At 71.5% G+C, this 44,756-nt stretch carries 44 protein-coding genes and 2 tRNA genes (1 of these 46 cut by a window edge); 23 read left to right on the top strand and 23 right to left on the bottom strand.

Translation table 11 applies throughout. The annotated features are described in order from the left end of the window. Positions 1–153: 153 nt before the first annotated feature. Both NO900_RS12960 and NO900_RS12955 read right to left on the bottom strand, forming a co-directional pair. On the bottom strand, positions 154–1,200 hold the full coding sequence (locus NO900_RS12960; RefSeq protein WP_256409634.1) for a hypothetical protein: 1,047 nt from the start codon (positions 1,198–1,200) through the stop codon (positions 154–156). A 30-nt stretch (positions 1,201–1,230) separates the two neighbouring features. Further along, positions 1,231–1,971, bottom strand: coding sequence for a DUF1405 domain-containing protein (locus NO900_RS12955; protein ID WP_256409633.1), 741 nt, complete (start codon positions 1,969–1,971; stop codon positions 1,231–1,233). A 141-nt stretch (positions 1,972–2,112) separates the two neighbouring features. On the opposite strand from NO900_RS12955, the gene NO900_RS12950 reads away from it, so the two are divergent. From NO900_RS12950 to NO900_RS12920, 7 genes are all read left to right on the top strand, one after another. Further along, positions 2,113–2,787, top strand: a complete 675-nt coding sequence (locus NO900_RS12950) for an FxsA family protein (RefSeq protein ID WP_256409632.1) — start codon at positions 2,113–2,115, stop codon at positions 2,785–2,787. 106 nt (positions 2,788–2,893) lie between these two features. Then, a tRNA-Ile gene (locus NO900_RS12945) sits at positions 2,894–2,967 on the top strand. 187 nt (positions 2,968–3,154) lie between these two features. After that, the gene (locus NO900_RS12940; RefSeq protein WP_256409631.1) at positions 3,155–4,354 is read left to right on the top strand and encodes a threonine synthase; all 1,200 of its coding nucleotides are present in this window, start codon (positions 3,155–3,157) and stop codon (positions 4,352–4,354) included. Positions 4,355–4,619: 265 nt separating this feature from the next. Further along, the gene (locus NO900_RS12935) at positions 4,620–4,826 is read left to right on the top strand and encodes a hypothetical protein (protein WP_256409630.1); all 207 of its coding nucleotides are present in this window, start codon (positions 4,620–4,622) and stop codon (positions 4,824–4,826) included. Positions 4,827–4,943: 117 nt separating this feature from the next. After that, positions 4,944–5,936, top strand: coding sequence for a dihydroxyacetone kinase subunit DhaK (gene dhaK / locus NO900_RS12930; protein ID WP_256409629.1), 993 nt, complete (start codon positions 4,944–4,946; stop codon positions 5,934–5,936). Next, complete coding sequence (dhaL, locus tag NO900_RS12925; RefSeq protein WP_256409628.1) at positions 5,933–6,712, top strand: dihydroxyacetone kinase subunit DhaL; 780 nt, start codon at positions 5,933–5,935, stop codon at positions 6,710–6,712. The genes dhaK and dhaL overlap by 4 nt, the downstream gene beginning before the upstream one ends. Then, positions 6,712–7,119 (top strand): PTS sugar transporter subunit IIA domain-containing protein, encoded by a 408-nt coding sequence (locus NO900_RS12920; RefSeq protein WP_256409627.1) that lies wholly within the window; start codon positions 6,712–6,714, stop codon positions 7,117–7,119. The genes dhaL and NO900_RS12920 overlap by 1 nt, the downstream gene beginning before the upstream one ends. A 33-nt stretch (positions 7,120–7,152) precedes the next feature. Here the strand turns inward: NO900_RS12920 and ptsP are convergent, their stop codons facing one another. From ptsP to NO900_RS12900, 4 genes are all read right to left on the bottom strand, one after another. Then, entirely contained in the window at positions 7,153–8,880 is a 1,728-nt protein-coding gene (gene ptsP / locus NO900_RS12915) for a phosphoenolpyruvate--protein phosphotransferase (protein ID WP_256409626.1), read from the bottom strand. Beyond that, entirely contained in the window at positions 8,877–9,194 is a 318-nt protein-coding gene (locus NO900_RS12910; RefSeq protein WP_256409625.1) for an HPr family phosphocarrier protein, read from the bottom strand. Before NO900_RS12910 ends, ptsP begins: the two co-directional genes overlap by 4 nt. Before the next feature lie 79 nt (positions 9,195–9,273). Continuing rightward, on the bottom strand, positions 9,274–10,476 hold the full coding sequence (locus NO900_RS12905; protein WP_256409624.1) for a redox-regulated ATPase YchF: 1,203 nt from the start codon (positions 10,474–10,476) through the stop codon (positions 9,274–9,276). A 120-nt stretch (positions 10,477–10,596) separates the two neighbouring features. Further along, a complete protein-coding gene (locus NO900_RS12900) occupies positions 10,597–10,854 on the bottom strand; it encodes a DUF5789 family protein (protein WP_256409623.1) in 258 nt (85 codons plus the stop codon). A 528-nt stretch (positions 10,855–11,382) separates the two neighbouring features. On the opposite strand from NO900_RS12900, the gene NO900_RS12895 reads away from it, so the two are divergent. Further along, positions 11,383–12,690 carry an MFS transporter gene (locus NO900_RS12895; protein ID WP_256409642.1) on the top strand — a complete coding sequence of 436 codons (1,308 nt, stop codon included), beginning with the start codon at positions 11,383–11,385 and terminating at the stop codon, positions 12,688–12,690. A 134-nt stretch (positions 12,691–12,824) separates the two neighbouring features. Next, on the top strand, positions 12,825–13,382 hold the full coding sequence (locus tag NO900_RS12890) for a universal stress protein (RefSeq protein ID WP_256409622.1): 558 nt from the start codon (positions 12,825–12,827) through the stop codon (positions 13,380–13,382). A gap of 9 nt (positions 13,383–13,391) precedes the next feature. On the opposite strand, the gene NO900_RS12885 is transcribed toward NO900_RS12890, so the two are convergent. Continuing rightward, positions 13,392–14,384 (bottom strand): biotin--[acetyl-CoA-carboxylase] ligase, encoded by a 993-nt coding sequence (locus NO900_RS12885; RefSeq protein ID WP_256409621.1) that lies wholly within the window; start codon positions 14,382–14,384, stop codon positions 13,392–13,394. 116 nt (positions 14,385–14,500) lie between these two features. Here NO900_RS12885 and NO900_RS12880 point away from each other — a divergent pair, with 116 nt between their 5' ends. Continuing rightward, positions 14,501–14,848 carry a 2Fe-2S iron-sulfur cluster-binding protein gene (locus NO900_RS12880; protein ID WP_256409620.1) on the top strand — a complete coding sequence of 116 codons (348 nt, stop codon included), beginning with the start codon at positions 14,501–14,503 and terminating at the stop codon, positions 14,846–14,848. Between the two features lie 177 nt (positions 14,849–15,025). After that, entirely contained in the window at positions 15,026–15,598 is a 573-nt protein-coding gene (locus NO900_RS12875; RefSeq protein ID WP_256409619.1) for a hypothetical protein, read from the top strand. 66 nt (positions 15,599–15,664) lie between these two features. Here the strand turns inward: NO900_RS12875 and NO900_RS12870 are convergent, their stop codons facing one another. Further along, entirely contained in the window at positions 15,665–16,621 is a 957-nt protein-coding gene (locus tag NO900_RS12870; protein ID WP_256409618.1) for a DMT family transporter, read from the bottom strand. A 182-nt stretch (positions 16,622–16,803) separates the two neighbouring features. On the opposite strand from NO900_RS12870, the gene NO900_RS12865 reads away from it, so the two are divergent. Then, positions 16,804–17,286, top strand: coding sequence for an Lrp/AsnC family transcriptional regulator (locus NO900_RS12865; protein WP_256409617.1), 483 nt, complete (start codon positions 16,804–16,806; stop codon positions 17,284–17,286). A 29-nt stretch (positions 17,287–17,315) separates the two neighbouring features. Here the strand turns inward: NO900_RS12865 and NO900_RS12860 are convergent, their stop codons facing one another. The 3 genes from NO900_RS12860 to NO900_RS12850 form a co-directional block, all read right to left on the bottom strand. Beyond that, positions 17,316–17,843, bottom strand: coding sequence for a phosphate-starvation-inducible PsiE family protein (locus tag NO900_RS12860; RefSeq protein WP_256409616.1), 528 nt, complete (start codon positions 17,841–17,843; stop codon positions 17,316–17,318). A gap of 86 nt (positions 17,844–17,929) precedes the next feature. Then, positions 17,930–19,813: a Glu-tRNA(Gln) amidotransferase subunit GatE gene (gene gatE, locus NO900_RS12855; protein ID WP_256409615.1), complete on the bottom strand. Its 1,884-nt coding sequence runs from the start codon at positions 19,811–19,813 to the stop codon at positions 17,930–17,932. 529 nt (positions 19,814–20,342) lie between these two features. Then, positions 20,343–20,427: transfer RNA gene (locus tag NO900_RS12850), tRNA-Leu, on the bottom strand. A gap of 183 nt (positions 20,428–20,610) precedes the next feature. Between NO900_RS12850 and NO900_RS12845 the strand changes: the two genes are divergently transcribed. Both NO900_RS12845 and NO900_RS12840 read left to right on the top strand, forming a co-directional pair. Then, the gene (locus tag NO900_RS12845; protein WP_256409614.1) at positions 20,611–21,171 is read left to right on the top strand and encodes a DUF420 domain-containing protein; all 561 of its coding nucleotides are present in this window, start codon (positions 20,611–20,613) and stop codon (positions 21,169–21,171) included. Between the two features lie 99 nt (positions 21,172–21,270). Continuing rightward, the gene (locus tag NO900_RS12840) at positions 21,271–21,783 is read left to right on the top strand and encodes a metal-dependent hydrolase (protein WP_256409613.1); all 513 of its coding nucleotides are present in this window, start codon (positions 21,271–21,273) and stop codon (positions 21,781–21,783) included. A 57-nt stretch (positions 21,784–21,840) separates the two neighbouring features. Here the strand turns inward: NO900_RS12840 and NO900_RS12835 are convergent, their stop codons facing one another. The 5 genes from NO900_RS12835 to NO900_RS12815 form a co-directional block, all read right to left on the bottom strand. Then, on the bottom strand, positions 21,841–22,548 hold the full coding sequence (locus tag NO900_RS12835) for a halocyanin domain-containing protein (protein WP_256409612.1): 708 nt from the start codon (positions 22,546–22,548) through the stop codon (positions 21,841–21,843). Positions 22,549–22,702: 154 nt separating this feature from the next. Then, complete coding sequence (gene purF, locus NO900_RS12830; protein WP_256409611.1) at positions 22,703–24,202, bottom strand: amidophosphoribosyltransferase; 1,500 nt, start codon at positions 24,200–24,202, stop codon at positions 22,703–22,705. Positions 24,203–24,328: 126 nt separating this feature from the next. Further along, positions 24,329–24,712, bottom strand: coding sequence for a DUF5820 family protein (locus tag NO900_RS12825; RefSeq protein WP_256409610.1), 384 nt, complete (start codon positions 24,710–24,712; stop codon positions 24,329–24,331). A gap of 118 nt (positions 24,713–24,830) precedes the next feature. Continuing rightward, on the bottom strand, positions 24,831–27,041 hold the full coding sequence (gene rqcH / locus NO900_RS12820; protein ID WP_256409609.1) for a ribosome rescue protein RqcH: 2,211 nt from the start codon (positions 27,039–27,041) through the stop codon (positions 24,831–24,833). An 84-nt stretch (positions 27,042–27,125) separates the two neighbouring features. Then, positions 27,126–28,868, bottom strand: a complete 1,743-nt coding sequence (locus tag NO900_RS12815; protein WP_256409608.1) for a tRNA uridine(34) 5-carboxymethylaminomethyl modification radical SAM/GNAT enzyme Elp3 — start codon at positions 28,866–28,868, stop codon at positions 27,126–27,128. 87 nt (positions 28,869–28,955) lie between these two features. On the opposite strand from NO900_RS12815, the gene NO900_RS12810 reads away from it, so the two are divergent. Beyond that, complete coding sequence (locus tag NO900_RS12810) at positions 28,956–30,482, top strand: DUF790 family protein (protein ID WP_256409607.1); 1,527 nt, start codon at positions 28,956–28,958, stop codon at positions 30,480–30,482. Between the two features lie 385 nt (positions 30,483–30,867). Here NO900_RS12810 and NO900_RS12805 read toward each other — a convergent pair whose 3' ends face one another. From NO900_RS12805 to NO900_RS12795, 3 genes are all read right to left on the bottom strand, one after another. Further along, positions 30,868–32,757 (bottom strand): rhomboid family intramembrane serine protease, encoded by a 1,890-nt coding sequence (locus NO900_RS12805; RefSeq protein WP_256409606.1) that lies wholly within the window; start codon positions 32,755–32,757, stop codon positions 30,868–30,870. Positions 32,758–32,857: 100 nt separating this feature from the next. Beyond that, positions 32,858–33,136, bottom strand: coding sequence for a UPF0058 family protein (locus tag NO900_RS12800; RefSeq protein WP_092563640.1), 279 nt, complete (start codon positions 33,134–33,136; stop codon positions 32,858–32,860). A 145-nt stretch (positions 33,137–33,281) separates the two neighbouring features. Beyond that, a complete protein-coding gene (locus NO900_RS12795; protein ID WP_092563643.1) occupies positions 33,282–33,500 on the bottom strand; it encodes a DUF7120 family protein in 219 nt (72 codons plus the stop codon). A 240-nt stretch (positions 33,501–33,740) separates the two neighbouring features. Here NO900_RS12795 and NO900_RS12790 point away from each other — a divergent pair, with 240 nt between their 5' ends. Next, on the top strand, positions 33,741–34,463 hold the full coding sequence (locus tag NO900_RS12790) for a sulfite oxidase-like oxidoreductase (RefSeq protein WP_256409605.1): 723 nt from the start codon (positions 33,741–33,743) through the stop codon (positions 34,461–34,463). 68 nt (positions 34,464–34,531) lie between these two features. Then, complete coding sequence (locus NO900_RS12785) at positions 34,532–35,929, top strand: isochorismate synthase (RefSeq protein ID WP_256409604.1); 1,398 nt, start codon at positions 34,532–34,534, stop codon at positions 35,927–35,929. A gap of 51 nt (positions 35,930–35,980) precedes the next feature. On the opposite strand, the gene NO900_RS12780 is transcribed toward NO900_RS12785, so the two are convergent. Further along, on the bottom strand, positions 35,981–36,721 hold the full coding sequence (locus NO900_RS12780; RefSeq protein WP_256409603.1) for a proteasome assembly chaperone family protein: 741 nt from the start codon (positions 36,719–36,721) through the stop codon (positions 35,981–35,983). Between the two features lie 97 nt (positions 36,722–36,818). On the opposite strand from NO900_RS12780, the gene NO900_RS12775 reads away from it, so the two are divergent. Together NO900_RS12775 and NO900_RS12770 are read left to right on the top strand one after the other, a co-directional pair. Next, a complete protein-coding gene (locus tag NO900_RS12775; protein WP_256409602.1) occupies positions 36,819–37,766 on the top strand; it encodes an RsmB/NOP family class I SAM-dependent RNA methyltransferase in 948 nt (315 codons plus the stop codon). After that, the gene (locus NO900_RS12770) at positions 37,763–38,317 is read left to right on the top strand and encodes a DUF7122 family protein (protein ID WP_256409601.1); all 555 of its coding nucleotides are present in this window, start codon (positions 37,763–37,765) and stop codon (positions 38,315–38,317) included. Before NO900_RS12775 ends, NO900_RS12770 begins: the two co-directional genes overlap by 4 nt. A 416-nt stretch (positions 38,318–38,733) precedes the next feature. Here NO900_RS12770 and NO900_RS12765 read toward each other — a convergent pair whose 3' ends face one another. Beyond that, positions 38,734–39,357 carry an METTL5 family protein gene (locus tag NO900_RS12765; RefSeq protein WP_256409600.1) on the bottom strand — a complete coding sequence of 208 codons (624 nt, stop codon included), beginning with the start codon at positions 39,355–39,357 and terminating at the stop codon, positions 38,734–38,736. Between the two features lie 3 nt (positions 39,358–39,360). Beyond that, positions 39,361–39,762 (bottom strand): DUF7961 family protein, encoded by a 402-nt coding sequence (locus tag NO900_RS12760; RefSeq protein WP_092563631.1) that lies wholly within the window; start codon positions 39,760–39,762, stop codon positions 39,361–39,363. Positions 39,763–40,051: 289 nt separating this feature from the next. Here NO900_RS12760 and NO900_RS12755 point away from each other — a divergent pair, with 289 nt between their 5' ends. The 4 genes from NO900_RS12755 (at position 40,052) to NO900_RS12740 (ending at position 44,703) form a co-directional block, all read left to right on the top strand. Next, positions 40,052–41,008: a transcription initiation factor IIB gene (locus NO900_RS12755; RefSeq protein ID WP_256409599.1), complete on the top strand. Its 957-nt coding sequence runs from the start codon at positions 40,052–40,054 to the stop codon at positions 41,006–41,008. A 79-nt stretch (positions 41,009–41,087) separates the two neighbouring features. Then, on the top strand, positions 41,088–41,522 hold the full coding sequence (locus tag NO900_RS12750; protein WP_256409598.1) for a universal stress protein: 435 nt from the start codon (positions 41,088–41,090) through the stop codon (positions 41,520–41,522). A gap of 27 nt (positions 41,523–41,549) precedes the next feature. Continuing rightward, on the top strand, positions 41,550–43,493 hold the full coding sequence (menE, locus tag NO900_RS12745; protein ID WP_256409597.1) for an o-succinylbenzoate--CoA ligase: 1,944 nt from the start codon (positions 41,550–41,552) through the stop codon (positions 43,491–43,493). Positions 43,494–43,554: 61 nt separating this feature from the next. Next, entirely contained in the window at positions 43,555–44,703 is a 1,149-nt protein-coding gene (locus tag NO900_RS12740; RefSeq protein WP_256409596.1) for an acyl-CoA dehydrogenase family protein, read from the top strand. A 32-nt stretch (positions 44,704–44,735) separates the two neighbouring features. Here the strand turns inward: NO900_RS12740 and NO900_RS12735 are convergent, their stop codons facing one another. Next, a protein-coding gene (locus NO900_RS12735; protein ID WP_256409595.1) for an MBL fold metallo-hydrolase crosses the window boundary here: on the bottom strand, positions 44,736–44,756 show its 3' portion. 654 nt of this gene lie beyond the right edge of the window; the window shows 21 of its 675 coding nt (coding positions 655–675); the start codon falls outside the window, past its right edge — the gene reads right to left on this strand; the stop codon is at positions 44,736–44,738.

Raw genomic sequence — 44,756 nt, 5'->3', positions numbered from 1 at the left:
CCTCCCGCCCCCCCAGCCTCGTCGGTGGCGGCTGGCGCCGCCCGCGACTCCCTCGCGCGTGCTCCTCGGCCCCGAGGCGGCCTCAGAGGCACGCGCCACCGCGGTTGTACTGGTATGTCGTCGGTATCGATATCCGATCGAGATCGCGTCAGGTCAGAACTCGAAGCCGACCGCGTCGCGGTCGGGGCGAAGCGGGCTCATCGGGTACGGCGGCGACGCCTTCGGGTCATTGAACGGCCGGGGCGCCACGTCGTTCGGGCCGTCGGGGTAGAAGAGGGCGGCGAGCGTCTGGATCGCGTCCCGCCCGCTGGCGAGTTCGAACTGCCCGCCGCCGTACATCTCGATCCCCTGCTCCCGACAGTACGCGATCGTCTCAAACAGCGATTCGAGGGTGCCGAACCGGGACGGTTTGATGTTGCAGTACCCCGGGTCGATCGGGAGCGATTCGAGGCTCTCGACCCCGTCGATCGGGTAGTCGAAGGAGAGCCGGTCCGCCTGCGGCTCGACGAGCGCCCGCGTCGCCGGCGTGAGCGCCGGGTCCTCGACGACCGCGGCGGGGAACGCGGCGAACACGTCGCGGTACAGCTCGGGGTCGGCCTCGGCGTCCACGTCGGTGCCCTCGTACCAGCCCTTGAGGTCCAGGATCCGGACGGCGTCCGTCTCCCGGAGCGTCACGAACGCCTCCTCCGGCCAGTCCGGCGTCGGGTCGAGCTTGAACTCCAGCTCGTCGTCGAGCGCGAGCAGCTCCTCGACGCGGTCGGTCGTCGGCGGCTCGCCGAGGCGCGTGGAGACGACGAACCGCACCGGCGACGCCTCGACGCCGAGGAACGCGCCGAGCGACTCCTCCCGCTGCCTGAGCGCCAGGTCGAGCGCCGCGCTCTCGACCGCCCACCGGCGGTAGCTCCGCGAGTACTCGCGTTCCGGCGCCTCGTGCGCGAACAGATCCTCGTTGTCGAGCCGCGCCGACAGCTCGTCGATCGTCCACTCCCCCTCGATGTCGATCGGGTCGGTCCCCGCGAGCGCGTCATGGTCCTCGGTCTCGTAGGTCACGTCCTCGCCGCGTCCGACGACGCCGTCGCCGGCGAGCCGGAACTCGGTGGTGGTGCGCTCGAAGCCGCTGGTGGTCGCGCCGGTGTACCGACGCCGGTCGACGGACTCGATGGTCACGGACAGCTCCGCGATACGCTCGTAGACGCTCATGGATCGTCCGACGCCCTCGGTGAACTTAAATCAGGGACGCGGGCGGCCGCCGTCGGGACTCGCTCCGTCGCCCCCGGGTCCGTACCGCGTCCGGAGCTTCTCGACGTGGGTTCCGAGCGTCCAGAACAGCGGGATCACGGTGAGCACGACCGCGCCCGCGGCCGCGACCTGCAGCACCGTCGTGGTGAACCACGGCGTCGCGTCGGCGTACGGCAGCGAGGTGTGGGTCACGCCGCCGGTCACGGGGACGAAGTAGTCCATCAGGAGGTCGACCGTGTACCACGCGGTCGCGACGGCGACCGCCCCCGGCGGGAAGTCCGTGATCCGGTAGAGCACGAACGCCTGCACGACCATTCCGAGGTGGCTCACGAGGAGGAACGCGTACAGCGGCGGCCCCGACGTCTCGACGAACCGCGGCGCGAAGACGACGAGCACGTAGGGGGTCCACAGCCCGAGCTTGACGTTGCCGAAGAAGGCGAGCGTCGCGAGGGTGTCGCTCGACCGCCCGACCGCCCACGCCGCGAGCGCGAGCGCGATGAGCAGCGTCGCGCCCGGGCTGTCCGGGACGAACGCCCACATCTCGACGGGCACTTCCCGGAACTGGAACCGGTAGTACCAGAAGCCGAACGCGGTGCCGACGAGGTTGATCGCGACGATGACCCACGCGAACCGGAAGGCGACGTCCTCCAGCGCCTCCGGCAGGGGCGCGACCCACCGCGGCAGCGGCTCGCGCTCCGGGGGGTCGCGTCCGAGCGCGCCGACGATGTCCATACGCTCGGGTCGGCCCCGTCGCTCAAAGCCGTGGCGGTCGCGGATCGCCCCGACGCGAGCGCGGTCGGGCGTCGCCGGCGGTCGGGTCGGCCCCCGGCCGGACGAAAAGGGCTATGAGTCCCCGGCCGGAACGCTCGTGGTATGCGCCCGCGCACGCTGCTCGCGCTGCTGCTCGTCGTCCCCCTCGTGGACGCGCTGTTCCTGATCGTGGTCGCGACGCGGCTGGGGTGGGCGGTCACGGTCGCGCTGGTCGTGTTGACCGCCGTGCTCGGGATGCTCCTCCTGCGCGCCGAGGGGCGGGCGACGCTCGCGCGCGTCCAGCGCAAGCTGGCCCGCGGCGAGCCCCCGACCGACGAGCTGCTCGACGGCGGCCTCCTGATCGCCGCCGGCGCGTTCCTGCTCACGCCCGGGCTCGTCACCGACGCGGTCGGCTTCCTGCTCGCGCTCCCGCTCTCGCGAGTCCCGATCCGCATGGCGCTCAAGAAGTACGTCGTGGTGCCGTACCTCGACGGCGAGAGCGGGGGCTTCGCCTCCGGCAACGTGTACATCGGCGGCTTCCCCGGCGGCGACGGCGGCGGGGCCGGCTTCACGATGGGCGGCGGGGGATTCGGCGGCGACGGGTTCGACGGCCCCGCCGGCGACGACCCCGACGACTTCCCCGGTGCGGGCGGCGCCGGTGGGTCCGGTGGAGCGACGGACGGGGGAAGCGGCGGGAGCGGCGACGGCGGCGACCGTTTCGACGACCCGGACCGCGCCGACGACGTGGTCGACGTCGACTTCACGGTCGAAGACGAGGAGTCCGAGCGAACCGACTGACCGCGAGAGGATCGCGGCGCGGGACGTTAAAACCGCGAGACGGCGGCGGACTGTCGAAAGGAAACCCTTAAAATCCTACCCGCGCAACGACCGAATGCGCTCACCTGGGCCAATAGCTCAGTCAGGTTGAGCGCTCGGCTGATAACCGGGAGGTCCACGGTTCAAATCCGTGTTGGCCCACCTGCTTCGCGGGCGGCCTTCGGCCGCTCGGGATTGGTGGGCTGGGACTCCCCAGCCACCCAATTTCGTCGTTCTAATCCTCCAGCGACGCCGCTACATCGTCGAGAGCGCGTTCGAGGCGTGCTCGGTCGAAACGGTCCCGTTCTCCCGTGACCAGTCATTTGTAGGCCGCGCGCGAGGGGGTGGTATGGACCGATTGGCCTGTTACGACTGCGGCGAGACGTACGCGTTCGGCGACGCGGTCCGCTGTCGCTGCGGCGAGCCGCTCTGGTTCGAGCCCGACACCGCGTCGTTCGACTGGTCCGACGCGAGCGGAACGACGGGGGGCGACGCGACGCTCGGACGGGACACCCTCTGGCGTTACGACTCCGTGCTCCCCGCGGCGGCGCCGACCGGATTCGCCGCCGCTGCCGGGGGGACGCCGCTGTTTCGGGCGCCGTCTATCGAACCGACGGACGGCCCCCGGATCCATCTCAAGGTCGAGGGCGTCAACCCGACGGGGAGCTTCAAGGACCGGGGAACGGCCGTCGGTGTCTGCCGAGCGGACGGCCCGATCGGAACGGTCTCGCACGGCAACATGGCGCTGAGCGTCGCCGCTCACGCCGCCGCGGCGGACCGCGAAGCGGTCATCCTCGTGGCCGAGGACACCCCCGACTCCCGGCTCGCGATGATCGCCCAACACGACCCGCACCTGTTCCGGGTCCGCGGGGACTACGGGCGGCTCTACCGCGACACCGTCGACGGCGACCTCGGCGCCGCGTTCCTCAACTCGGACGCCCCGCTCCGCGTGGCCGGACAGAAGACGGTCGCGTACGAGATCTGCGAGGCGTTCGCCCCCGACGCCCCCGACGCGATCGTCCTGCCGGTCAGCAGCGGCGGGCAGGCGAGCGGGGTCTGGAAAGCGCTCCGAGAGCTGGACGCCGCCGGACTGCTCCCGTCGGTACCGCGGATCTACCTCGCGCAGGCCGCGCGGTGCGATCCGATCGCGCGGGCGTACCGACGCGGGAGGTCGCGCGTCGAGCCGGTCGAGGGGGAGCCGACGGCGGCCGTCTCGATCAACAACGCCGACCCGCCGAGCGGGAACCGGGCGCTGGCCGCGGTCGCGGAGACGGACGGGGGCGTCGTCTCCGTCGCCGAGGAGGCGATGATCGACGAGACGGACCGCCTCGCGGCCGACGCCGGGGTCTCCGTCGAGCCGTCCTGCGCCGTGGCCACAGCCGCCGTGCGGGAGCTCGCCACGGCCGGGGAGTTCGACGCCGCGGACGACGTCGCCGTGATACTGACCGGGTCGGGGTACAAGTACGGGCCGTCGGATCCCGACACCGCGTCGGTTCGGGAGGTCGACCGGACGGACGTCCCCGCCGCGGTCCGCGACGCGGTGTCGTGAGCCGCCGCAACCGGCCGCTGTCGGTCCTTCCGTCGGTCGGCGGCGTCGTCTCGCCGGACCAGCGCGCCGACGTACCGGAACTGCGGTCCCATCGAAACCGCTCCGGCGAGGCCGGCTCGGGAGGGGTCGCCGGGGATACGCGGCGACGAACGCGTACACCGAGACGGGGGCGCTGAGCGGGTTGAGCCGGCGGCGTGGACGTCGGGACCTCCGACCACCGAATATTTGTACCAGTCAGCAGTCATCCACGGACGCCCTCGAAACCATGCTCGACGAGATATTCGAGATCGTCTTCGACGTTATCCTGGAGTTGGTCCCCACCGTCGTCCTCAAAATCGTCCTCTTGCTCGCCGGTCTCGTGGCGGTGGCGATCGGCGTCCCGCTGCTCGCCGACTCGCCGCTCTTCGGCGGCGCGCTGACGGTCCTCGGCGCGGCGGCGGTGATCGGCGTCCTCGCCAGCTGGGTGCTCTGAGGCGCGGCGGCGCGCTCCGCGGTCGCCGCGGTCCGTGCGATCGCGGTCGCGTTCCTCCGGCGGTCGCCGAGGGCCCCACTACGTTTAACCGGTCCGGACGAGATGTTACCAACGATCATGAAGAAGCTGATCAACGACCCGGACGACGTCGTCGACGAGATGCTCGACGGGATGACCGCGGCGCACCCGGACCGCCTCCGCCGGCTCCCGGAGACGCAGGTACTCGTCCGCGACGACGCGCCGGTCGACGACAAGGTGGCGCTTGTGACCGGCGGCGGCAGCGGCCACGAGCCGACCCATGCGGGGTACATCGGCGACGGAATGTTAGACGGGGCGGCCGCGGGCGACGTGTTCTCCTCGCCGACCGCGGACGAGTTCGAGGAGCTGATCGGGGCCTGCGACGCGGGCGACGGCGTCCTCGCGATCATCAAGAACTACGAGGGCGACGTGATGAACTTCGAGACCGCCATCGAGCTCGCGGAGATGGAGGGGATCGAGGTCGAGAGCGTCGTGGTGAACGACGACGTGGCGGTCGAGGACTCGCTGTACACGTCCGGGCGGCGCGGCGTCTGCGGGACGATCCTCGTCCACAAGGCCGCGGGCGCGAAGGCGGCGCAGGGCGCCGACCTCTCGGAGGTTAAGCGCGTCGCGGAGAAGGTGATCGACAACGTCGGCACGATGGGCACCGCGCTCACCTCCTGCGTCACCCCCGAGAAGGGCGAGCCCACCTTCGACCTGGGCGACGACGAGATCGAGCTCGGGATCGGGATCCACGGCGAGCCGGGCACCGAGCGCACCGAGGCGATGCCCGCCGACGAGGTCACCGAGCACCTGACGGAGGCGGTCCTCGACGACCTCGACGAGGGGCAAGAGGTGCTCACGGTCGTCAACGGGATGGGCGCGACCCCGCAGATGGAGCTGTTCGTCGTCAACCGTCGGCTCCAGGAGCTGCTCGGCGAGCGCGGCCTGGAGACGTACGACGCGTGGGTCGGCGACTACATGACCTCGCTCGACATGGCCGGCGCGTCGATCACGGTGTGCGCGGTCGACGACGAGCTGAAGGAGCTGTTCGACGCGCCGGCCGACACCCCGGCGCTGACGACGAAATGAGCGACGACGGCGCTGCGACCGGAGACGACCCGGCGACCGACGACGGCGCGGCGGTCGTCGCGGCGGTCGAGGCGGTCGCCGAGCGCATCGAGGACGAGCGCGACCACCTGACCCAGCTGGACTCCGCCATCGGCGACGCCGACCACGGCGGGAACATGGCGCGCGGCTGGGCCGCGGCCGCCGACGCCGCGCGCGACCTCGACGACCCCGACCCGGAGACCGTCGCGAAGACGGTCGGCAAGACGCTGATGGGGGAGGTCGGCGGCGCCTCAGGCCCGCTGTTCGGCGGGTCGCTCGTGTTCGCGGCGGGCGAGCTCGGCGACGGGATCACCCCCGAGAGCGCGGTCGCGTTCGCGGAGACGTACCTAGAGAAGGTCGAGGACCGGGGCGACGCGCGCGTCGGCGACCAGACGGTGGTGGACGCGCTGACGCCCGCGGTCCACACCTTCAAGAAGTCGATCGAGGTCGACGACCTCCCGCCGATCGAGGCGCTGGCGAAGGCGGTCGCCGCCGCCGAGCGCGGCGTGGCGTTCACCGTCCCGATCCGCGCCCGAAAGGGCCGGGCCTCCTACCTCGGCTGGCGCTCGGTCGGCCACCAGGACCCGGGGGCGACGAGCGCGCTGTTCATCCTCGAAGAGCTGCTCGTCGTCGCCGCCGACCGGCTCGGCGTCGACGTCCCCGAGACGGACGCCGCGTCACCGACGATCCCGGACGACGATCCTGACGAGGCCGCGGAGGACGGCCCCGCCGGAGGGGCCGACTTGGAGGGCGACTGATGGTCGGGATCGTCGTCGTCTCGCACAGCGAGCGCGCCGCCGAGGGGATCGCGGAGATCGCCGCCGAGATGGCCGGCGACACCCGGATCGAGCCGGTCGGCGGCGACGGGAACGGCGGGATCGGCACCGTCCCGGACGCGATCGAGGACGCCATCGACGCGGCGGCCGGCGCGGGCGGCGAAGCCGGGGGAGAGGAGTCCGACGGCGTCGTCGTCCTCGTCGACCTCGGCAGCGCGGTGATGAACGCGGACGTCGCCGTCGAACTGAGCGACGCCGAGGCGGTCATCGCCGACGCCCCCGTCCTCGAGGGCGCGGTCAACGCGGCGGTCGCGGCCACCGACCCGTCGGCCACGATAGCGTCCGTCCGCGAGCAGGCGGAGGCGGCGCGCGACGTCGAGAAGCTCTGAGGCGGGGCCGTCCCTCTCTCCTCTCGGTTCGGGCTACGGCCCGCGGTCGTCGAGCCCCAGCACGTCGAGGACCTCGCGGCGCGTCTCGCAGGCGAGCGCGTCGCTCGCGAGGGACGCCGCGGCGTCGGCGTCGACCTCGCGCACCCGCGCCTTCACCTCGGGCGCCGTCACGGCGCTCATGCTGAGCTCGTCGAAGCCGAGCCCGACGAGCAGCTCCGTCAGCGCCGGGTCGCCGGCCATCTCGCCGCAGATCCCGACCCAGGCGTCGCTCCCCTCGGCGGCCGCCGTCGTGCGGTCGAGAGCACGCAGCACCGCCGGGTGGAGCGGGTCGTGGTACTCCGCGACGGCGTCGCTGCCGCGGTCGGCCGCCATCACGTACTGAGCGAGGTCGTTCGTCCCGACGCTCAGGAAGTCCAGCCGCTCCGCGAGCGCGTCGGCGAGGAACGCCGCCGCCGGCGTCTCCACCATCGCGCCCAGCTCCGGGACCGCGTGGTCGACGCCCTCGCTCGCGAGGTCGTCGGCGACCGACTCGACGGTCGCGACCGCGCGCTCGACCTCCTCGACCCGCGTCACGAGGGGGAACATCACGGCGAGCCCGTCGCCCGCCTCGGTCGCCGCGGCGCGGAGCAGCGCCCGGAGCTGCGTCTCGAAGAGGTCCGCGTGCTCGTCGAGCGACAGCCGGATCCCGCGCCGCCCGAGGAACGGGTTCGGCTCGTCGGGGAGGTCCAGGTAGGGAACCGGCTTGTCGCCGCCGACGTCGAGGGTGCGTACGACGACGCGGTCGTCCGGGTCGTCGAACGCCGACAGCGCGGCCGCGACCGCCTCGTACTGCTCGTCCTCGGTCGGCGGCGACTCGCGATCGACGAAGAGGAACTCCGTGCGGAACAGCCCGACGCCGTCGGCGCCGCGCTCGGCGGCCGGCCCCAGCTCGGCCTCGCCGCCGACGTTGGCCGCGACCTCGACCGGCCGGCCGTCGGCCGTCTCGACGCGCCCTCGGATCGCGTCCGGGCCCGCCTCCCGCGCCGCTTCGCGGCGCGCCCCGTCCGGGTCGACGACGACCTCGCCGGCCTCGCCGTCGACGAGGACGGTCTCCCCGTCCGCGACCGATTCGAGCGCCTCGCCGACGCCGACGACCGCGGGGATCGCGAGCGACCGCGCGATGATCGCGGCGTGGGAGGTGCGGCCGCCCTCGACGGTCGCGATTCCCGCGACCGCCCCGGGGTCGAGCGCGGCGGTGTCGCTCGGCGTGAGCCGCTCCGCCAGCAGGACCGTGCCCTCGGGGAGCGCGGCGAGGTCCGCGGCGCCGGTCGGTCCGTCTCCCTCGGCGTCGAGGAGCGCGCGGAGCAGCCGGTCGCGCACGTCGCGCAGGTCGTCGGCGCGCTCGGCCATCCGCCCCTCCATCCCCTCGAACTGCGCGACCGCCTCGTCGAACCGGTCCGCGACGGCGTGCGCCGCGGGGGTCCCGTCGCGGATCTCGGCCTCGACGTCCTCGACTATCGTCGGGTCGTCGAGGAACCCCTCGTGGGCCTCGAACACCGCCGCCTCTTCCTCCCCGACGCGCTCGGCCGTCCGGTCGCGGGCGTCGCGCAGGGCCTCCCGGGCGGCGTCCCGGGCCGAATCGTACCGCTCCAGTTCCGCCTCGGCGTCGACCGCGGCCGGGTCGGGGCGGTCGGGGAGCGTCAGGTCGGCGTCCGGCCGGTACCAGCGCGCCGCGCCGACGCCAGAGCGCGGCGTGCTGCCGACGCCGTCGAGCGTCCTCACGGCGCGTCCCCGGCGTCGCCGCCGCTCCCTCCGGCCTCGGATTCCCCCTCGACCGGACTCGCGAGCAGGTCGCAGACCGCGTCCAGCGCCGCCTCGGCGTCGGGGCCCTCGGCGACCACGCGGACCGACTCGCCGTGCTCGACGTTGAGCCCGCTGACGGAGAGCATGCTGTCGGCACGGACGAGGCCGTCGTCGCCGTCGTCGGCGCGGCCGATCGACACGTCGGCGTCGAATCGGTTCGCCGTCTGTACCAGCTTCGAGGCGGGGCGCGCGTGGAGCCCGGCCTCGGGTTCGACCGTGACGGTCCGTTCCATGGGGTCGGGTTGGACCCCGGCGGGTAATAGCTGATCGGAGTTCACGGCGGTCGCCGGGCCGGCGTCGCGTTCGGGGCGGCTACGGCGCAGCCTGCTTCGTGGAGACGAGCTCGATCACGTCGCGGTGGGAGAGCTCGCGGTCGGCCCCGACCTGGCGCCCGCTCCGACAGTCGGTGCCGTGGAGCAGCCCCTCGCCGATGTCCGAGTGGATGTGGTACGCGAAGTCCTCCGTCGTCGACCCCTCGGGGAGGACGAAGCAGTCGCGGAAGACGCCCTTCTCGTCTTTACTCCCGTTCGCGGAACCGGGGAAGACCGCGATACAGCCGAGCACGTCGAAGACGGCGGCTTCGAGCGCGCCCTGAACCCCAGTACCCTCGTACTCGGCGACGAACTCGGCGATCTTGTCGAGGCCCGCTTCCTGCTCGCCGGAGACGTCGCCGACGACGTCGAAGTCGCGCTCGCCGGGCGCGTAGTCGACGACGCCCGCCTCGTCCGCGGTTTTGAGGGCCTTCTCCGCGTGGGCGCTCGCGGGGACGAACGAGAGGTGGTCGTAGTCCGGGTCGGCCGTGATCTCCTCCCAGTTCGCCTGCGCCTCGGGCGTGTCCATCTTGTTGGCGGCGACGACCATCGGCTTCGTCCGCTTGCGGATCTCGCGGGCGAGGTCGGTCTTGTCGGTCTCGTCCCACGTCTCCGGGTCGAGCTCTAACCCCTCGGCGAGGATCACCCGCTTCATCCGGTCCTTGTCGATGCCGAACGCGGACATCTGGTCGGCGAGCTCCGCCTCGATCGCGGCGTCCGCACCGTGGTAGCGCGTCTCGAACTTCTCCAGTCCTTTCTCCAACACGTCGAGGTACCACGCGTCCAGCTCCTCCTCCAGGAAGTCGATGTCCTCGCGCGGGTCGTGGCCCTCGGTCGCCTCGCCCTCGATGTCCGTCTTCCCGGAGAAGTCGACGACGTGGATCAGCACGTCGGTCTCGTTGAGGTCGGTGAGGAACTGGTTCCCGAGCCCGCGGCCCTCGTGGGCGCCCGGGACGAGCCCGGCCACGTCGACGAGCTTCACGGGGACGAACCGCGTCCCCTCGCGGCAGACCCCCACGCTCGGCGTACAGGTCTCGCCGAACTCGGGGGCGGCGCAGTCGACGCGGACGTACGCCTCGCCGACGGTCGGGTCGATCGTGGTGAACGGGTACGCACCCTCGGGCACGTCGTTCATCGTCGCGGCGTTGAAGAACGTCGACTTCCCCACCGAGGGCTTGCCGACGAGGCCGATCCGATAGCTCATTACCGCCAGTGCGCGACCCGCGGTGAAAAGCGATGCGAGACGCTCCGTGACGTGTGTACGGGTGACGCGGACGGCGGGCGTGACCGACGGCGACGGATCCGACGCGACCGACGGGTCCGATCAGGCGTCGCCGTCGGACTGGCCGGGCTCCCCGACCGCCTCGACGGGGAGGACGTTCTGCAGCGCGGTGAACGCGTCTTCGGCGCTCTCGAACCGCGGTTGGTCGATCTCGGCGACGAGGTCGCCGAGGTCGGCGTCGCCGTCGGCGAACAGCACGGTCGTTCCGGCGCACTCGTCGACGAGCGTCTCGCGGCTCGTCGGGTACGACCGCTCGCGGAGTTCGCCTTCGACGCGTGACAGGTGCACTTCGTGAGTCATGCCACCACGTTAGCGCGCCGGGGGCTTAAACGCGCGCTCCGGCGTGGCCGGTGCGCCCGGTGCGGCCGGCGCGGCCCGCGCGGCTGCGAGAGCGATCGCGGCCCCCTTCGGGAGCGTTCGATCCGCCGGTGGACGTTTCGAAAGTCGGTAGACTCCGGCGCATCCGCCGTCTCAGGCCACGAGGCGGCTATATCACGGTAAATAACTACACTAAGTCGGCCTCAGTAGTAGCGAGTGTAAATTTCTATCCGTTATTCGACCCGGTGTTTTAAATTCGATTTTCATAGCAGGAATACTACTCGGCGCCGAACTGCGTTCGCGAAACGACTAACGAAATGCCGTATTATCGTGTGTACACTCACCGATTTCCTTATTAAACGCCCGAGTGTGCCTATGAGACGTGAAAGAAGCCATGTTCGACCAGATGTTTACCGGAAACACGCAGGCGCGTACCGTCTCCGTTCGCAGCGATCCGACCGCCCTCGCGGCCGACTTCGAGGTGACCGGCGCGTGAAGAGTCCGATCCGGATGACGAAGTACCGGACGCTGCTCCTGGCGACCGTCGGATTCAACTTCTCGTTTCTGATCTGGTTCTCGTTCGCGCCGTTCACGGGCGGGATGGCCGAGGAGTTCTCCCTCACGACGGCCGAGATCGGTATCCTCGCCAGCTCGGCGATCTGGATGGCGCCGTTCGGTCGCATCCTCACCGGGTGGCTCTCCGACCGGTTCGGCGCGCCGGTCATCTTCTCCATCGTGCTCGCGTACGTCGGCGTGTTCTCCATCGCCAGCGCGTTCGCGCAGGGATACGGCGTGTTCTTCGCGACGCGGCTGATCGTCGCCACGGCGGGGATCACGTTCGTCATCGGCATCCAGCACGTCGCCGAGTGGTTCGAGGAGGAGAACCTCGGACTGGCCGAGGGGATCTACGCCGGCGTCGGCAACGCCGGAGCGGCGGGCGGCGCGCTCGTGCTCCCGCGAGTGTTCGGCGCCGACTGGAGCGGCCCGCTGTTCCAGACCAACTGGCGGGCCGCCTTCTTCTACACCGGGATCGTCTCCATCCTCCTCGCGGGCGTCTACCTCGTCTTCGGCGAGGCCGCGAAGAGCGACGAGAAGCGGCAGGCGACCAGGGAGAACGCGACGCTGCGGGGCTGGCTCCACACGGCCACCCGATACGGGACGGTCGTGCTCGCGGCCGCCTACGTCATGTCGTTCGGACTGGAGCTGTCGATGAACGGCTGGCTGGCCACCTACTACCGCGAGGGGTTCGACACGCAGAACCTCGTGCTCGCCAGTACCTTCGCGGCGACGTTCTCCGTGGCGGCCGGGCTGCTCCGCCCGTTCGGCGGGTACATCAGCGACGTGCTCGCCCGCACGGAGACGAACATCCTCCCGGTGTTCGAGGGCCACTACCGCGAGCAGTGGACGTTCCTCGGGCTCTGTTTCATCGTGGTGACGATGGTCGCGATGACGCTCGCCGGGCTCTCCGGCGTCGTGATGAACGCCGTGATAGTCGGGTTCCTCGTCGGCGCGGGCTGTGCGTGGGCCGAGGGGGCGATCTTCGCACAGGTGCCGGCGATGTTCCCGGACAGCTCCGGCGCCGTGGCCGGGGTCGTCGGCGGCGTCGGCACCGTCGGCGGGATCGTCTACCCGCTGATCTACTCCGCGCCGTGGCTCGCCAACCTCCACGTGGGGTACTCGATAACGGCCGCCACGATGGTCCCGATCGTCCTGCTCGCGGCGTGGGTGTTCCGCCCCGAGATCGCGACGGTCGCGAACACCGCCGGACTCACCGACGCCGGTCCGGAGACGGGGTCGGTCACGCCCGGCGACGACTGACGGTCGGTGACGATTCTGTGGGGACAAACGAGGGACGAAGCGGGTCCGAACCGGTCCGGATTCGCCCCGAGACCGCCTCGCGGGGTCGGGGCAAAGCGTAAGCCCGTCGGCGAAATCACGTACTGTGTGATCACATGTCACTATACGACCGAATCCTGGTTCCGACCGACGGGTCCGCCGAGGGGGAGCGAGCGGTCGCGCACGCCGTGGACCTCGCCGCGGTCCACGACGCGACGGTCCACGCGATCCACGTGGTCGACTCGGCGCGGTACGCGGGGATGCCGATGGAGGCCTCGTGGGAGGGGGTCGGCGAGCTCCTGCGAGGCGACGCCGACGAGGCCGTAGGCGCGGTCGAGGAGCTCGCGGCGGGGACCGACGTCGACGTGGAGACGGCGGTCGTCGAGGGGTCGCCGAGCCGGGAGATCGTCCGATACGCCGAGGGCAACGACTTCGACCTCGTCGTGATGGGGACCCACGGTCGCGGCGGGATCGACCGCCTCCTCCTCGGGAGCGTCGCCGAGAAGGTCGTCCGGGGGTCGGCCGTGCCCGTCCTGACGGTCCGGATCGACGGCGACGTCCCCTCCGAGCCGGGCGTCGCAGAGGGCGCGAGCGAGGGGACGACCGACGAAGGGGCGGCGACCGACGGGGAGCCGGCAGACGAAACCGAGTCGGGAGCGTCGGGGCGGACGTAGTCCGCGGGGTCAGTCCCCGGCGTCGCGGAGGTGCTCGCAGTCGCCCGCGTGGACCCGTCGCGTCCCCTCGCCGGTGTCGATCACGAGCGCGCCCGGGGACTCGACGTCGACAGCGGTCCCGGTCACGGACCCGGTCGGCGTCTCCACCCGCACCCGCCGCCCGAGCGTGCTCGCCCGGTCGCGCCACGCCGAGAGGATCCGGTCGGGCTCGTCAACCGCCCCCGCGAGCGACGCGAACCGTTCGAGGAGCGTCGCCGCGAACCGGCGCCTGTCGACGTCGCCGCCGGCCTCGGCACGCAGCGAGGTCGCGTCCGCGGGCAGCGCCTCGGGGTCGAGGTTCGCGTTGACCCCGACCCCGACGACGAGCCACGACACCCGGTCGGCCTCCCCCTCCATCTCCGTGAGTATTCCCGCGAGCTTGCGCCCGCCGCGTCCGGAGCGCGCGCTCGCGTCTCCGGTCCCACTCTCGGTTCCCTCGTCGCCCCCGACGAGCACATCGTTCGGCCACTTGATGTGCGCGTCGACGCCGGCCTCGCGGCAGGCGTCGACCGTCGCGACCGCCGCGACGAGGGTGAACAGGGGCGCCCGGGCCGGCGGGACCGTCGGCCGCGCGACGAGCGAGAGCCAGACGCCGCCGCTCGGCGCGACCCACTCGCGGTCCAGCCGCCCGCGACCGCCGGTCTGCTCGTCGGCGACGACGGCGACGTCGGCGGCGCCCTCGGCCGCCAGCTCGCGGGCGCGGTCGTTCGTCGACGGGAGGCTCTCGTGGTACTCGACCGCGTACGGCGCGTCGAGCCCGAACTCGATCCCGGCCGCGCAGTAGGGGGGATCCGCGGGCGCGACGTAGCCGTCCGGCGTCGACTCGACGGCGAACCCCTCCTCGCGGAGCGCCTCGACCGCCTTCCACACCGCGGTCCGCGAGACGTCGAGCTCCGCGGCGAGCGCCGGACCCGAGACCGGTCCGTCCGCCAGGGCGTCGAGCAGCGCGCGGCGCGTGTCCATGTCGACCGGGTCGGGGCGGGCGCCGAAAGTCGTTCCGGGTCGCTCGCGCGGGGCGCCGCGTCGCCGGCGCGGGACCCGCTCACCTATGTGGCCGCGGACGTAATCACGGGCGTCGCATGACCGATGCCGAGGCCGAGACCGTTCCCCTGACCGTCGTCGACGGCGACGAGCGCACCGAGCTGTCGGTCGAGGTCGGCCGGAACCTGCGACGCGTCCTCCTCGACGCCGATCTGTCGCCGTATGCGGCCGCGACGCGGCGGCTGAACTGCGGCGGGCGCGGGATCTGCGCCACCTGTGGCGTGCGAGTCCGCGAGGGGCCGCCGGCGGACCACTGGCACGACCGGCTCGCGGCCCGGTTCGGCTACCCGCGGCTCTCCTGTCAGGTGACCGTCGACGGGCCGACGACGGTCGAGCTCGTCGACAAGCGCGTGTGGGGGTCGCGCGAGCCGGACGGTGAGGGCTGAGGTCCGGGACGGGGAGTCGGGACCGACCGCGAACGGGATCGGCCGCGGCCGCGCTCTCCGCGTCGCCGTCGCTCGCCCGCGAGATACCCCGTTTCCGGTGAAAACGGCCGGTCAGACGGTCGGACGGGATCCGACTCCGGGCACAAGACACAAGGTCTCACGGGCGAACGCTCCGGTATGCAACCCTCCAAGGAGGAGGAGTCGTCCGACGGCGACCCGATGGACGACCTCGACGACCTCCTCGACGACGACCTCGCCGAGGGCGGCTCGACCGCGTCGTCGGACGGCGCCGGGACCGACGCCGCGCCGAGCGAGTCGTCCGGGCGGGCGACCGCGGCGAGCGACGACGGCGGTCGCCTCGGGACGAGCGGTGGGTGGTTCTCGGCGAAGGCGTTCGCGCTCTCGGCCGCGGCCGTCGCGGTCGGCGTCTTCGTCGGCGGCGCGATCCCCTTCATCGGCGGGACGATCGGGTCGGCCGGAGGGGTCTTCCTCGCCGCGTTCCTGGTCGGGCTGGTCCTCTCCGCCCGCCGGTACGTCGAGACCGGGCTCGCCGGCGGCGCGGCCGGAGCGCTCGTCGCGGTGACGAACGTCCTCGGCGTCGGCTTCCTCCCGATCGGGATCGACTACCTCCGGCAGTGGGGGCTTCCCCTGCTCGCGGTCGGCGGCGGGCTCGGGCTCGTCGTCGCGCTCCTCGGTCACTACCTCGGGCGCGACCTCCGGGCCGGGCTGACCGCGGACATCGACGGCTGAGGGCGGATCGCCCCGACGGCTGAGGGCGGATCGTCCCGACCGCCGGCGGTCGCTCGCGCGGCCCCGTCACTTCCGACCGATCAGCGCGGGCCAGTGGTACGCGTCGAACCCGACGTACGCGGCGATCTCGCGGCGTTCCAGCGCGAGGAAGCCGGCGAGGATCGCGACGAACCCGACGACGGCCTCCGCCTCGATCAGGCTGCCGAGCAGGAGCCAGCTCCCGGCCGCGGCGACGACGGGCTCGGCGTACCCGACGAGGTGGAGCTGCGCCGGCCCGACCGCGTCGAGCAGCGCGAAGTAGATCAGGAACGCGAGGACGCCCGACAGCAGCGTGAGGTACGCGAGCGAGGCGATCGCGGTCCGGGTCCACTCGATCGCGGCCGGCGACTCGCCGAGCGCGGCGGCGCCGACGAACAGGAGCCCGGCGCCGATGACCATCGCCCAGCCCTGCAGGGCGGCGATCGGGAGGTCGGTCCGGAGCGGCCGGAGCAGCACCGCGCCCAGCGAGAAGGCGACGGCGCCGGCGAACGCGAGCCCGACGCCGAGCAGGGCGGAACCGTCGACGCCGGCCGCCGCGGGATCGGCGATCACCACCACCCCGAGGATCCCGAGCGCGAAGCCGCCGATCTCGACGGGGCCGAGGCGCTCGTTCGGGAGGAGGAGGGCGGCGAACACCGCGGTCAACACCGGCGCGAGGCTCACGACGACGGCGGCGACCGCGCCGGAGACGTACAGCTCGCCGACGTACAACAGGCCGTGGTAGGCGGCGATCACGAAGGTCGCCGCGACGGCGACGCCCAGCCACTCGTCGCGGCCCCGCGGCACCGTCCGGCCGGACGCGACCGCGGCGATCCCCAGCACGATCGCCCCGGCGATCGCGTACCGGACGCCGGCGAACAGCAGCGGCGGGAAGTAGTGCAGCCCGGCCTCGATCGCGACGAAGGAGGTGCCCCACAGGACCGCGAGGAGGACGAACGCGGCGACGACCGATTCCGAAGTAGAGAGGAACGTCCGTGACTTCATTGAGTGTCAGATCGAAGATTCTCGACGTGGTTAAACTATTCTCTTAGAATTGGAGGTATTTAGAATGAACAATCACACATACGAACGAACTGCAATACGGTCCCGGATCGAGCACCGTTCTTGGAGTCGAGTACAAGCCTGTCGGTCGGAATATACAACAGTCTCTCACGCGAAGGCGGGGTATGGACGAGCGCGACGTGCGGCTGTTGAAGGCGATCTCGGACCTCGGCACCGGGAGTCCCGAGCGGCTCCACGAGGAGACCGGGATCCCGGTGTCGACGATCCACTACCGGCTGAACAACCTGCGCGACGACGGCGTGATCGAGAACGACCTGTACGACCTCGACCACGAGGCGCTCGGGCTCGGCGTCACCGTGATCGTCGAGGTGCTCGCCGACTACGAGGGGCCGTACGAGGCGTTCGCAGACGAACTGCTCGCGGTCGAGGGGGTCACGGAGGCGTTCTTCACGATGGGCGAGACCGACTTCGTCGTGCTCGCGCGGCTCTCCTCGTCCGACACCGTCGAGCGGCTGATCAGCGACTTCGAGGCGATCCCGGAGGTCGAGCGCACGAACTCGACGTTCACGATCGCGACCCTCCGCGACGAGCCGCGCGCGCCGGCGACGTACGACCTCGACACGCTGCTGGCGGAGTTGACGGAGTGAGACGGCGCCCGACCACCGAGCAGCGCGAATCAGTCAGTGGTGATCGACGGCCCGATGGACCGCTCGACGAACAGGAGCGCGACGAGCCCCAGAACGACCAGCGTGTACGAGAGCGCGGCGAACAGCGCGTCCTGCGTCGTCGCGTACTCGGTGGTGCGGAAGATGATCACCTTCCGGACCATCGCGATGACGCCGGTGTAGATTACCAGCCTGACGATGCGACGGGTGTCGCTCTGTTCGATGTACGCGACGACCGTCTCGTACACCTCGACGATGATGAGCAGGAGGAGTCCCGTCTCGATGAAGCTGATGACGGTGTTCGGGTCCGTGATCTCGCCGGTGGGGACCGACTCCGCGATCTGGATCGCGAGGTCGACGACACCGATGCCGAACAGGAGCGCGAAAAGCGCCGCGGCGGCCAACTCGACGCCGTGAACGAACTGGTTTGTCACCTCCGAGACGCGGTCGCCGCGGGTGTGTGCGACTGCCGGATCGGGTGCGGGACCGGATCCGTCGGTCCGTGACGTGTCGTCGTCGGTCGGTGGCGGATCGTCCATCGAGTGTTACCTCTCGGATCGGGATACGGGCCGGCGACAAGTAAGTGACGGGGACGACCGGGGGCGGAATGTGCGACCGTCGGGCGCTACGACCGCTCGGCGATCTCCTCGCGGAGCACGTCGGAGACGACCTCGCCGTCGGCCTTCCCGCGGAGCGCCCCCATGGCCTCGCCCATCAGGCCGGAGAACGCGCCCATCCCCTCGGCCTCGACTTGGTCGGCGTTGCGCTCGACGACCTCGACGACCGCCTCGCGCACCTCGGCCTCGCTCACGCCCGAGAGGCCCGCCTCCTCGACGGCCGCCGCGGCCGTGAGTTCGGGGTCCTCGGCGAGCGTCGCCAGCACCTCCGGCACCCCCTCCTTCGCGAGGTCGCCGTCCTCGACGAGCGCGAACAGGTCGAGGAAGTGGTCGTCCGTCAGGTTCTCGACGGGCGCGCCGTCCCGACGGATCTCCGTCGTCGTCGACTCCAGCGTCGACGCGGCGAAGGTGGGGTCGACGCCGCGGTCGACCGCGGTCTCGAACAGCGGGAAGCGCCGGCCGAACGCGACCTGCTCGGCGAGTCCGCGGTCGAGCCCGAACTCCTCGACGTAGCGGTCGGTCTTCTCGTCGAGGAGCTCCGGGCGGTCCACGTCGGACGGGTCGGGCTCGACCGGCGGTACGTCCGTCTCGGGGTACATCCGCGCGGCGCCCGGCAGCGGCCGGAGGTAGCGCGTGGTCCCGTCGTCGTTGGCGCCGCGGGTCTCCTCGGGGACGCCCTCGATCGCGGCGGCGGCGCGGTCGGCGGCGGCCTCGATCGCGAGGTCGGCCGTCTCCGGGTCGGCGGCGACGATGGCGACCGCGTCGCCCTCGCCCGCGCCGACCGCGTCGCGGAGGGCGTCGACCTCTTCGTCCGTCACGCCGTAGGCCGGCAGCTCGTCGGTGTGGAAGATCCCGCCCGCGCCGTGGCGCTTCGCGTGGTCGGAGAGCTCCGTGCCGAGCCGGCGGTCGGGCTGGATCTCGCGGCCGACGAGCCCGTCGAAGCCGAAGAGGGGGACCGCGGTGACCTTCCCGCCCGCGTCGAGCGCGCCCCGGATGACGCCCGACTCGGTGTCGGCGAAGACGTCGGTGACGTCCGCGACGTCGCCCACGCTCGCGTCGCGGTCGCGGAGTTCGTCGCGGATCGCCAGGAGTTCGGCCTGCCGCCCGACCTCGCCGCGGACGATCTCCTCGATCCCCCGGAGGTCCTGAACCCCCTTCACCTCGACGCGGGCGCCGTCGGCGATGGAGACGTTCACGTCCTGCCGGATCGTCCCGAGCCCGCGCTTGACCGCGCCCGTCGAGCGCAGCAGCATCCCGATCCGCTCGGCGGCCTCGCGGGCGCCCTCGGGGCTCCGGATGTCGGGGCCGGTCCCGATCTCGACGAGGGGGACGCCGAGGCGGTCGAGGGAGTAGACGACCCCGTCCTCCTTCTCCTCGACGCGCTTGGCCGACTCCTCCTCCAGCATGAGGTCGACGATCGACACCCGGCCCTCGCTCGTCTCGATCTCCCCGCTCTGGCCGAGCAGGATCGAGCGCTGGAAGCCGGAGGTGTTCGATCCGTCGATGACGAGCTTCCGCATCACGTGCGCCTGGTCGACGACCGACACGTCGAGCAGGTCGGCGATCTGCAGCGCCACGGAGAGGGCCTCGTCGTCGACGCGGCGCGGCGGCTCGTCGTCCTCCTCGACGAGGCAGGTGGTGTCGTACGCGAGGTAGGTGAACTCGCGGTCGACGCGGCTCTCCTCCACCGCGGCGTCGTCGAGCTCGCCCAGCTCGCTCTTCGTCGGGTGGAGCCGCCGGGTGATCGACCGGTCGGACTCCTCGGGGTCGCGCTCGACGGTGGGGGAGTCGCAGAACAGCTTCGTCTCCGTGTCGAGCTGCTGGTGGATCTCCAGCCCGGCGACGAGCCCCAGCTCCTCGTAGTCGTACTCGGGGGTCGCGTCCGTACTCATTACGCCACACTCCGGCGGCGCGCGACTAAAAGGGTGGCAGTTCGCGCGAGCGACGAGAATCGTGATTACTGAGAGTGCTCATAAATGACTGGGAGGTGGCGCGTGCCTGCGAGCGGCCGCCGCCGGTGGCCGCGAGACAGCACGCGCGAGGGAGTCGGCCGACCGGAGCGAAGCGGAGGGAGGCCGACGAGGCTGGGGAGGCGTGAGGTGCCGTGCTGTGCGGGGCGGGACTCAAAGGGGCAGCCGCGAAACCGCAGTAGGCGACGTAAGCACCGCAGCGAGCGTAGCGAGCGAGGAGCGCAACGAGCGTACTGCGGTTTCGCGGCTGGGGCTTTGGAGGTGTCCGCCGTCGATCCGCCAACAGCAATTTATGACCGAGCGGGTGGGGCTTTGGCGGTGCTCACGATGTCGCTAGTCGGTACCCACCACAGAGTAGCCACTCGGCGCGTAACGTTCGAAAGGAGTTGTGCGTGGGTGCTGTCGTAGAGACAACACCGTGCATCGGTGTGGCGGGTGTGCCGCCGAGCGATGCGTGGGACCGGATTTGAACCGGCGGACCTCTACAGGACAGCGCCCTCAACGCTGCGCCGTTGGCCTGGCTTGGCTACCCACGCTCGCGGTGTTCTGTCGCGTACTCACCTACCTTTCCCCTAATTAAAAGCCCTTCCATTCGGGAGTACCGTGCCGGGGTTTCGCAGACGGCCGGGCGGCGGAGCCGGCCGTGACTCGGCGACCGCGACCGGAACGCGCCGACCGCAACCGGCACGCGTTTGGGGGTCGCGTCCCACCTCACGAGCATGTCCGACTGGGCCCGCGAGAACGTCCCCGTCCTGACCGCCGTCGCCTCCGTCGCCGCGCTCGCCGTGGTGTTCGGTGCCGTCGGCGGCGCGATCCCGAGTTCCCTCCTGCCGCGCGCGAGCGACGCCGTCCTCGCCGCGATCCCGCACTTCAACGCCGCCGTCTCCGCGACCGCCATCGTCACCATCCTCCTCGGGTGGCGGGCGATCTCGCGCGGGAACGTCCAGCGGCACCGGAACTTCATGATCGCCTCGTTCGGCCTCTTTACCGCCTTCCTCGTCGCGTACCTCTACCGGCTCATCCACGTCGGGACGACGCCGTTTCCCGGTCCCGAGCCCGTCTACACGTACCTCTACCTCCCCTTCCTCGGGATCCACGTCCTGCTCGCGATCGCCTGTCTCCCGTTCGTCTTCCACGCGCTCCTGCTCGCCGCGACGCGCTCGCACGAGGAGCTGTACCACACCCGGCACGCGCAGGTCGGTCTCGTCGGCGCCGTCCTCTGGCTGATCTCGTTCACGATGGGGATCGGCGTGTACGTCATGCTGTACCACGCCTTCTGATCCGGGCGATCCGTCCGGCACCGATCGATCCGAATTCGGGCCCCCGACCGCCGAGATCGACGACGAAGGTTGAAGCCGTCGTCGCCCGTACGGGCCGCCGTGCTGTTCCCGACCCACCTCCTCGTCGCCGGCTGGATCGGGTGGCTGTCCGGCCGCCCCCGCGTCCGGGAGCGCCTCCCGGGGACGCCGACGCTCTCGGTCGGGTGGCTCGTCGTCGGCGCGACGCTGCCGGACGCCGTCGACAAGCCGCTCGGCGCGCTGGGCGTCGTCGACGTCTACCACTCCGTCGGCCACTCCGCGCTGCTCGCTCCCCTCGCGGTCGCCGTCGCCGCGCGGCACCGACGCGGGCTCGCGGCGGCGGTCGGCTGGGGATCCCACCTCGCGCTCGACACGCTCCATATCGTCGTGAACGGACGGGCCGAGAACGCGGTGTCGCTGCTGTGGCCGGTGCTCGAACAGCCCGAGCCCCTGGGCATCCCGCCGGGAGATTTCGCGGCCTTCTACGTCGGGACGCCGTCGTTTTACCTCGAAGCGGTGATCTGGACCGCGGCGGTCCTCGTCGGGTTGCGGTCGCGGTTCGGCGTCGGCGCGGACCGGCGGACCGACGGCTGACCCGCGGTCGGCGTCGGCGCGGACCGAGGGGTACGCCGCGGTCCGGTCGCGTTACCGTCAGTCGTTCGCCATCTGGTGGGCCGCGTAGAAGAGCGGGACGAGCAGCGCGCCGGCGAAGCCGAAGCCGAGCGCGAGCGCGCCGATGTCGCCCGCAGTGAGGGCGCGGCCGCCGCTCCCGCCGCCGTCCCCGCCGTCGCCGCCTCCACCGCTTCCGCCGTCTTCGCCGCCGCTTCCGCCGTCTCCGCCACCGCTCCCGCCGTCGCCGCCGTCCCCGCCGGCGTCCGGCTCGATGAGGTCGTCGTCGACGGAGCCGACCGCGACGGCCCCTTTCATTCCGGCCGCCCTGTGCGGCGTGCAGTAGTAGTTGAACGTGTCCCCGTCCCCGGCGTCCTCGAAGGTGTACTCGAAGGTGGTCCCCGCCTCGGAGACCGTCTCGCCGCTGTCGAACGTCTCGTCCTCGGCGACGACGTTGTGCGCGCCGCCCTCGCCGGTCCACTCCCAGACGACGGTCGTCCCGGGGTCGATCAGGATCGCCGCGGGGTCGAACCGGAGCCCGTTGACCGCGCCGACGCTGACCGTGACCTCGTCCCGCCCGGTGTAGTCGACGGTGCCCTCGTAGTTGTCGACGTCGTCCAGGTACCCGCCGTACTGGGCGGCCGCGGTCCCGGACCCGGCGGCGAGACCGGTCGCGACGGCGGCGCCGGCGGCGCCGGCCCTGAACAGCCCGCGGCGACTCATCGTCGCGTCGTCGGCGTCGGATGTCATACGCGTACCTCCCGGCGTGGGCGTATTTAAATTCCCGATTCCGGGCTCGCGTCGCGAGAACCCGAGACGGCGGGGCCGCCGGGGGCGTGGCGGCGGGGACGAAGGGGGTTCGCCGGCACCGGAGAACGGGTCCGACCGGCCGACGACGACCCGATCAGTCGTCCGCCGGCGTGGGGTCGGGCGCGGCGGTATCGAGGTCGCGGTCGGTCTCCTCGCCCTCGACGTCGAAGGGGTACTCCCCGGTGACGCAGCCGAGACAGAGGTCGGCGCGGCTCTCGCCGAGGGCCTCGGCGACGGCGTCGATCGAGAGGTACGAGAGGGAGTCGGCGCCGACCTGCTGGCGGATCTCCTCGGTGGAGGCGTCGGCGGCGATCAGCTCCTCGCGGGTCGCCATGTCGATCCCGAAGTAGCAGGGCGCGACGATCGCCGGCGCGCCGATCCGGAGGTGGACCTCCTCGGCGCCCGCCTCGCGGACGAGGTCGACGAGCTGGGTCGACGTCGTCCCCCGGACGATCGAGTCGTCGATGATGGTGACCGACTTCCCCTCGACGGTCGACCGGATGGGGTTGAGCTTCAGCCGGACCGCGCGCTCGCGCTCGTCCTGCGTCGGCATGATGAACGTCCGACCGACGTAGCGGTTCTTCATCAGCCCCTCGGCGAACTCGATGCCGGCGTCCCCCTCCGGGCGGGGCTCCCCGTCCGCGGTCGTCTCGCCGGCCGCGTCGGCGTAGCCGGAGGCGAACGCGCGCCCGGAGTCGGGGACTGGCATCACCACGTCCGACTCGGTGCCGGACTCCGCCCAGAGCTTGCGACCGAGCTTGCGCCGCACCTCGTAGACGAGGTTCTCGTCGATGACCGAGTCGGGGCGCGCGAAGTAGACGTGCTCGAAGAAGCAGTGCGCGGTCGACTCGCGCTCGACGAGCTGGTACGTGTCGTAGCCGCTCCCGTCGGGGTCGAGGACGACCAGCTCGCCCGGGCGCACGTCCCGGATCAGCTCTCCGTCGAGGGTGTCGATGGCGGCCGACTCGCTGGCGAGGACGTAGCCGCCGTCGATCTTCCCGAGACAGAGGGGGCGGTTCCCGAGCGGGTCGCGCACGCCAAGCACCGTGTCGTCGTGGGTGATCGCTAGCGAGTAGGAGCCGTGGATGCGGTTCATCGTGTGTTTGACGGCGCGCACGAGGTCCTCTTCGAGGAGGTTGCGCGCGAGGTCGTGGGCGATCACCTCGGTGTCGCCGTCGGAGGTGAACGCGTGGCCCGCCGCCGCGAGCTCCTCGCGCACCTCGTCGGCGTTGACGAGGTTCCCGTTGTGCGAGAGCCCGAGCGAGCCGGACTTGAACGAGACGGAGAACGGCTGCGCGCAGCTCTTGTCGAGGCTGCCGGCGGTCGGGTACCGGACGTGGCCGATACCGGTCCCGCCGGACAGCGACGCCAGGTCCCCCTCCTCGAACGCGTCGCCGACGAGCCCCCGCTCGACGTGGCTGTGCTGTTGGAACCCGTCGTGCGTGACGATCCCCGCGGACTCCTGTCCCCGGTGTTGGAGCGCGTACAGCGCGTAGTACAGCGGCCGCGCGGCCTCGCGGTCAGCGAGCGAGACGCCGACGACGCCGCACTTCTCTCGCGGCCCGTCAGCGGTGTGGTCCCCACCGGCGTTCATGTACGCGAGGGTGAGGCGGGAGGCGATAAAAATCCTCGTGTTCGTGGTGCGATCGGGATTTATGACAGAATATATATCCACGAACGCGGATCGAACCGGGCGACCCCGCCGGTCGCTCCGTCTCGTTCACTTCCGCTCGATCAGCCCGTCCAACCGCTCGAAGTACGCCTCTCTCGGCACCTGGTAGGCCGCCCGGTAGTCCACGTCGCCGGCGGCGAACCGCGTCGCGACGTCGACGGCGGCGGCCGCGCCGGCCTCGCGGCTCTCGCGCGTCTCCGAGACCGCCTCGACCTCGGGCTCCAAGAAGAGGACGACGTGCCACTCGTCGGTCGCGTACTGACCGGATCCGGGGCGGGCGTTGCGCGCGCCGTTCGTCAGGTAGATCGTCGGGAGACACTCGGCCGGCAGGTCGTCGCCGTCGAACACGTCGGGCCGGTAGACGAGGATGGCGCGACCGCTCGGCTCCTCGTTCCACACGCGCCAGCCGTCCGGCAGCGCCTCGAAGCTCATGGGCGGAGTCGGGGGCGGAGGCTTGAAAGGGTCGCGCTCCGGCGGAGGCGCCGGGGCGTTTCCACCCGCCGTCCGCCCTCGGCGATCCTCGACCGCTCAGGCGACCTTCGGTCGGTCTTCAGTCGACGATGTCGGAGCCGCCCGGCGGGAGGAACTCCTGAAGTTGATCCGCGCTCGCCACCCTCCGGACGAACGACTGGTCCGCGAACCGCTCTTTCAGCTCTCGGTACACCATCATCGCGGCGTCGTTCTGTGCGTACATCCCCGGCTCCACCGTGATCGACGTCGCCGCGCGGTCGACGATCGCGGACGGCGGGCCGCCGATGGCCCGCGTCACGGGCTCGCACTGCACGCCCACCGCGATCCGGCAGGGCACGTCCTCGAAGTAGGTGCGGTCGCCGCGGATCACGAAGCTCCCCTTCTCGATGTACTCGCCGCTCTCGGGCGTCTTCGACACCTGGTCCGGCTCGACCATGTACGCGTCGCCCGCGCCGCGGCCGTCCTTCCAGTCCGAGGAGTAGGAGACGGCGAACTGCGCGGCCTCTCGGAGCGTCTCCTCGGCGAAGTCGACCGGATCGGCCGACTCCGAGGGCCCGGCGGCCTTCAGGAGCGTCACCGGCCCCCCGTGCGCCTGCGTGTGGAAGAACCGGTCGTGTTTCCCCATGTACTTCTTCACCAGCTCCTCGTTCTGGTCGGCGTTGCGCCCGCCGATGACGAGGTAGCCGGACGAGGTGTGGAACCACCGGAAGCGGTCGTACCAGTCGTCGGGGCTCCGGACCGGGATCGAGGAGCGCGAGAGCCAGTCCGTCTCGTACGCCTCGTCTCCGTCGTCCTCGCCGTCGCCCGCCTCGCCCTCGCCGTCTCCGTCGTCGGCCGCCCGCTTCGCCTCCCACTCGGCCTTGCGCTCCCTGACCGCCTCCAGCTCCGTCCGGGTCGACTCGATCGCCTCCATCGCGCCCTCCTTCTTCCCCTCGATGCGCTTGGCCTCCTGATACAGCCGGTCTGCGTTGACCTCCACGCCCGCGCTCGCGTCGAGTTCGACGCGGACCGAGTCGCCGTCTCCGTCGCTCTCGCCGTCCTCGTCGCCCTCGCGGTCGAGCGCGACCGTCACGGTCCCCTCGCCGCCGTCGACGTCGACGACGGCCTCCGCGGCTGGGATCCCGCGCTCGGCGCCCGCGTCGAGCGTCTCCGCGATCTCGTCCCACGGGACCTCGTCCGCTCTGGCGTCCTGCACCGTCGAGAGCACCTCGTCGACGAGGTCGTAGTTCGCGTACAGCAGCTCGGCGCGCTCGCGCTCCGCCTCGGCCTGCTCCTCGAACCCCTCGATCGCCCCCTTCTGCTGTTCGATGATCCGCTCCTGTTTGGCGATCTCCTCCTCGAAGTCGGGACGGGAGGCGCTCGCGTCCGACGGGGCCTCGCCCGCCTCGCTGTCGTCGCGGTCGAGCCGGTGGAAGTAGTCGTCGACGGCGGCGTTGAACGAGTCGAAGCCGACGCTCGGCAGCCCCTCGTGCTCGGAGAGCGGGAAGGGCGTGACGTCGACCACCCGCGGCTCGCGGTCGTCCGCCTCGCTCTCGGACAGCTCCTCCTCGTACACGCGGGGGTCGATGTCGCCGGACCGGAGCCGGTCGCCGATCCGTTCGAGCGCCTCGTGGAGCGCGCGGAGTTGGTCGTCGGTCGCCTCCTCGATCGGCGTCTCCTTCGGGACGCCGGCGCGGGTACACACCTCCTCGGCGTAGAGGCCGCCGAGGTTGAGCTGCGTGGCGAGGGTGCGCACCACGTCGCTGTCGGAGTCGCGCATGTGCCGCTCGAACCCGCCGAGGCTCACGTCGAGGGGGTTGAGCCGCGAGGCGGGGTACTCGTACTGCGCGCCGGGCGCGACCGTCCGGGACTTGAGCCGGACCGTCGACAGCGACCCGACGACCTCACCGGTCTCGTCCAGCGCGGCGACGTTGCCCTGGCCGAACAGCTCGGCGACGAGCGTCGTGTTCTCGTCCTCGCGCTCGAACTCGAAGGTGAGGATCCGGTCGAACTCGTACTGCTCGACCCCCGCGAAGTCGGCGCCCGACATCCGGTTTCTGAGCATCTTCGCGAAGTTCGGCGGGCGACCGGGCGCGTCCGCGACGTGGTCGGCGTCCGCGACGTGGGCGCGCTTGACGTCGCCCACCTCGATCATGAGCTCGACGCGGCCGCGGTCGAAGTCGCGGAGCTTCAGCCGGAGCAGGTCGTCGTCGTAGAGGTACGCCTTGTCGACCTTCGCGCCCTCGTACCGATTGAGCTCGGTGACGAGGGCCGCGAGGTCGATGCTCGACAGCTCCCGCTTCTGGTCCATACGCGAACGAGAGCGTCGGCCCGGAAAAAGGCGTGTCGTTGTGGGGACGGGCGGCCGAGCGGTCGCGTCCCGGGACCGGGCCGGCTACAGCCGCTTCGAGACGTACGGTCCGTCCTGGTGGTAGCCGAGCTTGTTCCGGTAGTACTCCCGGGCGCCGATCCCGGAGATGACGGCCAGCTTTCGGTAGCCGGCATCGCGGGCGATCGCTTCGGCGCGTTCGAGCAGTCTCCGCCCGTACCCCTGGTGTTGCCAGTCGCCGTCGCCGCCGATGGCGACCTCGCTGCCGTACACGTGGAGCTCGCGGATCAGCGCGGCGTCCGCCAGCTCGCGGCGGACCGCGTCGTCCTCGGTGCCCGGCGCCCCCGGCTGGTCGGGGGCGAACGAGGGGAACCGGAGGCGACAGAAGCCGACGAGCAGGTCGCGGACGGGGTCCTCGAAGGAGATGAAGTGTTCCGTCCCGCCGCCGGCCTCGTAGGTCAGCACGTCGAGCTCCACGTCGTCCGGGTCCGGATCCGCGTCGTTGTGGCCGACCTCCCGGGCGCGGATGTCGCGCTGGACGATCCCCTTCTCCTCGGCCCGCTGATCGGCGAGCTGCCGGAGGTTCGACTTCCAGACGCCGCCCTCGATGAAGTCGGCGGGGATGTCTCGCTGGACGCGCTGGAGCCGGGTGTACTTCGGGATCCGGTCCATCGCCTCGGCGACGACGTCGGCCGCCTCCTCGTTCGAGAGCGGCTCGAAGTCGTCGCGGCGCCACCGGTCGTATACCCGGGTCCCCTCGACGACGAGGGTCGGGTAGATCTTGAGGTAGTCGGGGCGCCAGTCCGGGTTCTCGAACAGCTGGCGGAAGTCCTCGACGCACATCTCCCGCGTCATCCCCGGCTGGCCCGGCATCATGTGAAAGCCGACCTTGAACGCGGCGTCGCGCAGTCGGCGGTTGGCGTTCCGGGAGGCCTCGTTGCCGTGGCCGCGGTGCATCTCGCGGTTGATCCGCTCGTAGGTGGTCTGGACGCCGACCTCGACCTTCGTCCCCCCCAGGTCGAGCATGCGGTCGATCTGCTCGGGGTCGCACCAGTCCGGCTTCGTCTCGAAGGTGGTCCCGATGTTGCGGATGGCGTTCGTCTCGTTGTCCGCGATCACGTCTTCGAGGTACTCGAACTCGCTCGCCTCGGGGTCGGGCGCGAACGACTCCTCCTCGGCCGGCTCCGGCTCCTTGTCGAGGTCGTAGTCGTTCATCGCCTGTAAGGCGCGCTTGACGAACCACTCCTGGTAGTCGTGCGAACGCGCCGTCATCGTCCCGCCCATCAGGATGAGCTCCACCTTGTCGACCGGGTGGCCGATCTTCCGGAGCTGTTCGAGCCGGAGCGTGACCTGCCCGTACGGGTCGTAGTCGTTCTGCTCGCCGCGGGCCGCGGCGGGCTCGTGGCCCGTGTACGACTGCGCCGAGGAGAACTCGGAGGCCGGCCCGCCGGGGCAGTAGAGGCACTTCCCGTGCGGGCAGAGCTTCGGCGACGTCATGATCGCGACCGGCGAGACGCCGGACGCGGTCCGGACCGGCTTCCGCCGGACGACCTCGATCACGTCGTCGCGGGCCTCCGGGGGCGCGTGGTCCAGTATCTCGGTGTTCTTCGGGACCTTCGGCGAGGAGAACTCCGAGCAGGCGTCGAGTTTGGCGGACTCCAGGTCGTCGCGGTCGATCTCCCCCGCGAGGATCCGGTCGACGAGGTGTTCGCAGGTCCGGACGAACGCCTCGGGCTCGTCGCTGCCGGAACTCTCCCCTCCGCCGCCGTCACCGGCAGCGTCCGCGTCACTCGCCGCGTCGGTACTCATTACGCTCCGATCGACGGGTTCCGGAGTTAAGCGTGTCGCACCGGGAGAACCCGCCGGTTTTAGGCCGGCGCTCGCGTAGTCGTCGCCGTGCTACGCAAGGACCTCCTGCGCGTCTCGCGGGCCGGCGGGGGCTACCGCCCGCGGTTCACGGGCCGCGAGCACCGGCCGCTCGCCGCGACGGTCCTCGGGACCTTCGAGTCCCGCGTCGGGGAGCGCCGCGGCGACCTCGACGACGCGCTGGCGGCGCTGGAGGCCGACGCCGCGGAATCCGGCGGCGACTTCAAGCTCGTCCGCGGGCTCGCCGCCCTCGTCGAGCGCGAGTGCGCCTTCGAGACGCGCGCGCCGGTCCCGCCGCGTCGCGTCCGGCGGGCCGCGTTCGAGGCCGCGGAGACGGTCGGCGTCGCGAGCGAGGCGGAGCGCGAGGCCGCCGTCGACCGCGCCGCCGACGCGCTCGGGATCGAGTCCGAGGCGGTCGAGGCGTCGCTGTACGCCGACCGCGACGTCAACGAGGTCCTCGTCGACGCCGACGTGCGGTGGGACCCGGACGCGCTCTTGGAGCAGTACGACCTCTCGCTCGCACAGACCGCCCTCTTCGACGCCACCGAGGTCCGTGTGCGGTCGAACGACCCGAAGCGGCTCGTCTCCGCCGTCAAGCGCCTGCGCCTGATGTACGAGCTGGAGAGGACCCTCGAGGGCCGCGAGCTGGTCGTCACCGGCCCCGACGCCCTGTTCTCGCGCACCCGTCGCTACGGGACCGCGTTCGCGCGGCTGCTCCGCACCGTCGCGGAGTCCGCGGAGTGGGAGCTCGCGGCGACGATCGACGACCGCGGCCGCGAGCGCACCATGCGCCTCTCCGACGGCGACGTGACCGTGCCGGGCGTCGAGCCGGTCGCGGAGCCCGACTTCGACAGCGGGGTCGAGGCCGACTTCGCCGGCCGGTTCCGCGGGCTCGACCTCGACTGGACACTCGTCCGCGAGCCGGAACCGCTCGAAACCGGGACGCGGGTGATGATCCCCGACTTCGCGTTCGACTACGCCCACGCCGACTTCCGGCTGTTCTTCGAGGTGATGGGCTTCTGGACGCCCGACTACGTCGAAAAGAAGCTCTCCCAGCTCGCGGACGTGGAGGACGTGGACCTGCTGGTCGCCGTCGACGAGAGCCTCGGCGTCGGCGAGGAGATCGCCGCGCGCGACCACCGCGTCGTCACCTACTCCGGGACGGTGCGGGTGAAGGACGTCGTCGACGTGCTCCGCGAGTACGAGGCCGAGTTCGTCGCGGACGCGGCCGCCGACCTCCCGGACGCCCTCTCGCCCGACGTCGACGCGATCGGGCTGGACGACCTCGCGGCCGAGCGCGGCGTGAGCGTCGAGGCGATCGAGGGCAAGGCGTTCCCCGACCACGAGCGGATCGGTCGGACGCTCGTTCGGCCCGCGGTACTGGAAGCGGTCGACGCCGAAATCGAGGCCGGGACGGCGCTCTCGGCGGCCGAGTCGGTCCTCGACGACTACGGTATCGACGACGCGAGCGCCGCGCTCTCGCGGCTCGGCTACCGCGTCGAGTGGGAGGGGCTCGGCGGCGGGACCGTCCGGGAGAAACCGGAGGAGAGTGTTTAAACCGATGCGGTGGCGCGTGTCTCCGAGTGGCCGCCGAAGGCGGCCGCGAGGGGCACGCGCGAGGGAGTCGCGGCCGTTTAAAGACGGCCGCGACGAGGCTGGGGAGGTGTGAGGCGCGGTCGCTGTGCGGGCGGGACTCGAAGGGGCAGTCGCGAGTCCCGCGAGTGAAACGACCGGAAGCACGGAAGTCGCAGCCCGTGCAGCGGAGCGAGCGGGAGCGACGTTCGGCGGTCCTCGCGACTGGGGCTTTGGCCGCGTTCACCGACGATCCGGCGTCGATCCCGTATCGCCGAGCGGCCGGGGCTTCGGAGATGACCTTCGCGTCGCCGACCGGTTCCGACGGAACGCCGTCTGATGGAGCGACGTTCGACGGGGCAACGCCGTCTCACTGCCGGCCCTCGTACCGCTCTCGCGTCGCGATCCGCACCCGCGTCTCTCCGCGCTCCGCGAAGACGGCGTCCGCCTCGCGGACGAACGCGACCCCCTGAAGGGCCACCGACTCGTTCGCCGCTGGGAGCCCGGCCCGCGCGGTCTCGCCCCCGTGAGCGACGCGAAGTTCGAATCCGCCCTCGACCGCCGCGACGGTCACGTTTCGCCCGTCGATCCGCGGCTCCGCCCGCGCCGGTTCGCTCGTGAACAGCGTCGAGCGCGTCTCGTTCCGGACCGCGTCGACCCGGTACGTCGGGCCCCCGTTCGCCGCCACCCACCCCACGCGATGGACCCAGACGGTCTCGCGCCAGCCGGTCCCGCCCAGGTCGACGGCGCGGTACCCCCAGAAGGCGAGGTTCCCGCGCGAGACCGCCGTCGTCCAGATCTCCCGGTCCGGGTTCGTCACGATCACCCCCGAGGTGTTGACGCTCGTCGACCGGCCGAACGCCTCGACGTCGACGGCGCTCACGGCCCGGTTCTCGACGTTCTCCGCGTACGTCAGCCGGTAGCCGTCGACCTCGATCGGGTCGCCGGGCAGGTCGCCGTCGTCGACGGCGACGAGGTTCGGGACCACGCCCGGCCCGGCGACGACCGCCAGCGCCGAGGCGAGCAGCAGCAGCCCGACCGCGGCCGGCGTGGCGGACCGGACGGCCCCCCGGACCGTGTCGGGCTCCGGGACGGCCAGATCGGGACGTAGCGGCTCGTCTCGCCCCGCGACCGCGAGGGCGACGATCGCCGCGAGGACCGCGAGCAGGCCGACCCCGAGCGCCCGGTACAGCTCGTACCGCTGGTTCCCGAGGTACCAGTACACCGCCCAGAGCCGGCGCGACGCGCCGAAGAGGAGGACGGCGCCGAACGCGACGAGGGCGGTCGTCCGCGAGTCGCCGGCCGATGCCAACGTCCGCGACCCCTCGGCCGCCGCGTCGGCGCGGCCCTCGCTCCCGCGTCGCCGCCGGACGAGCCAGGCCGCGGCGAGGATCCCGGCGATGAGTCCGAGCGCGTGGCCCTGGATCGCGACGTTCGCCCACCCCGGCGGGCCGTAGGACCCGCTCGCCTCGGCGGTGACGACCGGGTTCCGGAGGGTCTCGTAGGCGACGTCGACGAGCGTCGCGCCCGTGAGCGCCGCGATCGTCCCGACCGGGTGGAAGACCAGGGCGAACCCCCACAGCGCGAAGACGACCCCCGAGAACCCGATCACCGGTCCGAGCGCGAACAGCGCGGAGACGACGCCGAACACCGCCATCGCGCCGGGCACGACGACGAACGCGCGAACGCCCGGGTTCGCGGCGAGCGAGCCCAGGTCCGGCCGCGACGCGACCGTCGAGAGCGACGCGCGCGTCGAACGTCCGACCCGTCCGAGTCCGAGCGCGCCGAGCCCCTTCGAGCGGAGCCGTCGCACCGACGCGCGCGACGGGAGCACCGATCGGAGCGTCCCGGTCTCGTCGTCGACCTCGCGGCCGCCGGGGAAGTGGCCGTACGCGTACTCGGCGATCCCGCCCGCGACGAGCGCCGAGAGGAGGTTCCCCGTGAGGTGGCCCCGGCTCGCGTGCGCGAAGCTCGACCAGAGGATCCCCTCCGGGTAGAGGTACGACCACGAGCGGAACGGGATCACGACGGGCCGGTCGGGGGTCCCCAGCCCGCTCTGCACGAAGAGGTACACCCCGGTCACGCCCGCGACGGCGACGAGCGTTCCCCACGGGACCCCGAGCAGGAAGCGCGAGCGGAGCGCGCGGGTCCACGCGCCGCTCGGTCGGTCCGTCTGATACACGACGGCGAGCGCCACGGCGACGAGCGCGCCGCCGACGGCGAGGTGGGCGGCGTCGGACGTCAGCGCCTCCGCGACCATGTGAGGAAGGGAGCGGTCGGTCACATATCAATCCGCGGGTCGGGGGTGACGTCGCGTCCGGAGCGGACGAGGGGGTCGAGAGGTGACGGAAACGGGGGTCTCAGATCTTGTTCTCGGCGTCGTCCGCGAGCTCCTCCATGCGCTTACCGACGCGACCGGCGGGAGAGAACTCGTCCTCGCTCATCGCGTTCGCCAGCGCGTTGCCGAGCACGAACACGGCGTGTTTGTGCTCGCTCTTCGACTTGTGGACGTGCGAGGGGTCGACCTCGAGCTCGTCGTACGGGTCGAACAGCGAGCCGTCCACGGTCTCGTGCGAGCGGAAGTGCTCCATGATCGTCACCATCTGTTCGTGGAGTTCGAGGAGCTCGTCCTTGTGCATACCGCGTGATACGGGTCGTAGACCCTTTAAGCGTTGTTGAGGGGCATACGCACGGGTCGAGAGGGAGACCGACTCGAAAAGGGCCGTCAGCGAATCGCGGTCGACGCGGGACGGGCGGCGACGGCGAACCGCGGCGGCGGCCCGCTCAGAACACGTACTCGTCTTCGTGGCCCATCATGCCCTCGTCCTCGAATCCGCCGGAGTCCTCCTCGTCGTCTCGCGGACCGCTCGTCTTGAACGCCTTTATCCCCGTCGACAGGAGCTCTTCGACCGCCTCCTCGCGGTTGAGGAACTCTCCCTGCTCGACCATCTGAGCGATCTGCATCTCCAGATGCTCCGGCACGGTTATCTCTACTCGTGGCATTTCCTGCCCGGGAGTAATGGCAATGGGTATATAAATGTGGCGTCGCCGATACCGATATTTGAAATCTCACAGCGGTGTTTCAGAAACTCTCCTTTCGATCGATCGAATCTTATCTCTACTATATAAAATATATTATTGGTAACCGACACGTTTCGCCGAACCGAATCCGTTCCCCCGCTACCGGCGTCATCGGGGCCGGAGAGCGATACGCATAGGTGACCCCGAACCGTATCGGGGTTCATGACCGGATCCGGCGCCCCGAACGCCGCGGGCGAGACCGACGGTACCGCCGAAGGCGACGCCGACGCCGAGGGCGACACCGATATCGAGGGCGATACCGACATCGAGGGCGACACCGACATCGAGGGCGATTTCCAGGACCTCACGGGGCTCTACCGCGAGTACGGCGACGACCGACTCCCCCCTGGCCAGCGGGAGACCGACCGCTTCCCGGTGCTCTCGAAGGGCGGGACGCCCTCGGTAGAGCCCGAGACGTTCGCCTTCGAGGTCTGGGGCGCCGTCGACGAGCCGCTCGCGTACTCGCTGTCCGAGTTCCGCGAGCTCCCGGCCGTCACGCAGCGACAGGACTTCCACTGCGTGACGGGCTGGAGCAGGTTCGACTGCGCGTTCACCGGCGTCGAGTTCGGCGAGGTCGCCGACCGCGCCGGGATCGGCGACGACGTCGAGCACGTCCTCTTCCACGCGCTCGACGGCTACACCACGAACCTCCCGCTCGACGAGTGCACCCGCGAGGGCGTCCTGTTCGCGTACGGCCTCGACGGCGACGACCTCCCGGCGGACCACGGGGGACCGATCCGGGTCGTCACCCCGCACAAGTACGCGTACAAGGGGGCCAAGTGGGTCTCGGGCGTGGAGTTCCTCACGGAGAAGGAGCTCGGCTACTGGGAGAAGCGCGGCTACAGCGACTCCGCGAACCCGTGGAACGAGGAGCGGTACGGCTGACGGTCGGCCGTCCGCGTCGCCCCCCGCGATAGTCAGGGTAAAGGGGCCGCGGCACCGAACGAGGGGTAATGGAACGGGCGCGCTCGACGTCGGCTCCGCCCCTCGTCAGCCGCACGACCGCGGTCGACGCGCCCCCCTTCGCGGCCGCGTTCGACGCCCTCTCGGCGCCTCGCACGACGTGGAGCGCGCCGGACGACGCCCTCGTGCTCGGGAGCGGCGCGGCCGCGACGCTGACCGCGAGCGGCCCGGAGCGGTTCGCCGAGATCCGGACCGCGGCCGACGACCTGTTCGACGCCGGCGACGTCCACGCTGGGACCGAGGCCGCTCGCCCCCGGCTGTTCGGCGGTTTCGCCTTCCACGAGGGGGCCTGCGACGGCGACCCCTGGGGGCCCTTCCCGGAGGCGCGCTTCGTGCTCCCGCGGGTCCAGCTCACGTTCGCGGACAACGGGACCTGGCTCACGGTGAACGCCGCCGGGCCGGACGCCGCGGTCGAGGCGGTCGAGGCCCGGCTCGCCGAGGAGGCGGAGCGACTCGCCGCGGTCGACGGCGGCGACGCGGGCGTCCCGCCGCGGCCCGGTATCACCGAGGCCCGTCGGACCACGGGCCGCGAGGCGTGGCGCGAGAGCGTCGAGGCCGCGGTCGGCCGGATCCGCGGCGGCGAGCTGCGGAAGGTCGTCCTGGCGCAGGCGCTGGAGGCGGACCTGGCGTCCGAGTTCCCCCGCGCGGCGACGCTGGAGCGGCTCGCGGGCAAGTACGCCGACTGCCACCGCTACTGCTTCGAGCCGGACGGGGGCGGGAGCGCCTTCTTCGGCGCGACGCCGGAGCGGCTGGTCTCGCTGCGCGGGCGGACCGTCGAGACCGACGCGCTCGCGGGGACCACGGGACGGGGCGAGACCCCGACGGAGGACGAGTGGCTCGCGCAGGAGCTGCTCGAAGACGCCAAGAACGTCCACGAACACCGGCTCGTCGCCGACACCGTCCGCGATCAGCTGGAGCCGTTCGCGGCCTCGGTCTCCGCCGGCGAGCGCCGCGTCCGTCGGCTCGCGACCGTCCAGCACCTCCACACGCCGATCACGGCCGAGCTCAGCGACGACCGGCACGTGCTCGAACTCGTCGAGGCGCTCCATCCCACCCCCGCCGTCGGCGGGCTTCCGCCGGACCGCGCCCTGGAGACGATCCACGAGACGGAGCCGTTCGACCGCGGCTGGTACGCCGCGCCGGTGGGCTGGATCGACGCCGCGGGCAACGGCGCCTTCGCGGTCGCGATCCGCTCGGCCGTCGCGACGCCCCGGCGGGCCACCCTCTTCGCCGGGGTCGGGCTCGTCGCCGACTCCGACCCCGACCGCGAGTGGGACGAGGTCCAGCTCAAGTACCGCCCGATCCTCGACGAGTTGGAGACGGGCGGGGTCGGGACCGGGTCGAGCGCCGCGGCCGGGGACGAGTCGTCCGTCGCGGACGACGACTGACGGACCGCCGTCGCGGACGACGATCAAGGGGTCGGGCGGAGCGGCCGTCGCCTACTGGAACATCTTCAGCGGCTCGGCCTGCGAGCTCTCCTCGGTGGCCTGCTGCATCCGCTCGGCGAAGGCCCGCTTCGCCTCCCGGATCTCCTCGGCCTGTTCGACGAGCCCGTCGGTGGTCGTCTCGGTCCCCGCGATCGGGTCGATCCCGCTCCTGATGAGGACGCGCGCGGCCTCCGGATCGGGGAACTGCGGGTCCGACTCGACGACGAGGCCGACGGCGTCGCGGCCGCGCTCCAGCGACTCCGCGAGCATCGCGCCCGTCGGCCCGGAGACGAGGCCGGCCTCGGGCGGGTCCTCGACGTCGGCGCGGTCGAGCCGATCGCCGCCGTCGCCGGTCGCGACGCCGTAGATCGCCGGCGGCGCCTCTCCCTTCTCCTGACCGAGCCCGGAGAGGAACACCGGGAACGTCGCCGTCTCCGCGAACCAGCTCTCCAGGCAGCCGGCGACCTCGGTCGCGGCGCCGGGCTTCACCGGGACGTCGCTCCGGAGCGCGACGAGGTCGTTCTCCGCGTCGGCGTACAGCCGCACGGGCGTCGTCAGTGCCCGGTTCGCCTCGCGGTAGACGGCCACCCGCGGGAGCCCGTCGCAGTGGACGTTCGCGTAGTGGTCCATCCCGTGCGCCTCGATCATGTGGTCGGTCGCGATCTTGCCGACGAGTCCGACCCCGGGGAACCCCTCTACCAGCGTCGGCTCGTCCAGCGAGACGTCGTCGTCGACGACGGAGATGCGTGCCATGGCTCCGCCTACTCGGGGCGGCGACCTAAAGGTGGGGCGCCGGGCGGCGGCGCGGGAGTCCCGAAACCGTCTAACGGCCCGCCGCGAAAGGAGGGGCATGAACCCGCTCGACCGATACGAGCCGCTCGTCGACGACGTCGACGCGTTCCGGGCGGCGTGCGACCGCTCCCTCCCCTCGGTCGTGCGCACGAACCGGCTCGCGGCCTCGCCCGCTCGCGTCCGCGAGGCCTTCGACGAGGAGGGCGTGGACCACGAGCCGGTGGCGTGGCACGACGGTCTCTTTCGACTCCCGGACGGGAACCCCGGCGGCAACTGGCCGTACGTCCACGGCTGGACCCACGGCCAGGAGGAGGTGTCGGTGTTGCCGGGGCTCGCCTTGGACCCCCGCCCCGGCGAGCGCGTCTGGGACGCCTGCGCGGCGCCCGGCAGCAAGACGACGCAGATCGCCGACGCGATGGACGACGAGGGCACCCTCGTCGCCAACGACAACAACCTCGGGCGGCTCTCCGCGCTCCGGCACAACGCGGAGCGCCTCGGGATCACGAACGCGATTGTCACGAACCAGGACGCCCGCAACTTCTCGACCAAGCCGCTCGCGTTCGACGAGTTCGACCGCGCCCTCGTCGACGCCCCCTGCTCGTGCGAGGGCACCTGCCGAAAGAACCCGGACGTCGTCGACCAGTGGACCCTCGACCACGTCCACGCGGTCGCCGGGATCCAGAAGGGGGTCCTGGCGCGCGCGGTGCAGGCGACCCGGCCCGGCGGGACCGTCGTCTACTCCACCTGCACGTTCGCGCCGGAGGAGAACGAGGCGGTGCTCGACCACGTGCTCGGCGCGGAGGACTGCGAGCTGGTCGCGTTCGACCTCCCGCTCGACACGGTCCCCGGCGTGACCGAGTGGGACGGCGAGGCGTTCGACGAGTCGGTGACGCGCGCGCACCGCGTCTACCCGCACCACAACGACACGGGCGGGTTCTTCTGCGCGAAGCTGCGCGTGGGCGGGGAGGGTGACGAGAGCGCGAGCGACGGCGAGGTGGCCGCGTGAGCGACGACGCCGCCGCAGATGCCGCCGACGCCGCCCCCGCCAACGACGGGCAGCGGTTCGACCGACTGCCGGAGACCCCCGGGGACCGCGAAGTCGAGGGGCGCGCGAGCCGCGCGGAGGTCCTCGACTGGTGGGAGGAACGGTTCGGGGTCGACGGGGCGGTGTTCGCGGGGTACAGCTTCTGGGAGAAGGGCGCCGGGAAGGTCTGGATCTTCAACGGCGAGGCGACCGACCCAAGCGGGGTCGAGGCGATCGGGATGACCTTCCTCCGGACGCGACAGGAGCACTGGAAGCCGACGAGCCGGGCCGTCTCGCGGTTCGGCCGTCACGCGACGAGGAACGTCATCGAGCTCGACCCCGAGCAGGCTGTGACCTTCGTGGCCGGCGAGGACCAGGACCTCCCCGAGTGGGACGGGGACTGGGGATACCTGATCGCGACTCACGAGGTCGTCGGCGAGTCGGTGCCGATCGGCGTGGGGCTCTACCTCTACGACGAGTTGCGCTCCGTGGTCCCGAAGGGAAGTCGGGCGGACCTACCCGTCGTGGAGTGACGGACCGCTCTGTTGCTTATAGCTGCTCGACGCTGAGCCGGCGGTGAACGCCGCCGAGGCCACGGCCGCTCACTGACACATCGCCGCCGATGCGGTGAACACTTCCACAGCCTCGGCCGCTCAGTAATAGATGGCCGGTCGCGTATCGACGGGGCACGCCTTCGAACCACCGGCAATTCGTGTGTGAACGGCCGCCGGCGGCCCCCCGAAGGACACCGCCGATGCCCCAGTCGCGAGGACCGCCGAACGTCGCTCCCGCTCGCTCACTGCGTTCGCCGCGCGGGCTGCGACTTTCGTGCTCCCGCTCGCTCCCGTCGGTCGCTCACGAGACCGCGGCCTCACGCCTCTCCGGCCTCGCGGTTCGCGCTCTCCGAGCGCTCACCGCATCTCTGTCCGTGTGTTCCCGATACCCTTCGTCACACCCACTCGATCCGGTAGACCTCGGCGTCGATCTCCTCGGACTCCTCGGTGTGGTGGTCGAACTGCGCGTCGACCGCGAAGTCGGCGGCGAACGCGTGGGTCACCTCGCCGCCGTTGTCGGCCGCGAACGCCTCCACGAACGCCTCGCTGCCGGCGTTGTGGACCGAGTAGGAGACGGCCGCGACGCGGCTCGCCGTCGCCAGGAATCCGCGGTCGGCGTTCCGACTCCCGTCTCGCGCGCCGAACGGCGGGTTCATCACGACCGTCACGGGGTCCGGAACGTCGAGCGGGAGCCGCGTCGCGTCGGCTTGGATCCAGTGGACGGGCGCGCTCGCGGCCACTCGACGCTGATTGGCCGTCGCGGTGGTCAGCGCGTCGCGGTCGAGCTCGACGCCGAAGACGCGGGCGGGGCCGCGGAGGGCGGCGGCGAGCGCGAGCATCCCGGTTCCGGTGCCGAGGTCGAAGACGGTGCGGCCGTCGACGTCGCCGTGGAGGTCCGCGAGGTGGACGACGTGCGCGGCCAGGTCCGGCGGGGTGGGGTACTGTTCGAGCGCGAGGCTCGGCTCGTCGAACCCGGTGACGACGCCGAGCTTCGTCGCGAGCGAGCGCTTCGACGCCATCCGTCAGGCCGCCGTCGCGTCGCCGCCGGCCCGGACGAGTTCGACGCCCTCGCGGCGGGCGCGCTCGGCCAGCGCCGACAGCGCCGGCTCCGCGGCCGCCGGGTCCGAGACCTCGTCGACGCGGACCTCGATCCGGCCGGCGCCGAGGAACGACGCGGCGCGGACGAACTCGCGGAGCCGGTCGGCCTCGCGCTGGGTCGCGAGCGTGTCCTCGCAGTCGAAGCACGCCTCGACCGACAGCGTCGCCGGCTGGTAGCCGCGGGCCGAGAGCTCGGCCTTGAGGTCGCGGAGGTGCTCGGGCGCGGTGCTGTCGAGGTCGTCGGCGTCGATGACGATCGGGTCGATCTCGGCGGGGCGACAGCCGCGAAGCGTCCCCTCTATCGCGTCGGACTGCGTCGTGCTCATGGCGAGTAATATGTAATAGTTATACAAAAGTCTTTGTAAATGCTCAGTAATAATTATTTCTCGGCGACCGAGGCGCAAATGTGACCCTCCGCGGCGGTCACGTTTCGTATCCGAGGCCCGGCGGCGACGACGGCCGAGGGCGCGGAATCGACCGCGACCCGTCAGCGCGGACGGCCGTTTCAACGCCGGCTGTTCGGTTCGACGGCGGTTACGGCGAAACGGTGGGCGGCGGCGCCCTGCGCCGATCCGGGACAAAGGTTTAAATGCGGCAGTGACCAGAAACCTTATAATGGAACGTCCGAGCCGCCAGCGTCAACAAGAGCGGAACACCGAGCGAGAGTCGGACGAGACGGAGACGCTCTCCTGCCCGGAGTGCGACTCGGAAGAGATCGTCACGGACGCCGACCAAGAGCTCGTGTGCGAGGACTGCGGCCTGGTGTTGGACGAGCGCAACATCGACCGCGGCCCGGAGTGGCGGGCGTTCAACCACTCGGAGCGGCAGTCGAAGTCGCGGGTCGGCGCCCCGATCACCGAGACGATGCACGACAAGGGGCTGACGACGACGATCGACTGGAAGGACAAGGACGCGTACGGCCGGTCGCTCTCCTCGGAGAAGCGGTCGCAGATGCACCGGCTGCGCAAGTGGCAGGAGCGGATCCGGACGAAGGACGCGGGCGAGCGGAACCTCCAGTTCGCGCTCTCGGAGATCGACCGGATGGCCTCGGCGCTCGGCGTGCCCCGCTCGGTACGGGAGGTCGCCTCCGTCATCTACCGACGCGCGCTCAACGAGGACCTGATCCGCGGGCGCTCCATCGAGGGCGTCTCCACCGCCGCGCTCTACGCCGCCTGCCGCCAGGAGGGGATCCCCCGCAGCCTCGACGAGGTCGCCGACGTCTCGCGGGTCCCGCAGAAGGAGATCGGCCGGACGTACCGCTACATCTCCCAGGAGCTCGGCCTGGAGCTGAAACCCGTCGATCCGAAGCAGTTCGTCCCGCGGTTCGCCTCGTCGCTGGAGCTCTCCGAGGAGGTGCAGTCGAAGGCGACGGAGATCATCGACGTCTCGGCCGAGCAGGGGCTCCTCTCCGGGAAGTCCCCGACCGGCTTCGCGGCCGCCGCCATCTACGCGGCCTCGCTGCTCTGTAACGAGAAGAAGACCCAGCGCGAGGTCGCCGACGTCGCGCAGGTCACCGAGGTCACCATCCGCAACCGGTACCAGGAGCAGATCGAGGCGATGGGGTTCCGATAGCGCCGTCGTCGTGCGGTTTTTCGAACGATACCGCTCGTGATCGGGTTTTTAATCCGTACCGAGCGTAGCGGGCCACGTAATGTACTCGCAGATCCTCGTTCCGACCGACGGCAGTCCCGCGTCGGACGCCGCGATCGAACACGCGATCGATCTCGCCGGGCGGTACGACGCCACGCTCCACGCGCTGTACGTCGTCGACGGCGCGGCGTACTCGACGCTCGAAGCCGGCGCCGAGGTCGTCGTCGACGCCCTCGAATCCGAGGGGAAGGAGGCCACGCGACGCGTCGCGGGCGCCGCCGAGCGCGCCGGCGTCGACTGCGAGACGACGGTCGCCAGCGGGACCGCCTACCGCTCGATCCGCGACTACGTCGACGAGCACGCGATCGACATGGTCGTGATGGGGACGCACGGTCGGAAGGGGCTCGACCGGTACCTCCTCGGCAGCGTCACCGAGCGCGTCGTCCGGACCTCGGACGTGCCGGTCCTCACCGTCCGACACGCCGACGATGAGTGAGACGCCGCCGCGCGGGAGGTGACGCCCGTGCGAGACTGGCTCGCCCACCGGGTCGCGGCCTCGCCGGACGACGAGGCGCTCGTCCGCGCGGAGGACGGCGAGGCGTGGACGTACACCGACCTCGACCGCCTCGTCTCGGAGACGGCCGGCCGCCTCGTCGCTCACGGGGTCGAGGCGGGCGACAGGCTCGGCGTGCTCACCCCGCCGTACGTCGGGACCGTCGGACTGGTCCACGCGGCGATGCGGATCGGGGCGACCTTCGTCCCGCTCGGGCAGGAGCTCACGCCGAGGGAGCTCTCGGAGCGGATCGAGCGCGCCGACCTCTCGGCGGTCGTCTGCGCGGAGCCCACCGAGGACGACGCGCTGGCGGCCGTCGACGGGATCGACGACACGCCCCTGTTCTCCGTCGACGACCCGGCCGACGCGACCGTCACCGCCGTCCACGACGTCGAGCCGGCGTCGGTCGAGCCCCCCGAGTGGGAGTTCGACGACCACCTCTGCATCCTCTTCACCTCCGGCACGACTGGGACCCCCAAGCCGGTCCCGCTCACCGCGGGCAACGTGTACAGCTCCGCCGTCGCCTCCGCGTTCCGGCTCGGGGTCGACCCCGGCGACCGCTGGCTCGTCTCGCTCGCGCTCCACCACATGGGCGGGCTCGCGCCCGTCTACCGCTCCGCGCTCTACGGGACGACGCTCGTGCTCCGGGAGGGGTTCGACGCCGGCGGCACCGCCGACGACATCGACGCGTACGACGTGACCGGCGTCTCGCTCGTGCCGACGATGCTCAAGCGGATGCTCGACAGCCGCGGCACGCTCTCTGACACGCTCCGCGTGGTCCTGCTCGGCGGCGCGCCGGCGCCGGACGAGCTGCTGGAGCGCTGCCGCGACTACTCGATCCCGGTGTACCCGACCTACGGCATGACCGAGTCCGCCTCGCAGATCGCGACCGCGACGCCCCGACAGACGCGGGGCCGGCTCGGCACCGTCGGTCGGCCCCTCTTCGGCACCGACGTGACGGTCGTCGACGAGGACGGCGCGGCGGTCGAAGCCGGCGAGACGGGCGAGATCGTCGTGGACGGCCCGACGGTGACGCCGGGGTACCTGGAGCGTCCGCCGGCCCCCGACGAGGACGAGTCCGCCGCCGAGCTCGACCGCTCCGCGTTCGGTCCGCACGGGCTCCACACCGGCGACGTGGGACGGATCGACGAGGACGGCTACCTCTACGTGCTCAACCGGCTCGACGACCGGATCATCACCGGCGGACAGAACGTCGAGCCCGGCGAGGTCGCCGACGTGCTCGGGCGGTTCCCCGCGGTCGAGGCGGTCACCGTCGTCGGCCTCGACGACGAGACGTGGGGCGAGCGGGTCGCCGCGCTGCTCGCGGTCGAGGACGGGGACGAACCGCTGGACGAGGCGGCGCTCGACTCCTTCGCCCGGGAGCGGCTCAGCGGGTTCAAGATCCCCAAGACGGTCGCGGTCGTCGACGAGCTCCCCCGGACCGTCTCGGGCACCGTCGACCGGGCGGCCGCGCGGGAGATGCTCCGGGAGCGGGGGCACGCCCTGAACGGGAGCTCGGAGCCCGAGCTGGAGACGGCCGGGTTCAGGCCCGCCGACCCGGCCGAGCCGCCGGACGGCGGAATCGAGGGAGAAATCGATGCCCGGGAGGGTGACGGGGGCGGAGAGGACGGCGGAGAGGGGGAGGGCGACGCGGCCGATCGCGAGCCCGTCGACATCGCCGACGCCGAGGCGGTCGCGAGCGCGAGCGATCCGACCGGAGCGGGCGATTCGACCGGAGAGGAAACGGACGACTCGGCCGGGGAGGGGTCAGAGAGCGACATCGATGTCGACGAGGACGGAGACGGAATCGGCGAGGCCGACGCCGGGGACGGCGACGAGACCGACACCGAGGAGACGGAGGCTAACACCGAGGAGACGGAGGCTAACACCGAGGAGACGGAGGCCGACGAGTAAACGCTCCCGTCATTCCTCGTTGTTTCACGAACGTTTTGGTCGCGGGGGCCGCGGATCGGGCATGGATCTACTCGACGACGGCGTCGTGCCGGAGCGCGCGCGCGACGTGAAGGCCGAGGCCCGGGAGTTCGCGGACGAGCACATCGCGCCGAACGCGGCGGCGTACTACGACTCGGGCGAGTACCCGTGGGAGGTGCTGGAGGCGGGGATGGACGCCGGGCTCGTCGCGCAGGACATCGGCGAGGAGTACGGCGGGAGGGGGTTCGACCTCGCGCAGGTGCTCGCGGTCGCGGAGGAGTTCTACCGCGCCGACGCCGGCATCGCGCTCACGCTCCAGCTCGCGAGCTTCGGCGCCGAGATGGTCGAGCAGTACGGCACCGACGAACAGAAGGAGGAGTACCTGCGGCCGGTCGCCGAAAACGACCAGATATCGGGGCTCGCCGTCTCGGAGCCCGAGACCGGCTCCGACCTCGCGGGGATGACGACGAAAGCGGAGAAGGTGGAAGGCGGCTACGAGCTCACCGGCGAGAAGTACTGGGTCGGCAACGCGGTCGAGGCCGACTGGCTCACCGTCTACGCCAAGACCGGCGAGAGCGACGACCGCTACTCCAACTACACGCTGTTCATCGTCGAGACCGACTCGGACGGGTACGAGGCCGAGCACATCCCGGAGAAGATGGGCATGCGCGCCTCCAAGCAGGGCCACATCGTCTTCGACGACTGCTTCGTCCCCGAGGAGAACGTCGTCGGCAGCGAGGGCGGGGGCTTCTACGTACTCGCGGACTTCTTCAACCACGGTCGGGTGATCGTCGGGGGCCACGGCCTCGGGCTCGCGGCCGCCGCCATCGAGGAGGCCGAGGAGTTCGTCCACGACCGCAACGCCTTCGGCCGCACGGTCAACGAGTTCCAGGCGGTCCAGCACACCCTCTCGGACATGCGGATCGGCTTCGAGTCGGCGCGGGCGCTCAACTGGCGCGCCTGCGAGAAGGTCGCGAACGGCGAGGACGCCGGCTACTGGGCGGCCCTCGCGAAGACGAAGTCGACCGAGGTCGCCGCCGACTGCGCCGAGAAGGGGATGAAGCTCCATGGCGGCCGCTCGATCCTGACCGACCGCCGGATCGCCCGCGTCTACCGCGACGTGCGCATCCCGGTGATCTACGAGGGCGCCAACGACATCCAGCGGAACCTGATCTACCGGCAGTCACGGTAGGGCGGCGGGGATGGGCCGCGCGTTCGATTCCCTCAAATCCGCGCCGCGAGCGC

It is taken from the genome of Halorubrum rutilum (genome assembly GCF_024494565.1).
This window is presented reverse-complemented; position numbering and strand designations above follow the sequence as displayed.

Excerpts from the sequence above, each read along its gene's own strand:
- NO900_RS12960 (WP_256409634.1), bottom strand. The coding sequence starts at position 1,200 with ATGAGCGTCTACGAGCGTATCGCGGAGCTGTCCGTGACCATCGAGTCC.
- NO900_RS12955 (WP_256409633.1), bottom strand. The coding sequence starts at position 1,971 with ATGGACATCGTCGGCGCGCTCGGACGCGACCCCCCGGAGCGCGAGCCG.
- NO900_RS12950 (WP_256409632.1), top strand. The coding sequence starts at position 2,113 with ATGCGCCCGCGCACGCTGCTCGCGCTGCTGCTCGTCGTCCCCCTCGTG.
- NO900_RS12940 (WP_256409631.1), top strand. The coding sequence starts at position 3,155 with ATGGACCGATTGGCCTGTTACGACTGCGGCGAGACGTACGCGTTCGGC.
- NO900_RS12935 (WP_256409630.1), top strand. The coding sequence starts at position 4,620 with ATGCTCGACGAGATATTCGAGATCGTCTTCGACGTTATCCTGGAGTTG.
- dhaK (WP_256409629.1), top strand. The coding sequence starts at position 4,944 with ATGAAGAAGCTGATCAACGACCCGGACGACGTCGTCGACGAGATGCTC.
- dhaL (WP_256409628.1), top strand. The coding sequence starts at position 5,933 with ATGAGCGACGACGGCGCTGCGACCGGAGACGACCCGGCGACCGACGAC.
- NO900_RS12920 (WP_256409627.1), top strand. The coding sequence starts at position 6,712 with ATGGTCGGGATCGTCGTCGTCTCGCACAGCGAGCGCGCCGCCGAGGGG.
- NO900_RS12910 (WP_256409625.1), bottom strand. The coding sequence starts at position 9,194 with ATGGAACGGACCGTCACGGTCGAACCCGAGGCCGGGCTCCACGCGCGC.
- NO900_RS12905 (WP_256409624.1), bottom strand. The coding sequence starts at position 10,476 with ATGAGCTATCGGATCGGCCTCGTCGGCAAGCCCTCGGTGGGGAAGTCG.
- NO900_RS12900 (WP_256409623.1), bottom strand. The coding sequence starts at position 10,854 with ATGACTCACGAAGTGCACCTGTCACGCGTCGAAGGCGAACTCCGCGAG.
- NO900_RS12895 (WP_256409642.1), top strand. The coding sequence starts at position 11,383 with ATGACGAAGTACCGGACGCTGCTCCTGGCGACCGTCGGATTCAACTTC.
- NO900_RS12890 (WP_256409622.1), top strand. The coding sequence starts at position 12,825 with ATGTCACTATACGACCGAATCCTGGTTCCGACCGACGGGTCCGCCGAG.
- NO900_RS12885 (WP_256409621.1), bottom strand. The coding sequence starts at position 14,384 with ATGGACACGCGCCGCGCGCTGCTCGACGCCCTGGCGGACGGACCGGTC.
- NO900_RS12880 (WP_256409620.1), top strand. The coding sequence starts at position 14,501 with ATGACCGATGCCGAGGCCGAGACCGTTCCCCTGACCGTCGTCGACGGC.
- NO900_RS12875 (WP_256409619.1), top strand. The coding sequence starts at position 15,026 with ATGCAACCCTCCAAGGAGGAGGAGTCGTCCGACGGCGACCCGATGGAC.
- NO900_RS12870 (WP_256409618.1), bottom strand. The coding sequence starts at position 16,621 with ATGAAGTCACGGACGTTCCTCTCTACTTCGGAATCGGTCGTCGCCGCG.
- NO900_RS12865 (WP_256409617.1), top strand. The coding sequence starts at position 16,804 with ATGGACGAGCGCGACGTGCGGCTGTTGAAGGCGATCTCGGACCTCGGC.
- NO900_RS12860 (WP_256409616.1), bottom strand. The coding sequence starts at position 17,843 with ATGGACGATCCGCCACCGACCGACGACGACACGTCACGGACCGACGGA.
- gatE (WP_256409615.1), bottom strand. The coding sequence starts at position 19,813 with ATGAGTACGGACGCGACCCCCGAGTACGACTACGAGGAGCTGGGGCTC.
- NO900_RS12845 (WP_256409614.1), top strand. The coding sequence starts at position 20,611 with ATGTCCGACTGGGCCCGCGAGAACGTCCCCGTCCTGACCGCCGTCGCC.
- NO900_RS12835 (WP_256409612.1), bottom strand. The coding sequence starts at position 22,548 with ATGACATCCGACGCCGACGACGCGACGATGAGTCGCCGCGGGCTGTTC.
- purF (WP_256409611.1), bottom strand. The coding sequence starts at position 24,202 with ATGAACGCCGGTGGGGACCACACCGCTGACGGGCCGCGAGAGAAGTGC.
- NO900_RS12825 (WP_256409610.1), bottom strand. The coding sequence starts at position 24,712 with ATGAGCTTCGAGGCGCTGCCGGACGGCTGGCGCGTGTGGAACGAGGAG.
- rqcH (WP_256409609.1), bottom strand. The coding sequence starts at position 27,041 with ATGGACCAGAAGCGGGAGCTGTCGAGCATCGACCTCGCGGCCCTCGTC.
- NO900_RS12815 (WP_256409608.1), bottom strand. The coding sequence starts at position 28,868 with ATGAGTACCGACGCGGCGAGTGACGCGGACGCTGCCGGTGACGGCGGC.
- NO900_RS12805 (WP_256409606.1), bottom strand. The coding sequence starts at position 32,757 with ATGGTCGCGGAGGCGCTGACGTCCGACGCCGCCCACCTCGCCGTCGGC.
- NO900_RS12800 (WP_092563640.1), bottom strand. The coding sequence starts at position 33,136 with ATGCACAAGGACGAGCTCCTCGAACTCCACGAACAGATGGTGACGATC.
- NO900_RS12795 (WP_092563643.1), bottom strand. The coding sequence starts at position 33,500 with ATGCCACGAGTAGAGATAACCGTGCCGGAGCATCTGGAGATGCAGATC.
- NO900_RS12790 (WP_256409605.1), top strand. The coding sequence starts at position 33,741 with ATGACCGGATCCGGCGCCCCGAACGCCGCGGGCGAGACCGACGGTACC.
- NO900_RS12785 (WP_256409604.1), top strand. The coding sequence starts at position 34,532 with ATGGAACGGGCGCGCTCGACGTCGGCTCCGCCCCTCGTCAGCCGCACG.
- NO900_RS12780 (WP_256409603.1), bottom strand. The coding sequence starts at position 36,721 with ATGGCACGCATCTCCGTCGTCGACGACGACGTCTCGCTGGACGAGCCG.
- NO900_RS12775 (WP_256409602.1), top strand. The coding sequence starts at position 36,819 with ATGAACCCGCTCGACCGATACGAGCCGCTCGTCGACGACGTCGACGCG.
- NO900_RS12765 (WP_256409600.1), bottom strand. The coding sequence starts at position 39,357 with ATGGCGTCGAAGCGCTCGCTCGCGACGAAGCTCGGCGTCGTCACCGGG.
- NO900_RS12760 (WP_092563631.1), bottom strand. The coding sequence starts at position 39,762 with ATGAGCACGACGCAGTCCGACGCGATAGAGGGGACGCTTCGCGGCTGT.
- NO900_RS12755 (WP_256409599.1), top strand. The coding sequence starts at position 40,052 with ATGGAACGTCCGAGCCGCCAGCGTCAACAAGAGCGGAACACCGAGCGA.
- NO900_RS12750 (WP_256409598.1), top strand. The coding sequence starts at position 41,088 with ATGTACTCGCAGATCCTCGTTCCGACCGACGGCAGTCCCGCGTCGGAC.
- NO900_RS12740 (WP_256409596.1), top strand. The coding sequence starts at position 43,555 with ATGGATCTACTCGACGACGGCGTCGTGCCGGAGCGCGCGCGCGACGTG.